The sequence below is a fragment of the Nocardioides sediminis genome (assembly GCF_003047295.1).
GTDB classification, from domain to species: Bacteria; Actinomycetota; Actinomycetes; order Propionibacteriales; family Nocardioidaceae; genus Nocardioides; species Nocardioides sediminis.
Map to the genome: position 1 here is coordinate 1 of NZ_PZYZ01000004.1, position 57671 is coordinate 57671.

General features: G+C 72.3%; 54 protein-coding genes and 2 tRNA genes (1 of these 56 running past the window's edge). 35 read left to right on the forward strand and 21 right to left on the reverse strand.

Features of this window, described 5'->3' with window-relative positions; all coding sequences use genetic code 11:
• Positions 1 to 242: 242 nt before the first annotated feature.
• From rplI to rpsF, 4 genes are all read right to left on the reverse strand, one after another.
• Positions 243 to 689 (reverse strand): 50S ribosomal protein L9, encoded by a 447-nt coding sequence (rplI, locus tag DAI17_RS10705; RefSeq protein ID WP_107772933.1) that lies wholly within the window; start codon positions 687 to 689, stop codon positions 243 to 245.
• 17 nt (positions 690 to 706) lie between these two features.
• A complete protein-coding gene (gene rpsR / locus DAI17_RS10710) occupies positions 707 to 943 on the reverse strand; it encodes a 30S ribosomal protein S18 (RefSeq protein ID WP_017933521.1) in 237 nt (78 codons plus the stop codon).
• An 83-nt stretch (positions 944 to 1026) separates the two neighbouring features.
• Positions 1027 to 1647 carry a single-stranded DNA-binding protein gene (locus DAI17_RS10715; protein WP_107772934.1) on the reverse strand — a complete coding sequence of 207 codons (621 nt, stop codon included), beginning with the start codon at positions 1645 to 1647 and terminating at the stop codon, positions 1027 to 1029.
• A 90-nt stretch (positions 1648 to 1737) separates the two neighbouring features.
• A complete protein-coding gene (gene rpsF, locus DAI17_RS10720) occupies positions 1738 to 2028 on the reverse strand; it encodes a 30S ribosomal protein S6 (protein ID WP_107772935.1) in 291 nt (96 codons plus the stop codon).
• 180 nt (positions 2029 to 2208) lie between these two features.
• Here rpsF and DAI17_RS10725 point away from each other — a divergent pair, with 180 nt between their 5' ends.
• The 5 genes from DAI17_RS10725 to DAI17_RS10745 all read left to right on the forward strand — a co-directional run bounded on the left by DAI17_RS10725 (position 2209) and on the right by DAI17_RS10745 (position 7499).
• Positions 2209 to 3180: a serine/threonine-protein kinase gene (locus tag DAI17_RS10725; RefSeq protein ID WP_234412441.1), complete on the forward strand. Its 972-nt coding sequence runs from the start codon at positions 2209 to 2211 to the stop codon at positions 3178 to 3180.
• A gap of 47 nt (positions 3181 to 3227) precedes the next feature.
• Positions 3228 to 4022 carry a deoxyribonuclease IV gene (locus DAI17_RS10730; RefSeq protein WP_107772936.1) on the forward strand — a complete coding sequence of 265 codons (795 nt, stop codon included), beginning with the start codon at positions 3228 to 3230 and terminating at the stop codon, positions 4020 to 4022.
• Positions 4023 to 5126 carry a galactokinase gene (gene galK / locus DAI17_RS10735; RefSeq protein WP_107772937.1) on the forward strand — a complete coding sequence of 368 codons (1104 nt, stop codon included), beginning with the start codon at positions 4023 to 4025 and terminating at the stop codon, positions 5124 to 5126.
• Positions 5127 to 5277: 151 nt separating this feature from the next.
• Positions 5278 to 6420: a lipid II:glycine glycyltransferase FemX gene (locus DAI17_RS10740; RefSeq protein ID WP_107772938.1), complete on the forward strand. Its 1143-nt coding sequence runs from the start codon at positions 5278 to 5280 to the stop codon at positions 6418 to 6420.
• A complete protein-coding gene (locus DAI17_RS10745) occupies positions 6417 to 7499 on the forward strand; it encodes an alanine racemase (RefSeq protein WP_107772939.1) in 1083 nt (360 codons plus the stop codon). Before DAI17_RS10740 ends, DAI17_RS10745 begins: the two co-directional genes overlap by 4 nt.
• Here the strand turns inward: DAI17_RS10745 and DAI17_RS10750 are convergent.
• The gene (locus tag DAI17_RS10750) at positions 7410 to 8855 is read right to left on the reverse strand and encodes a hypothetical protein (RefSeq protein WP_107772940.1); all 1446 of its coding nucleotides are present in this window, start codon (positions 8853 to 8855) and stop codon (positions 7410 to 7412) included. The two genes, DAI17_RS10745 and DAI17_RS10750, sit on opposite strands and share 90 nt — an antisense overlap.
• A gap of 25 nt (positions 8856 to 8880) precedes the next feature.
• Entirely contained in the window at positions 8881 to 11211 is a 2331-nt protein-coding gene (locus DAI17_RS10755) for a transglycosylase domain-containing protein (RefSeq protein WP_107772941.1), read from the reverse strand.
• 73 nt (positions 11212 to 11284) lie between these two features.
• Between DAI17_RS10755 and DAI17_RS10760 the strand changes: the two genes are divergently transcribed.
• Together DAI17_RS10760 and DAI17_RS10765 are read left to right on the forward strand one after the other, a co-directional pair.
• Positions 11285 to 11890: a PadR family transcriptional regulator gene (locus DAI17_RS10760; protein ID WP_107772942.1), complete on the forward strand. Its 606-nt coding sequence runs from the start codon at positions 11285 to 11287 to the stop codon at positions 11888 to 11890.
• Positions 11891 to 11917: 27 nt separating this feature from the next.
• Positions 11918 to 13000 carry an inositol-3-phosphate synthase gene (locus DAI17_RS10765; protein ID WP_107772943.1) on the forward strand — a complete coding sequence of 361 codons (1083 nt, stop codon included), beginning with the start codon at positions 11918 to 11920 and terminating at the stop codon, positions 12998 to 13000.
• Positions 13001 to 13295: 295 nt separating this feature from the next.
• Here DAI17_RS10765 and DAI17_RS10770 read toward each other — a convergent pair whose 3' ends face one another.
• Positions 13296 to 13784, reverse strand: a complete 489-nt coding sequence (locus tag DAI17_RS10770) for an SRPBCC family protein (RefSeq protein ID WP_107772944.1) — start codon at positions 13782 to 13784, stop codon at positions 13296 to 13298.
• 11 nt (positions 13785 to 13795) lie between these two features.
• A complete protein-coding gene (locus DAI17_RS10775) occupies positions 13796 to 15241 on the reverse strand; it encodes a CCA tRNA nucleotidyltransferase (RefSeq protein ID WP_107772945.1) in 1446 nt (481 codons plus the stop codon).
• Positions 15242 to 15412: 171 nt separating this feature from the next.
• On the opposite strand from DAI17_RS10775, the gene DAI17_RS10780 reads away from it, so the two are divergent.
• From DAI17_RS10780 to trxA, 7 genes are all read left to right on the forward strand, one after another.
• A complete protein-coding gene (locus tag DAI17_RS10780; RefSeq protein ID WP_159081477.1) occupies positions 15413 to 17632 on the forward strand; it encodes a DUF6049 family protein in 2220 nt (739 codons plus the stop codon).
• Entirely contained in the window at positions 17629 to 19257 is a 1629-nt protein-coding gene (gene murJ, locus DAI17_RS10785; RefSeq protein ID WP_234412442.1) for a murein biosynthesis integral membrane protein MurJ, read from the forward strand. The genes DAI17_RS10780 and murJ overlap by 4 nt, the downstream gene beginning before the upstream one ends.
• Positions 19258 to 19312: 55 nt before the next feature.
• The gene (locus DAI17_RS10790) at positions 19313 to 21181 is read left to right on the forward strand and encodes a protein kinase family protein (protein ID WP_159081478.1); all 1869 of its coding nucleotides are present in this window, start codon (positions 19313 to 19315) and stop codon (positions 21179 to 21181) included.
• Entirely contained in the window at positions 21178 to 21870 is a 693-nt protein-coding gene (sigM, locus tag DAI17_RS10795) for an RNA polymerase sigma factor SigM (RefSeq protein WP_199905071.1), read from the forward strand. Before DAI17_RS10790 ends, sigM begins: the two co-directional genes overlap by 4 nt.
• A gap of 57 nt (positions 21871 to 21927) precedes the next feature.
• Complete coding sequence (locus DAI17_RS10800) at positions 21928 to 22659, forward strand: hypothetical protein (protein WP_107772949.1); 732 nt, start codon at positions 21928 to 21930, stop codon at positions 22657 to 22659.
• A 118-nt stretch (positions 22660 to 22777) separates the two neighbouring features.
• Positions 22778 to 23791 (forward strand): thioredoxin-disulfide reductase, encoded by a 1014-nt coding sequence (gene trxB, locus DAI17_RS10805; protein ID WP_107772950.1) that lies wholly within the window; start codon positions 22778 to 22780, stop codon positions 23789 to 23791.
• A gap of 85 nt (positions 23792 to 23876) precedes the next feature.
• Positions 23877 to 24200 (forward strand): thioredoxin, encoded by a 324-nt coding sequence (gene trxA / locus DAI17_RS10810; RefSeq protein ID WP_107772951.1) that lies wholly within the window; start codon positions 23877 to 23879, stop codon positions 24198 to 24200.
• Positions 24201 to 24303: 103 nt separating this feature from the next.
• On the opposite strand, the gene DAI17_RS10815 is transcribed toward trxA, so the two are convergent.
• A complete protein-coding gene (locus DAI17_RS10815) occupies positions 24304 to 24954 on the reverse strand; it encodes a GNAT family N-acetyltransferase (protein WP_107772952.1) in 651 nt (216 codons plus the stop codon).
• A gap of 79 nt (positions 24955 to 25033) precedes the next feature.
• On the opposite strand from DAI17_RS10815, the gene DAI17_RS10820 reads away from it, so the two are divergent.
• Both DAI17_RS10820 and DAI17_RS10825 read left to right on the forward strand, forming a co-directional pair.
• Positions 25034 to 26248 carry a pyridoxal phosphate-dependent aminotransferase gene (locus DAI17_RS10820; RefSeq protein WP_107772953.1) on the forward strand — a complete coding sequence of 405 codons (1215 nt, stop codon included), beginning with the start codon at positions 25034 to 25036 and terminating at the stop codon, positions 26246 to 26248.
• 53 nt (positions 26249 to 26301) lie between these two features.
• A complete protein-coding gene (locus DAI17_RS10825) occupies positions 26302 to 27078 on the forward strand; it encodes a lysophospholipid acyltransferase family protein (RefSeq protein WP_107772954.1) in 777 nt (258 codons plus the stop codon).
• 270 nt (positions 27079 to 27348) lie between these two features.
• Here DAI17_RS10825 and DAI17_RS10830 read toward each other — a convergent pair whose 3' ends face one another.
• From DAI17_RS10830 to rpmH, 8 genes are all read right to left on the reverse strand, one after another.
• Positions 27349 to 28386 (reverse strand): ParB/RepB/Spo0J family partition protein, encoded by a 1038-nt coding sequence (locus DAI17_RS10830; protein WP_107772955.1) that lies wholly within the window; start codon positions 28384 to 28386, stop codon positions 27349 to 27351.
• Positions 28383 to 29324, reverse strand: coding sequence for a ParA family protein (locus DAI17_RS10835; protein WP_325049868.1), 942 nt, complete (start codon positions 29322 to 29324; stop codon positions 28383 to 28385). The genes DAI17_RS10830 and DAI17_RS10835 overlap by 4 nt, the downstream gene beginning before the upstream one ends.
• Positions 29325 to 29608: 284 nt before the next feature.
• Positions 29609 to 30319, reverse strand: a complete 711-nt coding sequence (gene rsmG / locus DAI17_RS10840) for a 16S rRNA (guanine(527)-N(7))-methyltransferase RsmG (protein WP_234412443.1) — start codon at positions 30317 to 30319, stop codon at positions 29609 to 29611.
• A 42-nt stretch (positions 30320 to 30361) separates the two neighbouring features.
• Complete coding sequence (locus tag DAI17_RS10845; protein ID WP_199905072.1) at positions 30362 to 30949, reverse strand: Jag family protein; 588 nt, start codon at positions 30947 to 30949, stop codon at positions 30362 to 30364.
• A gap of 61 nt (positions 30950 to 31010) precedes the next feature.
• Positions 31011 to 31952: a membrane protein insertase YidC gene (yidC, locus tag DAI17_RS10850; RefSeq protein WP_407669732.1), complete on the reverse strand. Its 942-nt coding sequence runs from the start codon at positions 31950 to 31952 to the stop codon at positions 31011 to 31013.
• A 36-nt stretch (positions 31953 to 31988) separates the two neighbouring features.
• Complete coding sequence (yidD, locus tag DAI17_RS10855) at positions 31989 to 32246, reverse strand: membrane protein insertion efficiency factor YidD (RefSeq protein ID WP_107773298.1); 258 nt, start codon at positions 32244 to 32246, stop codon at positions 31989 to 31991.
• Positions 32247 to 32259: 13 nt separating this feature from the next.
• A complete protein-coding gene (rnpA, locus tag DAI17_RS10860) occupies positions 32260 to 32604 on the reverse strand; it encodes a ribonuclease P protein component (RefSeq protein ID WP_107772958.1) in 345 nt (114 codons plus the stop codon).
• 35 nt (positions 32605 to 32639) lie between these two features.
• Complete coding sequence (gene rpmH, locus DAI17_RS10865) at positions 32640 to 32777, reverse strand: 50S ribosomal protein L34 (protein ID WP_011758123.1); 138 nt, start codon at positions 32775 to 32777, stop codon at positions 32640 to 32642.
• A gap of 507 nt (positions 32778 to 33284) precedes the next feature.
• On the opposite strand from rpmH, the gene dnaA reads away from it, so the two are divergent.
• The 13 genes from dnaA to DAI17_RS10925 all read left to right on the forward strand — a co-directional run bounded on the left by dnaA (position 33285) and on the right by DAI17_RS10925 (position 47518).
• A complete protein-coding gene (dnaA, locus tag DAI17_RS10870; RefSeq protein WP_407669718.1) occupies positions 33285 to 34733 on the forward strand; it encodes a chromosomal replication initiator protein DnaA in 1449 nt (482 codons plus the stop codon).
• A gap of 512 nt (positions 34734 to 35245) precedes the next feature.
• The gene (gene dnaN, locus DAI17_RS10875; protein WP_107772960.1) at positions 35246 to 36379 is read left to right on the forward strand and encodes a DNA polymerase III subunit beta; all 1134 of its coding nucleotides are present in this window, start codon (positions 35246 to 35248) and stop codon (positions 36377 to 36379) included.
• A gap of 58 nt (positions 36380 to 36437) precedes the next feature.
• The gene (gnd, locus tag DAI17_RS10880; protein WP_107772961.1) at positions 36438 to 37469 is read left to right on the forward strand and encodes a phosphogluconate dehydrogenase (NAD(+)-dependent, decarboxylating); all 1032 of its coding nucleotides are present in this window, start codon (positions 36438 to 36440) and stop codon (positions 37467 to 37469) included.
• 6 nt (positions 37470 to 37475) lie between these two features.
• A complete protein-coding gene (gene recF / locus DAI17_RS10885) occupies positions 37476 to 38618 on the forward strand; it encodes a DNA replication/repair protein RecF (RefSeq protein WP_107772962.1) in 1143 nt (380 codons plus the stop codon).
• Complete coding sequence (locus tag DAI17_RS10890; protein WP_107772963.1) at positions 38608 to 39195, forward strand: DUF721 domain-containing protein; 588 nt, start codon at positions 38608 to 38610, stop codon at positions 39193 to 39195. The genes recF and DAI17_RS10890 overlap by 11 nt, the downstream gene beginning before the upstream one ends.
• Before the next feature lie 215 nt (positions 39196 to 39410).
• Positions 39411 to 41522: a DNA topoisomerase (ATP-hydrolyzing) subunit B gene (gene gyrB, locus DAI17_RS10895; RefSeq protein ID WP_107772964.1), complete on the forward strand. Its 2112-nt coding sequence runs from the start codon at positions 39411 to 39413 to the stop codon at positions 41520 to 41522.
• Positions 41523 to 41576: 54 nt separating this feature from the next.
• Positions 41577 to 44378 (forward strand): DNA gyrase subunit A, encoded by a 2802-nt coding sequence (gyrA, locus tag DAI17_RS10900; protein ID WP_107772965.1) that lies wholly within the window; start codon positions 41577 to 41579, stop codon positions 44376 to 44378.
• Positions 44379 to 44381: 3 nt separating this feature from the next.
• Positions 44382 to 44951 carry a DUF3566 domain-containing protein gene (locus tag DAI17_RS10905; protein ID WP_107772966.1) on the forward strand — a complete coding sequence of 190 codons (570 nt, stop codon included), beginning with the start codon at positions 44382 to 44384 and terminating at the stop codon, positions 44949 to 44951.
• Between the two features lie 114 nt (positions 44952 to 45065).
• A tRNA-Ile gene (locus DAI17_RS10910) sits at positions 45066 to 45139 on the forward strand.
• Positions 45140 to 45187: 48 nt separating this feature from the next.
• Positions 45188 to 45313: a DLW-39 family protein gene (locus tag DAI17_RS21530; protein ID WP_234412445.1), complete on the forward strand. Its 126-nt coding sequence runs from the start codon at positions 45188 to 45190 to the stop codon at positions 45311 to 45313.
• 24 nt (positions 45314 to 45337) lie between these two features.
• Positions 45338 to 45413: transfer RNA gene (locus DAI17_RS10915), tRNA-Ala, on the forward strand.
• A gap of 28 nt (positions 45414 to 45441) precedes the next feature.
• On the forward strand, positions 45442 to 46809 hold the full coding sequence (locus DAI17_RS10920; protein WP_234412446.1) for a TrkH family potassium uptake protein: 1368 nt from the start codon (positions 45442 to 45444) through the stop codon (positions 46807 to 46809).
• The gene (locus tag DAI17_RS10925; protein ID WP_107772967.1) at positions 46802 to 47518 is read left to right on the forward strand and encodes a potassium channel family protein; all 717 of its coding nucleotides are present in this window, start codon (positions 46802 to 46804) and stop codon (positions 47516 to 47518) included. Before DAI17_RS10920 ends, DAI17_RS10925 begins: the two co-directional genes overlap by 8 nt.
• Before the next feature lie 30 nt (positions 47519 to 47548).
• On the opposite strand, the gene DAI17_RS10930 is transcribed toward DAI17_RS10925, so the two are convergent.
• Positions 47549 to 48415, reverse strand: a complete 867-nt coding sequence (locus DAI17_RS10930) for a class II glutamine amidotransferase (RefSeq protein WP_107773301.1) — start codon at positions 48413 to 48415, stop codon at positions 47549 to 47551.
• Between the two features lie 178 nt (positions 48416 to 48593).
• Here DAI17_RS10930 and DAI17_RS10935 point away from each other — a divergent pair, with 178 nt between their 5' ends.
• Positions 48594 to 49682, forward strand: a complete 1089-nt coding sequence (locus DAI17_RS10935; protein WP_159081480.1) for a carboxylate-amine ligase — start codon at positions 48594 to 48596, stop codon at positions 49680 to 49682.
• Positions 49683 to 49777: 95 nt separating this feature from the next.
• Entirely contained in the window at positions 49778 to 50467 is a 690-nt protein-coding gene (locus DAI17_RS10940; protein WP_107772969.1) for a DUF305 domain-containing protein, read from the forward strand.
• Positions 50468 to 50580: 113 nt separating this feature from the next.
• On the opposite strand, the gene DAI17_RS10945 is transcribed toward DAI17_RS10940, so the two are convergent.
• Genes DAI17_RS10945 through DAI17_RS10955 form a run of 3 tightly spaced genes read right to left on the reverse strand, consistent with a single transcriptional unit; the run spans position 50581 to position 54996 of the window.
• The gene (locus DAI17_RS10945; protein WP_107772970.1) at positions 50581 to 52782 is read right to left on the reverse strand and encodes a transglutaminase-like domain-containing protein; all 2202 of its coding nucleotides are present in this window, start codon (positions 52780 to 52782) and stop codon (positions 50581 to 50583) included.
• A complete protein-coding gene (locus DAI17_RS10950) occupies positions 52779 to 53912 on the reverse strand; it encodes a DUF58 domain-containing protein (RefSeq protein ID WP_159081481.1) in 1134 nt (377 codons plus the stop codon). Before DAI17_RS10950 ends, DAI17_RS10945 begins: the two co-directional genes overlap by 4 nt.
• Before the next feature lie 58 nt (positions 53913 to 53970).
• The gene (locus DAI17_RS10955) at positions 53971 to 54996 is read right to left on the reverse strand and encodes an AAA family ATPase (protein ID WP_107772972.1); all 1026 of its coding nucleotides are present in this window, start codon (positions 54994 to 54996) and stop codon (positions 53971 to 53973) included.
• A 70-nt stretch (positions 54997 to 55066) separates the two neighbouring features.
• Here DAI17_RS10955 and DAI17_RS20965 point away from each other — a divergent pair, with 70 nt between their 5' ends.
• The 4 genes in view from DAI17_RS20965 to DAI17_RS10970 are tightly spaced (at most 21 nt apart) and all read left to right on the forward strand, a layout consistent with a single transcriptional unit that may run on beyond the window.
• Entirely contained in the window at positions 55067 to 56125 is a 1059-nt protein-coding gene (locus tag DAI17_RS20965) for a hypothetical protein (RefSeq protein ID WP_159081482.1), read from the forward strand.
• On the forward strand, positions 56122 to 56847 hold the full coding sequence (locus DAI17_RS20970; protein WP_159081483.1) for an SURF1 family protein: 726 nt from the start codon (positions 56122 to 56124) through the stop codon (positions 56845 to 56847). Before DAI17_RS20965 ends, DAI17_RS20970 begins: the two co-directional genes overlap by 4 nt.
• Positions 56844 to 57224 (forward strand): DUF3817 domain-containing protein, encoded by a 381-nt coding sequence (locus DAI17_RS10965; RefSeq protein ID WP_199905073.1) that lies wholly within the window; start codon positions 56844 to 56846, stop codon positions 57222 to 57224. Before DAI17_RS20970 ends, DAI17_RS10965 begins: the two co-directional genes overlap by 4 nt.
• Positions 57225 to 57245: 21 nt before the next feature.
• A protein-coding gene (locus DAI17_RS10970; RefSeq protein ID WP_107772974.1) for a patatin-like phospholipase family protein crosses the window boundary here: on the forward strand, positions 57246 to 57671 show its 5' portion. Its footprint extends 423 nt past the window's final position; only the first 426 of its 849 coding nucleotides appear in the window; it begins with the start codon at positions 57246 to 57248; its stop codon lies beyond the right edge, outside the window.

Sequence of the window (57671 nt, forward strand, 5' to 3'; positions counted from 1 at the left end):
GCGTGTGCGATCGGCGCACCACTACACACCAGGTTGAAGAACTCCTCCTCGGTCTCAAACGAGATCCACTTCGGCATCCGCAACGCTCCTCAAAAATCAGCGTTGCTTCGACCGATCGACTACGCCCGGCCAGCAACCGGGGGAATCACCGCTGAAGCGGTGACTCCGACAGCACCGGACCCCCGGAAATGCAGACGCGGCCCGCTCCCCGGAGGGAACGGGCCGCGCAGGCAGTGAGTCCGTCAGGCGGGGATCACGTTGAGGGCGACCGTGGCCGACACCTCGGCGTGCAGCTTGACCGACACCTCGTGGGCACCGAGCGACTTGATCGGGTTGGCGACCACGATGGTGCGGCGGTCGACGTTCTCGCCCGAGACCTCGCTGATCGCGTCGGCGATCTCCGCGGTGGTGACGGCGCCGAACAGGCGGCCGCCCTCACCGGCGCGGACCTTGACCGCGACCGAGGAGCCCTCGATCTTGGTCTTGATCTCCTTGGCGTGGTCGGCGTCGCGCGCGGCACGGGCCGAGCGGGCGGTCTTGATCGACTCGACGGTCTTCTCGCCGCCACGGGTCCAGCGGATGCCGAGGCCACGGGGCACGAGGTAGTTGCGGCCGTAGCCGTCCTTGACCTCGACCACGTCGCCGGGGGCACCGAGGCCGTCGACCTCCTGGGTCAGGATGAGCTTCATGTCGTCTCTTCCCTCTCTCAGCGACCGGTGGACGTGTAGGGCAGCAGGGCGACCTCGCGGGCGTTCTTGACCGCGATGGCCACGTCGCGCTGGTGCTGGACGCAGTTGCCGGTCACGCGACGCGCGCGGATCTTGCCGCGGTCGGAGATGAACTTGCGGAGCAGGGTGGTGTCCTTGTAGTCGACACCGGTCGCCTTCTCCTTGCAGAACTGGCAAACCTTCTTCTTGGGCTTGCGGATCACTGCCTTGGCCATTGTGGTGCTTCCTTCCTAGAAGCCCGGCCCAGAGTGGTTACTGGCCCGGAATGGTTGAGGTGATTTCGGATGGGTTCTTCGGATCAGAAGGGAGGCTCGTCCGAGCCGCCGACGCCGGGGGCACCCCAGGGGTCGTTGGGCTGCTGCCCGCCGCCCTGCTGGCCGCCGTAACCGCCGCCGCCCTGCTGGCCGCCGTAGCCGCCACCGGACTGCGCGGGCTGGCCGCCGCCGTAGCCGCCGCCCTGCCCGCCGCCCTGGGGGGCGGGCGTGGCCCACGGGTCGTCGCCGCCGGACGAGCCGCTGCCGCCGCCGAAACCGCCGCCCCCGCCGGAGCCGGAGCGGGAGGTCTTGGAGATCTTGGCCGTCGCGTACTTGAGCGACGGGCCGACCTCCTCGACCTCGATCTCGAAGACGGTGCGCTTCTCACCCTCGCGGGTCTCGTACTGGCGCGACTTGAGACGGCCCTGCACCACGACACGCATGCCGCGCTGGAGGGACTCGGCGACGTTCTCCGCGGCCTGCCGCCAGACCGAGCAGGAGAGGAACAGCGCGTCGCCGTCCTTCCACTCGTTGGTCTGCCGGTCGAAGGTGCGCGGCGTCGACGCGATCCGGAAGTTGGCCACCGCAGCCCCCGAGGGGGTGAAGCGCAGCTCCGGATCGTCGACGAGGTTGCCGACGACGGTGATGACGGTCTCGCCTGCCATGTCAGGACTCCCTAAAGATCACGATGTGAGGTCGGGGGCCATCGTTGCCTAAGCCACCGACATCGGGACGGGTCTTTCCACAAGCCACGCTCAGAGCGTGGGGCGGAGGACCTTGGTGCGCAGGATCGACTCGTTCAGCCCGAGCTGGCGGTCGAACTCCTTGACGGTCGCAGGCTCGGCCTGCAGCGAGATCACGGCGTAGATGCCCTCGGCGTTCTTCTTGATCTCGTAGGCCAGGCGGCGCCGGCCCCACACGTCGACCTTGTCGACGGACCCGCCGTCCTTGCGGATGACGTTGAGGTACTTGTCGAGCGACGGCTCGATGGTGCGCTCCTCGAGGCTGGGGTCGAGGATCACCATCACTTCGTAGGCACGCGTCATGCGTGGCTACCTCCTTCGGACTCATGCGGCCACGGACGATCCGTGGCAGGAGGATGCCCCCATCGGACGGGGGCGACAGGCAAGGCTAGCAGCGGCCCGCCGCCCCCCGGCAATCCGCGGCGGAGCGTGCCTGTGGACGACGTACGACGCGGATCGGCGTACGTCGCTAACGTCGTGGCGGTGCCCGTTCCCGCCCCCTCGACCCGCTCGTCCCGGCCGCCCGGCCCAGGCCGCGCCGGGCTCGCCACGGCGGGTCCCTACGAGCTGCTCGACCAGGTCGGCGCGGGCGGCATGGGCTCGGTGTGGCGGGCCCGCGACACCCGCACCGGCGACCTCGTCGCGGTCAAGGTGCTCGGGCAGCACTCCGCGAGCCTGCTCGCCCGCTTCGTGCGCGAGCAGGCCATCCGGGTCCGGCACCCTCACGTGGTCGCGCCGACCGGCTGGGCCGCGGAGGACGATCTCGTCGTGCTCGCCATGGACCTGGTCCCCGGCGGCTCGGTCCAGCAGCTCCTCGACGAGCACGGCCCCCTGCCCGTGGGGTACGCCGCGCGGCTGGTCGAGCAGCTCCTCATGGCGCTCGCGGCGGTCCATGCCGCCGGGCTCGTGCACCGCGACGTCAAGCCTGCCAACCTCCTCCTGGACGCGACGGGCGCCGGCGACCCGCACCTGCGCCTCGGCGACTTCGGCGTGGCCGCGCCCGTCGCGGACCGGCGCTACACCACCGTGCCCGGCGCGATCGGCACCGACGGCTACATGGCGCCCGAGCAGGCGCGGGGCGCCCTTCCCGACCCCTGCCAGGACCTCTACGCAGTCGGCCGGGTCGGCCTCCAGCTGGTCACCGGCCTGCCCCCGTGGCAGCAGTCCGGGATCGGGTCGAGCCGGCTCCGCCCGCTGCTCGAGCGGCTGCTGGTGATCGACCCCGAGCAGCGGCTCGCCTCCGCCGATGCCGCCCTGCGGCTGCTGCGTCGCCTCGACATCGCGCCCGAGCCGGGGCCCGGCGTCCCCGACCGGCTCCCCGCCCTGCCGGGCACGGGCTCCGCCTGGCACGGCGGCGCGCGGACCGGCCGGGCGCCGGTCGACTGGTGGGGGTGGGCCGGGGTGGCCGCCTGCCTCGGGGTGCTCGCGGCCTGCGCCGCCGTCGTACTGCTCTGAAGCGGCGCGGACCCCCCTGTCCCCGGCCGCGACTAGCCTCTGGTGCCATGAGCATCCGCATCGGCGCGCACGTCGACCAGACCGACCCGATCGCCGAGGCGCAGGCCCGGCAGGCGCCGCTGGTGCAGTTCTTCCTCGGCGACCCGCAGGGCTACAAGGGACCCGAGGTGCGGTACGCCGGGGGCGCGGCGGCCCTGCGCGCGGCCGCCGAGGAGGCGGGCATCGACCTCTACGTCCACGCGCCCTACATCGTCAACGTCGCCACCACCAACAACCGGATCCGCATCCCGAGCCGCAAGCTCCTCCAGCAGCACGTCGACGCGGCCGCCGAGATCGGCGCCAAGGGGCTGATCGTGCACGGCGGGCACGTCAACAAGTCCGACGACCCCGCGGTGGGCTTCGACAACTGGCGCAAGGCGGTCGAGGCCACCGACCTCAAGCTCCCGCTGCTCATCGAGAACACCGCGGGCGGCGACAACGCCATGACCCGCTACCTCGACCGCATCGCCGGCGTGTGGGACGCGATCGGCGGCACCGAGCAGGCCGACATGGTGGGCTTCTGCCTCGACACCTGCCACGCCCACGCCGGCGGCAACCCGCTGGAGACCGTCGTCGAGGACGTCCGCGCCATCACCGGGCGCATCGACCTCGTGCACTGCAACGACAGCCGCGACGCCTTCGACTCCGGCGCCGACCGGCACGCCAGCCTCGGCGCGGGCCACATCGACCCCGACCTCCTCGCCGCCGTCGTCCGCGACGCCGGGGCCCCCGTCTGCCTCGAGACCCCGGGCGGTCCCGACGAGCACGCCGACGACATCGCCTGGCTGCGCGAGCGCGTCTGAATGGCCACCAGCCAGGACCGCGCCCAGACCTGGTCCGCACCGGGGCGGGTCAACCTGGTCGGTGACCACACCGACTACAACGCCGGCTTCGCGCTGCCCTTCGCGCTGCCCCAGCGCACCACCGTCGTCGCCCGGCCGCGCACCGACGGCCGCATCACGGCCCGGTCGGGCGACCTGCCCGAGGTCGGGTTCGCGACCTCCACGACGCCGGGCGAGGTGACCGGCTGGGGCGCCTACGTCGCCGGCGTCGCGTGGGTGCTCGGGGAGCACCTCGGCCATCCGCTGGACGGGGCCGACCTCGAGATCTCCAGCACCGTCCCGCGCGGGGGCGGGCTCTCGTCGTCGCACTCCCTGGAGTGCGCCGTGGCTCTCGCCCTGCTGGGGCTCGCGGGCGAGGAGGTGCCCGTCGAGGAGCTGGCGCTGCTGGTGCAGCGGGCGGAGAACACCTACGTCGGCGCCCCCACCGGTCTGCTCGACCAGACGGCGATCCTGCGGTCGCGGGCCGGCCACCTCTCCTTCTTCGACGCCCGGGACCTCACCGTCGAGCCGGTCCCCTGCGACCTCGAGGCGGTGGGCCTGACGCTGCTCGTCATCGATCCGCACGCCCCGCACACGCTCGTCGACGGCGCCTACGCCTCCCGTCGTGAGGCCTGCGAGCGGGCCGCGCGCGAGCTCGGCGTCGACTCCCTGCGGGAGGTGGACGACGTCGGGGCCGCGCTGGCCGCGCTGGCCGACGACGAGACCCGGCGCCGGGCCCGGCACGTCCTCACCGAGAACCAGCGCGTCCTCGACTGCGTCGACCTCGCCCGGCGCGGCGACCTCGCGGCCATGGGACCGCTGATGACCGCCTCGCACGCCTCGATGCGCGACGACTTCGAGAACTCGGTGCCCGACGTGGACCGGGTGGTCGAGGCGGCGACGCGGGCCGGCGCCCTCGGCGCCCGGATGACGGGCGGCGGCTTCGGGGGCGCGGTCGTCGCACTGGTGCCCCGGGCCGCGGTCGAGCCGGTGCGCGAGGCCGTCGCGGCGGCGGCCACGGCGGCCGGGTCGCCGGCGCCCGACGTCCTCGAGGTGACCCCCTCCCGGGGTGCCGGCCGCGACTGAGACCGGCCCGGGAGCCGGTCCGGAGGATTTTGCCTTGTTCAGCGCAACCAACCATGCCGCCGTTGCGTCTGGAGCAGTGAGCAGGGACCGGACAGGTACGGGGGTCTTGTCTGGTCCCTGCCACGCATCCGGGCCCCTGTAGCCTCAGCGGGTGACGACTCCGACTCCCCTGACCGTCCGGGCCATCACGACCGACGAGCACGCCGCGTACGTCGCCGCCCAGCCGAGCGCGAGCTTCCTGCAGACCCCGGGCTGGGCGCAGGTCAAGCCGGAGTGGCGTGCCGAGTCGCTCGGGTGGTTCCGGGACGCCGAGATGGTCGGCGCCGCCCTGGTGCTCTACCGCCAGCTCCCCAAGGTCCGGCGCTACCTCGCCTACCTCCCCGAGGGCCCGGTCATCGACTGGGCGACCGACGACCTCGACGCGTGGCTCGCGCCCCTGACCCGGCACCTGTCCCGGCAGGGCGCCTTCGGCGTCCGGATGGGCCCGCCCGTGGTCACGCGTCGCTGGAGCGCCGCCCAGGTCAAGGAGGGCATCGCCGACGAGGGCGTGCGCCGGCTCAGCGACGTGCCCCCGCTCGAGCGCTCCCGCACCGGAGCCTCCGTGGTCGCCCAGCTCCACGAGCTCGGGTGGCGTCCCCAGGCGGTCGAGGGCGGCTTCGCGGCCGGCCAGCCGCAGTACAACTTCGTCATCCCGCTCACCCACGACGACGGCACCGCCCGCACCGAGGACGAGGTCCTCGCCGGGATGAACCAGCTGTGGCGCCGCAACATCAAGAAGGCCGCCAAGCAGGGCGTCGTGGTCGAGCGGGGCAACCGCGAGGACCTCAAGGCCTTCCACGACCTCTACGTCCACACGGCCGAGCGCGACCACTTCACCCCGCGCGGGCTGCGCTACTTCGAGACCATGTACGACGCCCTCTCGGCCGAGGCGGACGGGCGCATCTCGCTCTGGACCGCCCGCCACGAGGGAGACCTCGTCGCCAGCACCATCGCCATCCGCGTCGGCACCCACGCCTGGTACTCCTACGGCGCCAGCTCCACCGAGAAGCGCGAGGTCCGCGGCTCCAACGCCGTCCAGTGGGCGATGGTCCAGGACGCGCTGGCGGCCGGCGCCGAGGTCTACGACCTGCGCGGCATCACCGACACCCTCGACGCCGACGACCCGCACGTCGGGCTGATCCAGTTCAAGGTCGGCACCGGCGGCGAGGCCGTGGAGTACGTCGGCGAGTGGGACCTCCCCCTCAACAAGCCGCTCTACAAGGCCTTCGACCTCTACATGAGGCGACGCGGATGACGTTGCGACTCACCGTCGACGGCGAGCGCTGGCGGCGCCACCTGCTCGCCACCGCCACCGACCACCCCGGCATCGTCCCGGTCGCCAAGGGCAACGGCTACGGCTTCACCATCGGCCGGCTCGCCCGGCGCGCCCAGTGGCTGCACGAGCACGCCGACCAGACCGGCACGCAGGTCGACCTCGTGGCGGTCGGCACCTACCGCGAGCTGGCGCAGGCCCTGACCCGCTACGCCGGCGACCTGCTCGTGCTCACCCCGTGGCGGCCGGTGGGCGGCGCGGTCGAGGTCCCCGAGGCCCGCGACCACCGCGTGGTGCACACCATCAGCCGCGTGGAGGACCTGCGCGACCTCACCGACCGCGACCCGCACGCGCGGTTCGTGCTCGAGCAGCTCACCTCGATGCGTCGGCACGGCATGACCCGGCGCGAGCTCGACGAGGCTGGCCGGCTCGTCGCCGAGCGCCGGCTCGGCGGGCTGCGCGGCGTCGCCCTGCACCTGCCGCTCAACACGGCCTCCCACCTGGGCGAGGTCACCCGCCTGGTCAACGACGCGGTCGCCGCCGGGCTCACCACGCGTACGGTCTTCGTCAGCCACCTCACCCGCGACGAGCTCACCCGCCTGCGGGCGGCGTACCCCGACTTCACCTTCCGGCCACGCATCGGCACCGACCTGTGGCTCGGGGACCGCGGCGCGCTGCGGGTCACCTCCACGGTGCTGGACGTGCACCCGATCGAGCGCGGCGAGGCCTTCGGCTACCGCGGTCGCTCGATGCCCAAGGGCGGGCACCTCCTGGTGGTCAGCGGGGGCACGGCGCACGGCATCGGCCTCGAGGCCCCCACCGGCGACCAGTCCTTGCGGGCCCGGGCGGCGACCCTGGCCCGCGGCGGCATGGACGCGGTCGGTCTCGTCCGCTCGCCGTTCTCCATCGACGGCAAGCAGCGGCTCTTCGCCGAGCCGCCGCACATGCAGGCCTCGATGCTCTTCGTGCCCTCAGGCGCGCGGGTGCCCGCCATCGGCGAGGACATCGACGTGCGGGTGCGCTTCACCGCGACCGACTTCGACGCCGTCGTCGTCGACTGAGCCCTCACCGACCGGCCCTCCGGGCCGCCCGGCCCGCAGGAGCACCGCGGCCACCAGCCAGGCCAGGCCGAGCAGCCGCGCGACCATCCCCCACCAGTAGGCGCGCGCGTCCCCACCGCCGGAGGGGGCGAGCAGCCCACCGAGGTACCAGCCGAGCAGCGCGAAGTGCAGCACCTCGCCCGACTGCCAGACCAGCAGGTCGCGCCAGCGCTCCACCGCGACCGCGGCCAGCGGCAGCAGCACCAGCGCGTACGACGGCGCGGACGCCGGGCCGACCAGCAGCGCGCCCGCCACGGCCAGCGTGCCCAGCGCGGCGAGCGACAGCCGGCTGCGCAGCCCCACGAGCGCGACGACGGCCAGCCACGCGACGAGCAGCACGCCGGTGACCGTGAGCACCGTCCCGCGCGTGGTCTCGGTGTTGCCGGCCTGCTGGACCAGCAGCCACACCGAGCCGACGTCCACGCCGTGCAGGTAGCCCTGCCAGGACGCGCGCCAGGAGCTGGGCGAGGAGAGGTACGCAGGCAGGTTGGCCAGCAGCCAGGTCGCCGCGGCCACGGCCAGTGCCCGCCACGCCTCCGCCCAGCGCCGGTCACGCGACCCGACCACCAGGATCGGCACCACGAGGAGGGCGACCAGGGGTGAGGTGGCGGCCCCCAGGCCCAGCGCCACGCCCGTGACCGCGGGCCGTCCGCGGGCCCAGCCCCAGAGCACCGCGGCCACCGCGGCGGCGGCGAGCAGGTCCCAGGTGATCGGCCAGAACAGCACGAGCACGGGCGCGGCGGCGAAGGCCGCGGCGTCCCAGGGGCGGCGGCGCCGCACGCCGACGAGCAGCCCCGCCGCGAGCAGCCCGGCCGCGGCCAGCCAGACGGCGGTCACGGCGGTGAAGAGCCGCGCCTCGCGGTGCACCTCGGGCTCGACCGAGACGTCCGCCACCCCCTGGGACCGACGCCCGTCGAGGTCGGGCGAGCCGGCGAGCACGTGGGTCACCCGGGCGGCAGCCGCGGCGACGTACGCCGGCACCGGCGGGTGCCAGCCGGCCGCGTAGCGCTCCCGGACCCCCGCGTCGTCGGTGAACGGCCAGGCGAGCTCGGCGTGCCCGCGGTCGACGTAGGCCTGCGCGACGTCGGACCAGCACAGCGCGGCGTACCTCCCCGTCCCGCCCTCCCCGGCGACGTCGAGGCACGGCGCCTTGGCCACCATCCCCAGCGACAGCGCGAGCGTGGCCAGCAGCAGCACGACCCGCAGCGGGCTCCACCACGGGTGGCTCCCGGCGTGGTCGCCTGCCGGCCCACCGACCACCTCGCTGACCGACCGGACCAGCGGGTCTTCGCGGGTCGGGTGGACCCGGGACGTCACCGCGCGCCCCGGTGCGGGAGTCGCATCACGGACGTGAGGTGGCCAGGCGGCGGTTCGTCGGCGAGGCGTACGTCGTCCGCGACGGCGCCGCGGTCGGGCTCGTCGGGGCGCTCGGCGGCGGCGCCGTCTCGGTGGGCGGCGGGGCCGGCACCGTCGGGGTCGGCGTGGGTGTCGGGGTGGGGGTCGGCGTGGGCGTGACCGTCTCGGTCGGCGTCTCCGTCGGGGTCTCCGTCGGCGACGGCTCCTCGGTCTGGATCGTCGGCGTCCGGCTCGGCTTCTTCGTCGGCTTGGGCGACGGAGCGGGCGGTGCGGTGGTCGGCGGCGGCGGCGGGACGTAGGGCTCGTGCCCGTCGTCGGGTGCCTCGCCGTCGACGAACACCGGCTCGGGGAACTCCTCGACGTCCATGCCCTCCATCACCGACTGCATGATCGAGGTCCAGGTCTTGGCGGGGTAGTTGCCGCCGAAGTAGCCGAGCTTGCCGTCCGAGCTGGTGGGCAGCCACCCGTCGAGCGCCTCGCGGCCGCGGCCACGGACGTACATGACGGCCGTGGACATCTGCGGGGTGTAGCCGACGAACCAGGAGGAGGACACCTCGTTGTCGTCGTTGGTGGCGGTGCCCGTCTTGCCGGCCGCCGGCCGGGCGAGCGCGAGCGCCTCGGTGCCCGACCCGCTCTGCACGACCTGCTGGAGGGCGTAGCTGACGTCGGCGGCGATGTCCTCGTCGACGGTCTGCTCGTTGTCGGGGGAGAAGTCGTAGACGGTCTCGCCGTCGCGGTCGACGACCTTCTCCACGACGTGCACCTTGCTGCGGGTGCCGCCGCCGGCGAGGGTCGCGTAGGCGTTGGCCATGTTGATCGGGCTGACCTGGGCGGTGCCGAGGGTGACGCCGATGTTCTCCTGGAAGTCCACGGACTTGTTGGGGATGCCCCAGCGGCCGGGGCGGTTGCCCGGGATGCCCATGTCCTCGGCGGCCTGGATGACCTTCGCGGGCCCGTCGGGCATGGAGTCGACCATGTCGACGAAGGCGGTGTTGACCGAGTTCTCGGTCGCCTCGATCATCGAGACCGCCGAGCCGTAGTCGGTGTCCCCCTGGTTCTCGAACTCGGTGCCGGCGATGTCGATCGGGCTGTTGCCCTCGAAGGTGTCCTCGAGCGAGAAACCCTCGCGGATCGCGGCCACGTCGGTGGCGGCCTTCATCGTCGAGCCGGCCATGCCGCCCGCGACCGCCCAGTTGATCTGGGAGTCGAGGTAGTCCTGGCCGCCGTAGAACCCACGCAGGGCACCGGTGCCGACCTCCACGGTCGCCGCGCCCACGTGCAGCTGCTTGTCGAAGCCCGCCGGCCGCTGCTCCTCGACCCCGCGCTCGACCGCCTCCATGGCCTGGGGCGTGAAGGTGGTGGTGATCCGCAGGCCGCCGCCGTCGATCTGCTCCTCGGTGAACTCGCCGGTGGCGAGCAGCTCCTTCTTGACCAGGGCGAGCATGTGGCCGCGCTGGCCGCCGTACTGGCTCTGGGCCGCGATCTCGGGGAACTTCGGCAGCCGCTTGACCGCCTTCTCCGACTTCTCGGCGCTGATGGCGCCGGTGTCCACCATCGCCTCGAGGACGTAGGCGTAGCGCTCCTTGAGCGCCTGGCGTGCCTCCCGGCCCCCGTCGGGGTCGTAGCGGGAGGGGTTGTTGAGGACGGTGGCCAGCACGGCGCTCTCGCGGAGGTTGAGGTCCGCGGCGTCCTTGTCGAAGAAGGCCTGGGCCGCGGCCTGGATGCCGTAGGCGCCCCGGCCGAAGTAGATGGTGTTGAGGTAGCCCTCGAGGATCTCGGCCTTGCTCAGCTCGTTCTGGATCTTGAGCGAGACGATCGCTTCCTTGATCTTGCGCTGGTAGCTCTGCTCGCTGGTCAGGTAGAGGATCTTCACGTACTGCTGGGTGATCGTCGACGCACCCTGGCGGTCGTTGCCGGCGGCGTTGGAGAACGCCGCGCGCAGGATGCCCTTGGGGTCGATGCCCTGGTCGGTCCAGAAGCTCTGGTTCTCGGCCGCGACCACGGCGTCCTGCATGGTCTGCGGCATCTCCGAGAGCGGGATGGACACTCTGTTCTGGTCGTCGTAGAAGGTGCCGAGCTCCTGCTTGCCGCCGGCGTAGTAGACGAACGTCGTCTGGGCCTTGAACGCCTCGTTGGGCTCGGGGATCGCGATCGCCCGGTAGAGCACGAAGAACGCGAGCGCACCGAGGGCCGCCACCACGACGCCGACCACGAGCAGCTTCTTGGCCAGGCTGCCGATCCGCTGTCCGGTGGTCCGGCGGGGCTTGGTGGGTCGGCGCTTGACCGCCGGTCCGTCTGCTCTGCGCTTGGCACTCACGGCGGCAAGGGTACGACCACGCTTGCGCAGGTGCCGCTTCGCGAACGCCGGATATATCGCTACGATAGGTCACGTGGCACGTCGCGGAGAGACCATCGAGCTCGCAGTCCTCGGACTGCTGCACGAGGCACCCATGCACGGCTACGAGCTCCGCAAGCGCCTCAACCTGATGCTCGGCTGGGGGCGGGTGCTGTCCTACGGCTCCCTCTACCCGGCCCTGAAGAAGATGCTGCGCACCGGTCTCATCGAGGAGCTCACGAGCACCACCGCGGTGACCAGGCGACCGCGCATCGTCTACCAGGTCACCGAGGCCGGCACCGAGGAGTTCTCGCGGCTGATGTCCGAGGTCGGTCCCACCGCGTGGGAGGACGACAACTTCGACATCCGCTTCGCCTTCTTCTCCTCCACCGACATGGAGATCCGGCTGCGCGTCCTCGAGGGACGGCGTACCCGGCTCCAGGAGCGGCTCGCCCGGGTCCAGCAGGACCTCGAGCGCACCCAGGCCGAGGTCGACCGCTACGCCGCCGAGCTCCAGCGGCACGGCGTGGAGTCGGTCGAGCGCGAGGTGCGCTGGCTCTCCGACCTCATCCGGGCCGAGCGTGGGGAGTCGTCCGACCAGGTCAGCAGCACCACCCCGAGCACAACCCCCAGCACCGCCAGCACCAGTACAGACAACTAGCCAGACCAGCCAGACAAGGAGAGCCCCATGGGTTCGGTACGAGTAGCAATCGCGGGAGTCGGCAACTGCGCCACCTCGCTCATCCAGGGCGTCGAGTACTACCGCGACGCCGACCCGGCGACCACCGTGCCCGGACTCATGCACGTCAAGCTGGGCGACTACCACGTGGGTGACGTCGAGTTCGTCGCCGCCTTCGACGTCGACGACAAGAAGGTCGGCAAGGACCTGTCCGAGGCGATCAACGCGTCGGAGAACAACACCATCAAGATCGCCGACGTGCCGACCAAGGGTGTCGAGGTCCTGCGTGGCCCCACCCTCGACGGCCTCGGCAAGTACTACCGCGCCACCATCGACGAGTCGCCGGCCGAGCCGGTCGACGTGGTCCAGGTGCTCAAGGACGCGAAGGTCGACGTCCTCGTCTCCTACCTCCCGGTGGGCTCGGAGGAGGCCGACAAGTTCTACGCCCAGTGCGCCATCGACGCCGGCGTCGGCTTCGTCAACGCGCTGCCCGTCTTCATCGCCTCCGACCCCGAGTGGGCCAAGAAGTTCGAGGACGCGGGCGTCCCGATCGTCGGCGACGACATCAAGTCGCAGGTCGGCGCGACCATCACCCACCGCGTGATGGCCAAGCTGTTCGAGGACCGCGGCGTCACGCTGGACCGCACCTACCAGCTCAACGTCGGCGGCAACATGGACTTCAAGAACATGCTCGAGCGCGAGCGCCTGGAGTCCAAGAAGGTCTCCAAGACCCAGGCCGTCACCTCCAACCTCAAGGGCGAGCTGGCCGACAAGATCAGCGACCGCAACGTCCACATCGGTCCCTCGGACTACGTGGCGTGGCTCGACGACCGCAAGTGGGCATACGTCCGCCTCGAGGGCCGGGCGTTCGGCGACGTGCCGCTCAACCTCGAGTACAAGCTCGAGGTCTGGGACTCCCCCAACTCCGCGGGCATCATCATCGACGCCGTGCGCGCCGCCAAGATCGCCATGGACCGCGGCGTCGGCGGCCCGATCATCCCGGCCTCGACCTACCTGATGAAGTCCCCGCCGGTGCAGATGCCCGACGACCTCGGCCGCGCCGAGCTCGAGAAGTTCATCAAGGGCGACTGATCCTCGCCCAGCACCTGAGCACGACCCCGACAGCCCCGGCCCCGCGCCGGGGCTGTCGGCATTTCGGTGCTTCGGCGAGAAGCGCCGACAGTACTGGTCCAGACCGGTCGGCGCGGGGCGTATCAGGGGCGCGAGACGGCGCTCTGTACGGGTGGCTCACGCAGAACCGGGGGGTACGGCGATGGCCTACGGGGGACGAGGAGCTGTCGTCCACGGGGGGCGACAGCCCCAGACCGGCGGTCCGCACCAGGGGGGGTGGACCGCCGGTCCTCGTCGTACGACGACGCGCGAGGCGTCAGGACTCGGCGGCGGCCTTGATGCCGGCCAGCGTCTCCCGCATCCCCTCACGGAGCTCGGCCTGGAAGGCCGGCACCCCGCCGAGGAAGCGCTTGGTGAGCCGGTCGGAGACCGACGAGATCCCGTCGGGCGCCTCGCGCCGGTGCACCACGCGCGTGCCCGTCTCGGTCGGCTCCAGGGTGAACGACCAGACGGTGAAGTTGTCCTTCACCCGGAAGGCGACCTCCCGGTGCGGCTCGAAGCGCACGACCCTGGAATGGGTCGGCCACACCAGGAGCCCGCGACGGTTGACGTTGAGCAGCCGCGTGCCGAGCTGGATCGGGCGTCCGGTGCGCACGAACGAGCGCACGACCTGCGGGCTCCACTCGGCCAGCCGCGGCAGGTCCGAGACCAGGGACCAGACCCGGACCGGGTCGGCGGCCACCTCGAGGCTCTCCTCGATCAGCGGCTCGACGTCCTGGGTGACTGCACTCGCGAGACTGCTCATGGACGGTGAGGCTAGCGCTGCTCCCACCACTGGAGCAGGCGGGTCCGTGCCTCTTCGGGGGTGAGCGTGCCCTCGTCCATCCGCAGCTCCAGCAGGAACCGGTAGGCCTCGCCCACCTCGCGGCCGGGGCCGATGCCCAGGACCTGCATGATCTCGTTCCCGTCGAGGTCGGGCCGGATCGAGGCGAGCTCCTCCTCCTCCGAGAGCCGCGCGATGCGCTCCTCGAGGGAGTCGTAGGTGCGCCGGAGCCGGTCGGCCTTGCGCTTGTTGCGGGTCGTGCAGTCGGCCCGGGTCAGCACGTGCAGCCTCTCGAGCTGGTCGCCCGCGTCGCGCACGTAGCGGCGCACGGCCGAGTCGGTCCACTCCCCCGAGCCGTAGCCGTGGAAGCGCAGGTGCAGCTCGACCAGCCTGCTGACGGCGTCGATGTCGGAGTTGGAGAAGCGCAGCGCCCGCATCCGCTTGCGGGTCATCTTGGCGCCCACCACGTCGTGGTGGTGGAAGGTCACGACGCCGCCGCCCTCGAAGCGCCGGGTCCGCGGCTTGCCGATGTCGTGCATCAGCGCCGCGAAGCGGGAGACGAAGTCGGGCCCCTCCCCGAGCCGGTGCTCGAGGTCGATGGACTGCTCGAGCACCGTCAGCGTGTGCTGGTAGACGTCCTTGTGCCGGTGGTGCTCGTCGCGCTCGAGCGCGAGCGCCGGCAGCTCGGGCAGCACGTGCTCGGCGAGCCCGGTCTCCACGAGCAGGGTCAGGCCGAGACGGGGGTACGGCGCACAGACCAGCTTGACGAGCTCGTCGCGGACCCGCTCGGCGGAGATGATCTCGATCCGTCCGGCCATCGCGGTCATCGCCGCGACCACCTCGGGAGCGACGGTGAAGCCGAGCTGGGCGGCGAACCGCGCGGCCCGCATCATCCGCAGCGGGTCGTCGGAGAACGAGTCCTCGGGGCGGCCGGGCGTCCGCAGCACCCGGTGGGCCAGGTCGAGGATGCCGCCGTGCAGGTCCTCGAGCTCGCGGCCGGGCACCCGCACCGCCATCGCGTTGACCGTGAAGTCCCGGCGCCCGAGGTCGCCGGCCAGCGTGTCGCCGTACTCGACGTCGGGCTTGCGGGAGGCGGGGTCGTAGGTCTCGGCCCGGTACGTCGTGACCTCGACCTGCCAGGGCCCCTTGCGGCAGCCGATCGTGCCGAACGCCCGGCCCATGTCCCAGATGGCGTCCGCCCAGCCCTTGAGGAGCCGCTCGGTGACGTCGGGGTGCGCGGACGTGGCGAAGTCCAGGTCGTTCTGGAGGCGGCCGAGCATCGCGTCGCGGACCGGGCCGCCCACCAGGGCCAGCTCCTCGCCGGCGGCGCTGAAGCGTGCGCCCAGCTCGTCGATCACCGGGCCGATGCGGTCCAGCTCGGCCCCCACCCGACGCTGCACGTCGGCGATCTGGAAGGGGGGCAGCGGGGCGTCGGACACGGGGGCCAAGCGTAGCCGGGACGCGCAGCGGACCGGCTGTCGGTGGTCGAGCGAGCCGTGCGACCGAGGAACGAGGTCGTAACCGGCGTGTCGAGGCCAGGGATCCCGGCCGTCCGCCGGGCACCGCCGAGTCCTCTCCGACGTCGACCGCGCCGACGTTAGAGTCGGGGCGTGCCGCGCCCGTCCTCACCCCCGCCTGCCCAGGAGGCCCGGCGGCGGAGGTCGGGAGGCCGGTCGCGGTGGGGCGCGGCCATGGTCGCGACGCTGCTCGCCTCGCTGCTCGGCACCCCCCTCGACGCCGCGGCCGGCGCTCCCGCCAGGGCCGACTCCGAGCCGCTGATCGTGCACATCGACTCCCTCTCGCCGGCCGCCCTGACCGACAACGACCGGCCCGTGCGCATCACCGGCACGGTGACCAACCAGAGCGCCGAGCCGTGGACAGGGGTCAACCTCTACGCCTTCCGCTCCACCACCCCGATCATCGACTCCACGTCGCTGGCGGCGTCCGCGGCCATCGACCCCGAGCAGTACGTCGGCGACCGCGTCGTCGAGCCCGGGTCGTTCGACACCGTCGACCTGCTGCAGCCGGGCCAGACGGCCGGGTTCTCCATCCGGGTGCCGCGCGAGCAGCTCGGCATCGTCGAGCCGGGCGCCTACTGGATCGGCGTCCACGCCATCGGCGACTCCTCGGTCCCCCGTGACGAGTTCGCCGACGGCCGCGCGCGCACCTTCATCCCCTTCGTGGAGGACACCCGGGAGACCGCCGAGGCCGCGGTCGTCCTGCCCGTCCGCGACCAGGTCCGGCACACCGCCGCGGGTCGGGTGTCCGGCGTACGACGCTGGAGCGCCTCCCTCGGCGACGGCGGGCGCCTGGAGTCCGTGCTCGACGCCGGGGAGTCCGCGGCGGGGGCGCCCTTCACGTGGCTGGTCGACCCGGCCGTGCTCGCGACCGTCGCCCGGCTCGCCGCGGGCAACCCGCGTCGCAGCCTGGCCCCGGACCCGGCAGCCGTCCCGGAGGACGACGAGGGTGCGGAGGACTCCAGCGACCCCCCCGAGGCCGTCGTGCTGGGGCCCGGCGCCCCCCTCGGTCCGCCCGCGCCCCCCGAGCAGCAGCTCACCGCCGACAAGGAGGCCGTCGCCGCAGTGGCCCAGGCGTGGCTCGACCGGTTCCTCGCCCTCACCGCGGGCCGCACCGTGCTCTCGCTGCCCTACGGCGACCTCGACGTCTCCGCCGCGGCCACGCACGGGCCGGACGTCCACACCGACGCCGTCGCCCGCGGCAGCGAGGTCATGGACGCCCTCGGCGTCGCGCACACCCCCGCCCTGGCACCGCCGGACGGCATCATCAGCCCCGACGCACTCCGGGCCGCCGCCCCGGAGGGCACCGTCCTGCTCGGCGGCACCTCGTTCGCCGTACCCCCGGACGCGCCGGACTCCATGGTGCGGGTCCTGGACCACGACGTCGTGGTGAGCTCCTCCGGCGCCGCCGACGGTGGCCCCGCCCCGACCAGCGCCGACGACCCGCTCGCGCTGCGGCAGCGGCTGCTCAGCGAGGCGGCCCTGGGCCTGAACGCCGGCTCCACGGCGCCCGTGGTGCTCGTGCTGCCCGACGACTGGTACCCCCAGGACCCGGCCGACCTCTTCAGCGCCTTCGACGTCCCGTGGCTCGAGGGCGTGACCGTCCCGGAGATCACGAGCCGCGACGCCGTCCCCGTGGACGCCGCCGACCTCAGCTACACCGAGGAGGACGCCGAGGAGGAGCTGGGCGTCGCGAGCTTCAGCTCCGCCCGGGCGCTGCGCGAGCAGGCCGCGGTGATGTCCGGGGTGCTGACCAGTCCCAACCTCGTGCGGCAGCAGGCGACCGACGAGGCCCTGGCCACCCTGTCGGTGCAGCAGCGCCCCCGGGCCGCCGCCGCGGCCACCTCGGCCCGCCGCGCGGCCAACCACCTCGAGGACCAGCTCGCCGGCATCGACGTCGTCGCCCCGTCGTCGGTGACCCTCTCCAGCGCGGACGGCACGCTGGGGGCCACCGTGGTCAACGGCCTGGACCAGCCGGTGACGGTCATGGTGCGCGCCCAGAGCGACGGGTCGCTGGAGGTCGCCGACTCCGACGTGCTGCGCCTGGCCCCCGGCGCCCGCTCGCGCCTCCTGCTCGACGTCGCCGCCTCGCGCCTGGGCATCCACCGCGTACGCCTCGTGGTCACCGACCAGGACGGCACACCGCTGGGCGGCTCCGCCTCGCTGCCCGTCCGCGCGGCCCAGGTCAGCGCCATCATCTGGTACATCCTGGTGTTCGGGGCCGCCCTGCTGTTCGGCACCATCGTGGTGCGCGTCGTGCGCCAGGTGCGCCGGCGCCGGGCCGAGGGCGACGCTGCCGGGGCCACCCCGTGACCGACGCCCGGATCCTCTCCGCCACCGCCCTGATGGCGAGCGGCACGATCCTGTCGCGCTTCAGCGGCTACTTCCGCACGCTGCTCATCATCGCGGCGCTGGGCCAGGCCCTGCACGCCGACATCTTCACCATCGCCAACACGATCCCCAACGCCGTCTACATCCTGGTCGCCGGCGGCGTCTTCAACGCGGTGCTCGTGCCGCAGCTCGTCCGGGCGATGAAGAACGACGAGGACGGCGGGGACGCCTACGCCTCCCGCATCATCACCCTCTCGGCGATCTTCCTGGCCGTGGTGACGGTCCTGCTGATCCTCCTGGCGCCGCTGCTGGTCCGGGTCTACCTCGACCAGCGCTACTTCGACCCCGACCGGGCCGCGCACCTGGACTCGGCGATCGCGTTCACCCGCTACTGCCTGCCCCAGGTCTTCTTCTACGGCATGTTCGTGCTGGTCGGGCAGGTGCTCAACGCCCGGCAGAAGTTCGGGCCGATGATGTGGGCGCCGATCGCCAACAACCTGATCGCGATCGCGGTGCTGAGCCTCTACCTGGTGGTGTTCGGCTCGCCCAGTGCCGAGGAGCAGGTGGGTCCCTACACCGGCGCCCAGGAGATGCTGCTCGGCCTCGGCTCCACGCTGGGCATCGTCGTCCAGTTCCTCATCCTGCTGCCCTACCTGCGCCGCGCCGGCTTCCGCTACCACCCGCGCTTCGACTTCCGCGGCACGGGCCTGGGCCACACGCTGCGGCTCGGCGTCTGGACCGTGCTGTTCGTGGTGGTCAACCAGGTCGCCTACATCGTCGTCACCCGGCTCGCCTCCGGCGGCACCGTCAACGGCGGCGGGACCGGCAACACGGTCTACTCCAGCAGCTTCCTCATCATGATGGTCCCGCACGCGATCGTGACCGTCTCGCTGACGACGGCGATCCTGCCGATGCTCTCCGGCTACGCCTCCGACGCCCGGCTGGCCGACATGGGCCGCACCCTCGGCTCCACCCTGCGCACCGCGCTGGTGGTCGTGCTGCCGTTCGCCACGCTCGTGCCGATCGTCTCGGAGGACATCGCCGGGGTGCTCTTCGAGGCCGGCGCCGGCGACCCCGGGGCGTTCGCCCCCACCCTCGCCGCCTTCGGACCGGCGCTGGTCTTCTTCACCGTCCACTACATGATGCTGCGCGGCTTCTACGCCCTCGAGCAGACCCGGCTGGTCTTCTTCATCCAGTGCGCCATCTCCGCCACCAACATCGTGGCCGCCGTGTGGTTGGTGAGCCGGGCCACGCCCGACCAGACGTCACCGGCGCTGGTGCTGGCCTGGCTGGCGTCGTACGTCGTGGGGTCGGCGATCAGCTACGCCGTCCTGCGGCGCACGCTGGGCGGCCTCCAGACCCCCGCGCTGGTGCGCTTCCTGGTCCGGATGGCGGTGGCGTGCCTCCTCGCCGGGGTCACCGCCTGGTCGGTCGAGCAGGCGCTGGCCGGCCTGGGCGAGGAGCCCGGCATCCTGCTGTCCCTGGTGCGCGGCGGCTCGGCGGCGCTGGCCGGCGGGCTCGTCCTGCTGCTCGCGGCGTACCTCATGCGGATCCGCGAGGTGACCTCCCTCGTGGACAGCGTGGCCACCCGGGTGGGGCGCCGGTGAGACCTACCATGAGGTCGTCCAGCGCCCAGTCCGGAGCCCGGGGAGCGAGGTGAGCATGCCCGACTCGATCCACGCCGGCGAGGTCCTCGCCTCCCGGTACCGACTCGACGACCTCCTCGCGGAGAGTGAGGGTGGCCGCTTCTGGCGCGCCCACGACTCGGTGCTGCACCGGCACGTGGCCGTGCACCTCATCGACCGCGACGACCCCCGCGCCTCCAGCATGCTGGAGGCCGCCCGCGAGGTCGCCCCGCACGCCGACCCCCGGCTGCTGCGCGTGCTGGACGCCGAGCAGGTCGACGGGCTCTGCTTCGTGGTCAACGAGTGGGGCCAGGGCACGTCGCTGGACGCCCTGCTGGCCAACGACGGTCCCCTCCAGCCGCGCCGCGCCGCCTGGATCGTCTCCGAGGTCGCCGACAGCATCGCCCTGGCCCACGACGCCGGCCTCACCCACGGCCGCATCGTCCCGGAGAACGTGCTGATCGACCACCACGGCCAGGTCCGGATCATCGGCTTCGGCGTCGACGCCGCGCTCCACGGCCTGCCCCCCGGACGGCGTACCGACGACCTCGTCGACGTCGCCGCCCTGCTGTACGCCGCCCTGACCGGCAAGTGGGCGGGCGTCTCGCCCTCCCAGCTCCCCGACGCCCCCACCGACCACGGCGCCGTGCTGCGGCCGCGGCGGGTCCGGGCCGGGATCCCGCGCGCCCTGGACGCGCTGTGCGACCAGGTCATCAACGAGGGCCGGGAGGGCCGCGTCGGCATCTCGGCGGACGTCATCGCGGAGATGCTGCGCGACTACGTGGGCGACGCGTCGGGGATGCGTGAGACGCAGGACCACCCGATCCTGCCGCCGTGGGCGCCGCCGTTCGCTCCGGAGCAGGTCCGCGAGGCCCCCGAGGAGCCCGCCGCCGAGCCGACCGGCGAGGCGACCGCCGTCGTGCCGACCGGCGAGCCGACCGCCGTCGTCCCGGCCGCCGACGAGCCGGGTCGCGGGCCGGTCGGGCGCACGCCGGGCCCCCGCGCCGACCAGCCGACCCAGGCGGGCATGCCGGTCTTCGACGACGAGCGCGACGACGTCGGGTGGGTGTCGGCACGGTCGGAGGCCCCGCCCCCGCCGCCGCCCTTCGAGGAGCGTCCCGCCAAGCCGCTGTTCGCCCCCGACCCGCCGGAGGGACAGCCGGCGCGACGTCCGCGCGAGGGGGCCACCCCGGGTGGGTCCTCGAGCGGCTACTGGCCCTGGGAGGGCACCTCCGGCGGCACCGGCTCGCATGCGGGCCAGCAGACCGGCTCCGGGTCGTGGCCGGCCTACGACACCGGCGACGTCTCCGTCCCGGGTCGGAGCTGGATCCGGCTCGCCCTGCTCATCGGGCTGTGCCTGCTCGTCGCGCTCGCCGCGCTGGCGGCCTACCAGCTCGGACGCGGGGACGGCGACGAGCAGACGACCGAGACCCCGAGCTCCCCGGTGACCACCGCGGCCCCCACCCCCTTCCCGGACGTGACGGGCAAGGACTTCGACCCGCAGGGCACCGACGGACAGGTGGAGAACTCCGAGCTGGTGCCGCTGGCCCTCGACGGCAACGCCGCCACGTCGTGGTACACCTCGAGCTACGACCAGCAGCTCGGTCCCGCGGGCTTGAAGACCGGCGTCGGGCTGGTCCTCGACCTCGGCCGCACCCGAGGGGTGCGGAAGGTCGAGGTGGCCACGCTGGGCGGACCGACCTCGCTGTCGATCTTCGTCACCGGCCAGGCCCCCGCCGGGGTGGCCGAGCTGACGCCCGTCGGCACGGCGACCGGCAACGGGACCCTCACGGTCGACCTCGACGAGGCCGTGTCCGGGCGCTTCGTGACCGTGTGGCTCACCGCGCTCCCCCAGCTCGACGGCACCTACCGCGGCACGATCGCCGACGTGGTCGTCTCCGGGTGAGGGACGTGCCCACCCCGTCGTACGGCGAGCGGTCCGACGCCGAGCTCCTGGCCGCCCACGTGGACGGGGACGCCGACGCGTTCGGCGAGCTCTTCACCCGGCACCGCGACCGGCTCTGGGCCGTCGCGCTGCGCACCATGGGGAACCCGACCGACGCCGCCGACGGCCTGCAGGACGGGATGGTGGCGGCGTTCCGCCGCGCTGGGTCCTTCCGGGGCGAGGCCGCGGTCACCACCTGGCTGCACCGGGTGGTCGTCAACGCGTGCCTCGACCGCATCCGGGCCGCGAAGGTGCGGGCCGCCGACGCCCTGCCCGACGACCTGGAGGAGCGGGCGGCACGCGGTGCGCTGGTCGCCTCGACCGACGACGACCACGACCCCGAGGCCGGCGCGCTCGCGGCCGAGCGCCGGCAGGTCGTCCTCGACGCGCTCGCGACCCTGGCCCCGGACCAACGGGCCGCGCTGGTGCTCGTCGACATGGAGGGCTACTCGGTGGCCGAGGCCGCGGAGATCCTCGACTGCGCCGAGGGCACCGTGAAGTCGCGCTGCTCGCGCGGCCGCGCGCGGCTCGCCCCGCTGCTGGCTCCGCTCGGACCGGCCGCGCCCGCCTCCGCGCCGGGGAACCCGCCCGCCGCAGCCGACGTCCCATCCACCAGCGCAGCCCGCGCCCCGCCCCGTCGCGGCCGCTGATCCCTGCCCGGACCCCGCCCGAGCGTCCCGACCCCAGCCACCCGAGGAGGTGAGCCGATGCCCGCCCACGACGACCGTGCCGACCCAGCCGACCAGGCCCCCGACCGCCCGGTCCTGCCCCCCGCCGAGGAGGCGGCCGTCCGCGCCCGCCTCGCCGAGGCCCGGCACACCGACCCCGTCCCCGCCGACGTGGTCGCACGCCTGGACGCCGTCCTGGCCGACCTCGCCGCCGAGCGGCGCCAGACGTCCACGGAGCCCGTCGCGCCCGTCGTGCCCCTCCCCTCGCGCCGCCGCCGGGCCCTGGCCTCGGGCCTCGTGGCCGCCGCCGCCGTCGTGGTCCTCGGCGTCGCCCTGCCCCAGGTCCTGGACTCCGGCGGGTCCGACGAGTCGACCTCCGCCGGGGACGCCGCCGTCCAGACCCGTCCGGACGCGGGGTCCGACGCCGGCGGGGGCTCGGCCGACGAGTCCGCGCCCAGCGAGCTGGCCCAGGAGCCGGGTGCCAGCAGCGAGCGGTCCGGGTCCGCCTTCGCGGCACCGCTGGAGCTCAGCAGCGACGAGCCGCTGCGCCCGGCCGTCCGGGCGCTGGTCGACCGCGGTGGCGCCGCGGCGTACGACGCGGAGTCCGGCTGCGCGCCCGGCACCGGCGAGGGCGAGCGCGTGGCTGCCACCTGGGACGGCCGTCCCGCGGTGGTCGTGCTCCGACCGCCGGCCGCCGACCGCCAGGTGGTCGACGTCTACGTCTGCGGCTCCGGCGAGGTCGTGGCCACGACCGCGCTGCCCGCGCCCTGAGCCGCGAGCACACGCCGTACGCCGCGGAGTGGTGCGCGCCACGCCCGGGAACAACCCTCGCCTACGATCGGTTGAGATCGACGTACCACACCCCCCATCCCAGGAGCCCTGAGACCGCATGACTGAGCCCACCGCCACCCGCAACGTGATCATCATCGGATCGGGCCCGGCGGGCTACACGGCTGCGGTGTACGCCGCGCGTGCCGCCCTCCAGCCGCTCGTCCTCGAGGGGTCCGTCACCGCCGGCGGTGCCCTGATGAACACCACCGAGGTGGAGAACTTCCCCGGCTTCCGCGACGGCATCATGGGCCCCGCGCTGATGGACGAGATGCGCGCCCAGGCCGAGCGCTTCGGCGCCGAGCTCGTCGCCGACGACGTGGTCGAGGTCGACCTCACCGGCGACGTCAAGGTCGTGAAGACCGCCACCGACACCTACACCGCGCGATCGGTGGTCCTCGCGACCGGCTCCGGCTACCGCAAGCTCGGCCTCCCCCGCGAGGAGGAGCTCTCCGGCCGCGGCGTCTCCTGGTGCGCCACGTGCGACGGCTTCTTCTTCCGCGAGCAGGCCATCGCCGTCGTGGGCGGCGGCGACTCCGCGGTCGAGGAGGCCACCTTCCTGACCCGCTTCGCCTCGAAGGTCTACATGATCCACCGCCGCGACGAGCTGCGCGCCTCCAAGATCATGCAGGAGCGGGCGTTCGCCGACCCCAAGCTGGAGATGGTGTGGAACTCCGAGGTCGCCTCGATCAACGGCGACGACAAGCTCGAGTCGGTCGTGCTGCGCGACACCGTCACCGGTGAGGAGCGCCAGCTCGACGTCACCGGCCTGTTCATCGCCATCGGCCACGACCCGCGCTCGGAGCTGCTGGCCGGCCAGGTGGACCTCGACGACGAGGGCTACGTACTCGTCGACCACCCCTCGACGGCCACCAACGTGCAGGGCGTCTTCGCCGCCGGCGACCTCGTCGACCACCAGTACCGGCAGGCCGTCACCGCCGCCGGCACCGGCTGCGCCGCGGCCCTGGACGCCGAGCGGTACGTCGCCGCCCTCGACCACGCCGCGCTCGTCGACGCCTCGCCCGAGGAGACCGACGAGATCGTCACCGAGGTCGTCCAGACCGCCGGTCTCTGACGCCGGTCGCCGGGGAACAGATGTCCCCGGCACCGTGTTCACTCACCAGTACGCAGAACCCCAGACCCCTGAGAGAGGTAGATCAGTGGCCAACATCGCCGCCGTGACCGACGCCGACTTCGAGACCCAGGTCCTCAAGTCCGACAAGCCCGTCCTCGTGGACTTCTGGGCCGAGTGGTGCGGACCCTGCCGCCAGGTCGCCCCGATCCTCGACGAGATCAACGCCCAGCACGGCGACAAGGTCACCTTCCTCAAGATGAACGTCGACGAGAACCCCGTGACCCCCTCGTCCTACCGCGTCACCGGCATCCCGACCATCAACGTCTACAAGGACGGCGAGGTCGTGAAGTCCATCGTGGGCGCCAAGCCCAAGGCCGCGCTCCTCAAGGAGCTCGCCGACTTCATCTGAGTCGGTCTCGTCGCGCACGCCCCGGTCCGCCCCTGTGACGTCAATAGGGAGCAGGCCGGGGCGTCGTACGTCCCGGGGCCTCCCCGTGCCGCTAGGTGCCCCGTCAGTGCCCCGTACGCCGGGTGGGCAGGGTCCGCGGCTGCTGGGGAGCCCGCACGGGGGCCGGGCGCACCACCCCCCACAGCTTCTCCAGCGCGGCCTCGACCTCGTCCTTCCAGCTGATCGCCGAGCGGAGCTCCATGCGCATCCGCGGGGTCGTGACGTGCGCCCGCTGGGTCCAGAACCCGACCCGGCCCAGGAACTCGGCCGGCATCACGCACCCGTTCGCCCGGCCGCGGGTGTCGCCGAAGGCCTCCACGGCGACGATCCCGCGGGTCACCAGGTCCCGAGCCATCCCCTGGACCAGCAGCCGACCGAGCCCGCCGCCGCGCGCCCACGACTCGACGTGGACCGTGGTCAGCACCACCGCGTCCGGGGACACCGGCGCCGTCGGCAGCGCGGCCTGCCCGGGCACGAAGGCTGCCGGCACGTAGATCGCGTGACCCGCCACCCGGCCGTCCACGAGCACCACCCGGCCGCAGGACCCCCACTCGCGCAGCACCGTCGAGAGCCACTGCTGCTTCTCCGCGACCCGTTCATCGTGGTCGAGGCGGGCCCGGCTCACGGCGTCGAGCTCCCAGAACAGGCACGAGCGGCAGGGCTCGGCGACCTGCTCGAGGTGGTCGACGGTGATCGGGGCGGTACGACGCGACATCGGGCCTCCTGGCTGCCGGGAGCTGTCCACGCACGCAATCCCCATGCTAGGCCGCGGGCGGGCCTGAGAGGATGGGTTCGTGCGCCCGATCGTCCAGAGCAAGAAGCTGCGTGGAGTCCGCTACGACGTCCGGGGCCCGATCCTGCTCGAGGCCCACCGCCTCGAGGCGGAGGGCCACCGGATCCTCAAGCTCAACATCGGCAACACCGCCCCGTTCGGCTTCGAGGCGCCGGAGGCGATCCTCGCCGACGTGATCCACCACCTGCCGATGTCCACGGGCTACAGCGACTCCCAGGGCATCTACTCCGCGCGCACGGCGGTGACGAACTACTACCAGTCCCGCGGGCTCCGCGACGTCAGCGTCGAGGACGTCTTCATCGGCAACGGCGTCTCCGAGCTCATCTCGATGGTGCTGCAGGCCTTCCTCGACGACGGCAACGAGGTCCTGGTGCCGGCCCCCGACTACCCGCTGTGGACCGGCGCGGTGACGCTGTCGGGCGGCAAGGCGGTGCACTACCGCTGCGACGAGGAGGACGGGTGGAACCCCGACCTCGCCGACATCGAGTCCAAGATCACCGAGAACACCCACGCACTGGTCATCATCAACCCCAACAACCCCACGGGTGCGGTCTACAGCGAGGAGACGGTCAAGGGGCTGGTCGACATCGCGCGCCGCCACGAGCTGGTCGTCCTCTCCGACGAGATCTACGAGAAGATCCTGTTCGAGGACGCGCAGCACCACCACGCCGCGACGTACGCCGGCAACGACGTCCTCTGCCTCACCTTCAGCGGCCTGTCCAAGGCCTACCGCGTCTGCGGCTACCGCGCCGGCTGGGTGATGATCTCGGGCCCCAAGGAGATCGCCACCGACTTCCTCGAGGGCCTCACCCTGATCGCCAACATGCGGATGTGCGCCAACGTGCCCGCCCAGCACGCGATCCAGACCGCCCTGGGCGGTTACCAGTCCGTGGAGGAGCTCATCGGGCCCGGCGGCCGCTACTACGAGCAGTCGATGCTCGCCGACCGGCTGCTCAACGAGATCCCGGGCGTCTCCAACGTGACCCCCAGGGGCGCGCTCTACTGCTTCCCGCGCCTCGACCCCGAGGTCTACGCCATCGAGGACGACCAGGAGCTCGTGCTGGACCTGCTGCGGGCCAAGAAGATCCTGGTCACCCACGGCACCGGCTTCAACTGGTTCGAGCCCGACCACTTCCGCCTGGTGACGCTCCCCGAGGCCAGCGTGCTGGAGGAGGCGATCGGCCGGATCGCCGACTTCCTCGCCACCCGGCGCTGAGGGGCGCGTCTCACCTGCTCGCCGCCGCGGCGTCCGGCCCCTAGGCTCACCGCATGCGCGACGTGACCTACCCCCCGATCGTCTGGACCGCGCTCGCGGGCTTCAAGGCGCTCGGTCAGCGGTTCCAGATGACCGGCACCGAGAACGTGCCCCGCACCGGCGGCGTGCTGCTCGCCTACAACCACATCGGGTACGTCGACTTCATCTACGGCGGCTTCGCGGCCCGGCCCTCCCGCCGGCTGGTGCGCTTCATGGCCAAGCGCGAGCTCTTCGACCACCCGGCCGTGGGCCCGCTGATGCGCTCCCTGCACCACATCGAAGTGGACCGGGCGTCCGGGGAGAAGTCGCTGGACGTCGCCCTGGAGTACCTCGAGGCCGGCGAGGCGGTCGGGATCTTCCCCGAGGCCACGATCTCGCGCTCGATGGAGATCAAGGAGATCAAGACCGGCGCGGTGCGCATCGCCGCCGCGGCGGGGGTGCCGCTCGTGCCCGTCATCCTGTGGGGCACCCAGCGGATGATGACCAAGGACCACCCGCGGGACTTCAGCCGTGGCAAGACCATCGCGCTGACCGTCGGGGAGCCGATGTACCCCACCGGGGAGAACCCGGCCGCGGAGACCGCCGAGCTCAAGGCGCGGATGAGCGCCCTGCTCGACCAGACGATCGCCGCCTATCCCGCCGAGGAGCAGCCTCCCGGCTCCTGGTGGCTGCCGAAGCGCCTCGGTGGCTCGGCACCCACGCTCGAGGAGGCCGCAGTGCTCGACGCCGAGGAGAAGCGGGAGCGCGCCCGCAAGCGGGCGGCCAAGCGCGCCGCCGCCAAGGGCCGCTGAGCGCCGTCCGGCCGGGTCGTCAGGCGGGCACCGGCACGGCAGCACGACTTATGGTCTTGTCGATCAGTCGTCTTGTCGCTTTGTCGACATAGCGCGTTTCCGCAGGTCAGCGTCCGGTCCAGCCGGGTAGTTTGGGACGATCTCGGTTGATCTCCGCGGTTTCTCCACCGATTTCGTCCCAAACTAGCGTCGCCTGGGCGGGATCCGGTACGACGAACGCTGGGGCAGCGGGCACGTGCGCTGCCGCCGGGGCCGGGCAAGAGCGCCGCGTCAGATGGGGCGGTCGGTCCGGTTGCGGGGGTCCATGACCTCGACGATGCGCCGCAGGTCGTCCAGGGAGGCGAACTCGACGGTGATCTTGCCCTTCGACTTGCCCAGGTCGACCTTGACCCGGGTCTCTAAGCGGTCGGAGAGGCGGTCGGCCAGGTCGGAGAGCCCCGGGGCGGTCGGACGCGTGCGCGGGGTCCGCGCCGAGCCACGCTGGCCGGGCCCGACGGACACGATCTCCTCCAGCCCGCGGACGCTGATGCCCTCGGCGGTGACCCGGGCGGCCAGGCGGTCCTGCAGGTCGGCGTCCTCGACGGTGAGCAGCGCACGGGCGTGACCGGCGGACAGAACGCCCGCGGCGACCCGGCGCTGGACGGCGGGGGAGAGCTTGAGGAGCCGCAGGGTGTTGCTGATCTGGGGCCGCGAGCGACCGATGCGCTGGGCGAGCTCGTCGTGGGTGCAGCCGAAGTCCTCGAGCAGCTGCCCGTAGGCGGCCGCCTCCTCCAGCGGGTTGAGCTGGGAACGGTGCAGGTTCTCCAGCAGCGCGTCACGCAGCATGTCGTTGTCGTCGGTGTCGCGGACGATCGCGGGGATGGCCGTCAGGCCGGCCTCCTGGGCGGCGCGCCACCGGCGCTCACCCATGATCAGCTCGTAGGAGTCCTCCTCGGTGCGGCGCACGACGACGGGCTGGAGGAGACCCACCTCGGTGATGGAGTGCACCAGCTCGGCCAGCGCCTCCTCCTCGAACACCTGCCGCGGCTGCCGCGCGTTGGGACGCACCTGGTCGATGGGGAGCTCGGCGAACCACGAGCCGGATACCTCACCCGCGGGCCGTCGGTCCGTCGTCGCGTGGTCGACCGCCGCCGACGCGTCGTGGTTCGACGTGGCACCGTCAGTCCCGGGACCGCCGACCGGCTCGGAGGGACCGGACCCGTTGGTCCCGGTCACCGCACCCGGAGCCGCCTCCGGCGGGGCGGTGGGGATGAGCGAGCCGAGGCCGCGGCCGAGGCCCCGGCGGACGGGCTTGGGGGTGGACGTCATCTGGGTGCTCCCTTGGTGGCGATCTCGCGGGCCGCCTCCAGATAGCTCAGGGCACCCGCCGACGCCGGATCGTAGGTCATCACGGTCTGTCCGTACGACGGCGCCTCCGACACGCGCACCGAGCGGGGGACCGCGGTCTTGAGGACCTCGTCGCCGAAGTGGTCACGCACCTCGGTCGCCACGCCGGCAGCGAGCCGGGTGCGGGCGTCGTACATCGTCAGCAGGATCGTGGAGACGACCAGCGCGGGGTTGAGGTGCTTGCGGACCATGTCGACCGTCTCGAGGAGCTGCCCGAGGCCCTCGAGGGCGTAGTACTCGGCCTGGATGGGGATGAACATCTCCCGACCGGCCACCAGCGCGTTGAGCGTCAGCAGGCCCAGGGACGGGGGACAGTCGACGAAGACGTAGTCGAAGCGGTCCTCGCCCGCCTCGTCCGCGGTGCCGATCAGGTGGTGGGCGGCCAGGGCCTTCTGCAGCCGGCTCTCCCGGGCCACCACGCTGACCAGCTCGATCTCGGCACCGGCCAGGTCGATGGTGGCGGGCACGACCCACAGTCCGGGGAGGTCCTGGCTCTGCGTCATCACCTCCCCGAGGGGCTGGCCGTCCACGAGCATGTCGTACGTCGAGGGCACGCCGCGGTGGTGCTCCACGCTCAACGCCGTCGAGGCGTTGCCCTGAGGGTCGAGGTCGATCACCAGCACCCGCTGCCCGAGCTGGGCCATCGCCGCGGCGACGTTGACGGTGGACGTCGTCTTGCCGACGCCGCCCTTCTGGTTCGCCACGACGAACACCCGCGTCTCCCGGGGACGGGGGACCTCACGCCCGCGGTGCAGACCGCCCGTCCGGGCGAGCACCGAGTGCTCCGCGGCGCGGGCCAGGGGAGTCGTCTCGTCGTGCAGCGCCTCGGGACCCTCCGCAAGCTCCGCGGCGGTGCGCACGCGGTAGGGCCGAGGCGGTGTTTCACGTGAAACCGAATCGCCCTCCGGCGTTTCACGTGAAACGTCGTCGTCCACCTTCTGTGGATGAACTCCCACATTCTGTGGATATTCACGCTCAGGGGCGGTCCCGGGACCGGTGGAAAACTGCGTCGAGCTCTCGGACGGGTCTCGATCGGTCCCCTCGGCGGAGGAGTCGTGCACCGGGTGGTCCTCAGACACGGGCCAGGCCTTTCACTACACACAGGACGAACGAGGGAACCCACGCGTGCGTGCGTCCCGGACGATCAGCGGGCACGCCGGCGGCGCGAGCTGCGCTTCGCCGGAGCAAGCGGCCAACCTACCCGCGCGGGGTCCGCCCAAGCCACTCTCAGGGCGTGCGTGCTGTGGAGAAGGATTCCGTCGCCGAGGGTCAGGACCTCCGGCTGCCCGCACCGCCAGCGCTCGAGCACGGGGCGAGCCGCGTCGATCTCCTCGCTCACGTTCGAACCCTTCATGGCGACGAGGGCACCGGTGGGGGCGACGAGCGGCATCGACCACTCGAGCAGACGGTCCAGGGGAGCGACCGCGCGCGAGGTCACCACGTCGAAGGTCCGGGATCCGTGGAGGGCGTCTGCCCGCCCACGCACGACCTCGACATTGACCAGTGACAGCGTCTCCACCGCCTCGTCGAGGAAGGTGGTCCGTCGCAGCAGCGGCTCCACCAGGGTGATGCTCAGGTCGGGCCGGGCGATGGCGAGCACAAGACCGGGGAGCCCGGCACCCGAGCCGATGTCGCACACCGTGCTGCCCTGGGGGATGACCTCCCCGAGCACCGCGGAGTTGAGCAGGTGCCGGTCCCAGAGCCGGGGCGCCTCTCGCGGACCGATGAGCCCGCGCACCACGCCATCGGTGGCGAGCAGGTCGGCGTACGCCACCGCGATGGGCAGCCGGTCGGACGCGAACACCCTCCCGGCCTCGTCGGGCGGGGAGGGTGTGCGGTCGTGCTCGTGGGTCACGGGGCTCGTTTCACGTGAAACAGGCCTGTCCGGCGGAGCCGGTCAGGCGGGGAGAATGACGACGTGACGCTTGGGCTCCGCGCCCTCGGACTCCGAGGTCAGCCCGGCGGCCGAGACGGCATCGTGGATGACCTTGCGCTCGAAGGAAGTCATCGGGGACAGCGACACCTGCTCGCCCGTCTCCTTGACCAGCGCGATCTTCTCGGTGGCGAGCTCTACCAGCCGGCGGCGCTGCTCGGCGCGGTGGCCGGAGATGTCCAGCATCAGGCGCGACCGCTCGCCGGTCTCGCGGTAGACGGCCAGGCGGGTCAGCTCCTGCAGCGCGTCGAGCACCTCGCCGTTGCGCCCCACCAGCTGCGAGAGGTCGGCCCCGACGATGGAGACCGCGGCCCGGTCACCCTCCACGTCCATGTCGAGGTCGCCGTCGAGGTCTGCGATGTCGAGCAGCTCCTCGAGGTAGTCGGCGGCGATGTCACCCTCCTGCTCCAAGCGCTCGACCTTCGAGGGGCGCGACTCGGCACGCGCGTCGACGCGGTCCGTGTCCCCGCGGTCGGTCGCCGTCTCGGGCGAGGTCTCGGCGTCCGTGGCCTCGGCGGCGGCGGTCTCCTGCAGGTCTGTCGGGTCACTCACGTGGATTCGCTCCTGGGATCAGTGTGGGCTGCGGGTCGCCCCGCGGACGGCTGGGGAAGGGTCAGTGACCCTTGGGCTTCTTCTTGGCCTGGCGCTGGGCCTTGGTCTGGCGCTTGGGCTGGACGCGGGGGGCGGGACGCTCCTCGACCTCCGTCGAGGTCGACAGCGTGTCCTGGGACGCCTGGGCGTCGGTGACGAGGCCCTTGCGCTGGGCCTTGGCCTTGTCGCGCTCCTCCTTGGCCGCGAAGGCCGGCGTGCCGGGCGCGGGGTTGTTGCGGATCACGTAGAACTGCTGGCCCATCGTCCACAGGTTGGAGGTGGTCCAGTAGAAGAGCACGCCGATCGGGAACGCGATGCCACCGACCGCGAAGACGACGGGGAGGACGTAGAGCAGCAGCTTCTGCTGCTGGGCGTACGGCCCGGTGAGCGCGTCGGCCGGCATGTTCTTGCTCATCAGCTGGCGCTGGGTGAGGAAGGTCGTGGCCGTCATCGCGATCACCAGCACGGCGGCGAGGAGGCGGACGTTCCAGTCGTCGGTGCTGAGGAACGTGTCGGAGATCTTCGCCCCGAGGAAGACCGCGTCGCCGAGCTGTTCGTTGAGCGTCGGCGTCATCAGGCCGCGCTGCTCGTCAGGGTTGCGCGCCGCCTGGTCGAGGAGCCGGAACAGCGCCAGGAAGATCGGCATCTGGAGCAGGATCGGCAGGCAGGACGCGAACGGGTTGGTGCCCGAGTCCTTGTAGAGCTTCATCGTCTCCTGCGCGAGACGCTCCCGGTCGTGCCCGTACTTCTTCTGCAGCTCCTTCACCTTGGGCTGGATGAGCTGCATGTTGCGGCTGGACTTGATCTGCTTGACGAACAGCGGGATCAGCGCCGCCCGCACCACCAGGGTCAGGCCGATGATCGACAGCACCCACGCCACACCCGACGCCGGCCCGAAGATGTCGCCGAAGACGTTGTGCCAGCCCACCAGGACCGCGGAGATGACGTAGTACAGCGGCGTCATGATGAAGCCGCCGATGGTAGTGAAGAAGTCGATCACTCATGCTCCTCGAGTGGAGGTGGGATCCGGGCCGGCTGCTGCGGCGCGGGGTGGAACGGGGTCGTAACCGCCGGCGGCCCACGGGTGGCACCGGGCGAGGCGTCGTACGGCGAGCCAGCTGCCTCGCAGCGAACCGTGCTGCGTGACCGCCTCGAGCGCGTAGGCCGAGCAGGACGGGTGGTAGCGGCAGACCTGGCCGTAGAGCGGACTGATGACCGCGCGGTAGGCGCGGAGCAGCCCGATCAGCAGCAGTCTCACGCCCACACCTCGATCACGACATCACCCTCGACAGGCAACGGTCCAGGTCGGCGCCGAGTTCCGCGTACGACGCCGTGGCGCTCGCCGGGAGGGCACGGACCACGAGGACGGCAGAACCCGGGAGCTCCTGCAGCGACGGCAGGTGCTCCCGGGTCAGGTGTCGGAGTCGGCGCTTCACGCGGTTGCGGACCACGGCGTTGCCCACGGCCTTGCTCACCACGAAACCGGCACGGGCCGGGGCGTCGACCTCGGAGGTACCGAGGTGCACGACCAGCGTCCGGGAGCCGGAGCGTCGGCCGGTCCGGACGGTGACGCGGAAGGCGTCGCCATCGACCAGCCGGTGGTGCGCCGGCAGCACGGTCGCGGTGGGGTGAGCGGTCGCCGGGGCGTGGCTCAGACGGCCAGGCTCTTGCGGCCCTTGCGACGGCGCGAGGACAGGATGGCGCGGCCGGCGCGGGTGCGCATGCGCAGGCGGAAACCGTGCACCTTGTGACGGCGGCGGTTGTTCGGCTGGTACGTACGCTTGCTCACGAGTTGTCTCCGATGCGTTTTCTGACGGTGTCCACTCCACAGCCGGTGGATCGGTGGCCCGCACGGGCGACAGGGCACCGGTGCGGTACGGCGCTTCGGCCGGCACCGCCCACCCACGCGCACGCCCCGGTGGGCATGAAGTCGTGGACATGCGGCACCCGTCGACGCGAAGTGGTGACAGGGAAGGTGGTGACAGGGAAGGTCATCGCCCGGAGGCGACCGGCCAACGGTACGCGGGGCGGAAACACCGGGTCAAACCAGCGATGATGACACGATCGGCGGGCCTGTGGATGACGCCTTGCCGCGAGTGTCGGCGCCTTGTTAGGTTCCGGGTCACCCGGTGCGACGAGATGACCCGCACCACCCCTCTTCCCCCCGCGGTACGGCGCTGCGCTGCCACGTCGGCGTTCGACGGTCGGTGGTTCACAGACTGTGGAAAACTCTGTGGAGCACCTGGCGCCCGCACCCGGCGGCCGGGGTCGAGACCAGTGAGGCGTGGAGGCACTCGTGGAACACCCGGAGACCGACCTGGGGACGGTCTGGCGCGCCATCGTCCGTGACCTGCAGCCCAACCAGCGTGCCTGGCTGCGCGCGAGCGAGCCGGTGACGCTGCACGAGAGCACGGCCATCATCGCCGTGCCCAACGACTTCACCCGCAACCAGCTCGAGGGCCGGCTGCGTGGCCAGCTCGAGGACGCCTTGAGCGACGCCCTCGGCCGGGAGATCCGCCTGGCCGTCACGGTCAACCCCGCACTGGAGGCGGAGGGGCCCGCCGATGTCGTCGCCCACGACGTCGAGCAGCGAGACATCGACATGTCGACAAAGTCACATGACGACATGTCGACCCCGGTGGGGATCGCACCGCTCCCCAGCGTCGCGGACGAGCCGGCCCCCGAGCGCCGGGCGGGCTCCGCCCTCGAGACCCGCCTCAACCCCAAGTACACGTTCGAGACGTTCGTCATCGGGTCCTCCAACCGCTTCCCGCACGCGGCCGCGGTCGCGGTGGCCGAGGCGCCGGGCAAGGCCTACAACCCGCTCCTGGTCTACGGGGAGTCCGGGCTGGGCAAGACGCACCTGCTGCACGCGATCGGGCACTACGTCCGCAGCCTCTACACCGGGGCCAAGGTGCGCTACGTCTCCAGCGAGGAGTTCACCAACGAGTTCATCAACGCGATCCGCGACGACCGGCAGGACCGCTTCAAGCGGCGCTACCGCGACGTCGACGTCCTGCTGATCGACGACATCCAGTTCCTCGAGGGCAAGACGCAGACCCAGGAGGAGTTCTTCCACACGTTCAACACCCTCCACAACGCCAACAAGCAGATCGTGCTGACCTCCGACCGCGCCCCCAAGCGTCTCGAGGCCCTGGAGGACCGGCTGCGCAACCGGTTCGAGTGGGGCTTGATCACCGACGTGCAGCCGCCCGACCTCGAGACCCGCATCGCGATCCTGCGCAAGAAGGCCGCCATGGACCGCCTCACCGCGCCCCCGGACGTCCTCGAGTTCATCGCCAGCAAGATCCAGACCAACATCCGCGAGCTCGAGGGTGCGCTGATCCGGGTGACCGCGTTCGCCAACCTCAACCGCCAGGACGTCGACATGACCCTGGCCGAGATCGTCCTCAAGGACCTGATCCCCGAGGGCGGCGAGCCGGAGATCACCCCCGGCCTGATCATCGCCCAGACCGCCGCCTACTTCGGCGTCTCCATCGAGGACCTCACCGGGCCGAGCCGCGGGCGCCACCTGGTGATGGCCCGCCAGATCGGCATGTACCTGTGCCGCGAGCTCACCGACCTCTCGCTGCCCAAGATCGGCGCCGAGTTCGGCAACCGCGACCACACGACGGTCATGTACGCCGACCGCAAGATCCGCCAGCTGCTCGCCGAGCGGCGGGCCGTCTTCAACCAGGTCAGCGAGCTCACCAACCGCGTCAAGATGCAGGCCCGCCAGCCCTGACCGGCCCGCACAGCGGCCCACCCCAGCACGCTCGAGCGCACGGGGCGCGCCCGTGAATCACACGGCTGTGCGATGTGGAGGACGTGTGGTTCGACGCGGCCTGTCGTGCACACCCCCTGTGGGGATCCTGCGCGACGACCGGCGACGACGCGGCGGCGTGCACACCCAGGCGCAGGCGTCGACAGGCTCCTCAACAGCCCCTGTGCACGACGATCGAGCGCCGCGACCTGCGACGACGCGAGTTGTCCACAGTTTCCACGGACCCTATGACTCCCACGAACCTCTACACGGATCGATCGCTCGTCGAACACCACACCGCCCTCTGCCTGGGGACAACCCGACCGACGGCCGGAGCGACAACCTGACCGGCACCACCCCACGATGAGGAGCGGCATGGCAGGATTCACCTCCCACGCGCCGAGGCGTGTGGTTCGTCCCTGCCCGATCGTGCGTCCCAGCCCCCTGCTGCGAGCCACCGATCACCTGCCGTCCACCGCACCGAGGAGCCCGCAGTGAAGTTCCGCGTCGAACGCGACGTCTTCGCCGACGCCGTCGCCTGGGCGGCCCGTAGCCTCCCGGTCCGTCCCAGCGCCCCGGTGCTCGCGGGCCTGCTGATCGAGGCGAGCAACGAGGGCCTGGTCCTCTCGACCTTCGACTACGAGACCTCCGCGCGGGCCGACCTCACCGCGCAGGTCAGCGACGACGGCAGCGCCCTGGTCAGCGGTCGGCTCCTCGCCGACATCTGCCGCAGCCTGCCCAACAAGCCGGTCGACGTCGTCCTCGAGGGCCCCAAGGTCCAGCTCACGTGCGGCTCGGCGCGCTTCAGCCTCCAGACCATGCCGGTCGAGGACTACCCCAAGCTCCCGGAGATGCCGGCCGCCACCGGCACCGTCTCCAGCAACGACTTCGCGCACGCGGTCGCCCAGGCGGTCACCGCGGCCGGCCGCGACGACATGCTGCCCGTCCTCACCGGCGTACGGATCGAGATCGACGGCCCGACCATGTCGCTGCTGGCCACCGACCGCTTCCGGCTCTCGCACCGCGAGCTGACGTGGAACCCGCAGACCCCCGACGCGTCGGTGGCCGCCCTGGTCCCGGCCAAGGTGCTCGGCGACACCGCCAAGTCGATGACCTCGGGCGCCGAGGTGACCATCGCGCTGAGCACCGGCGGCACCGGTGAGGGCCTGATCGGCTTCGAGGGCACCGGCCTGGGCGGCGTACGACGCACCACCACCCGACTCCTGGACGGCGAGTTCCCCAAGGTGCGCTCGCTGTTCCCCAACGAGCACCTGACCGTGGCCAAGGTCAACAAGCAGGAGCTCATCGACACGGTCCGCCGTGTCGCCCTGGTGGCCGAGCGCAACACCGCGGTCCAGCTCAAGTTCGGCGACGACCAGCTGGTCCTCGACGCCGGCAGCGGCGACGAGGCGATGGCCACCGAGGCGATCGACGCCGAGATCACGGGTGACGACCTGACCACGGGCTTCAACCCGCAGTTCCTGCTCGACGGCCTGACCGCGCTCGACGGCGAGTTCGTCGACCTGTCGTTCACCCAGGCGACCAAGCCGGTGGTCATCTCGAGCACCGACGCGGGCGAGGACAACGGCTTCCGCTACCTGTTGATGCCGCGCCGGCTGCTCAGCTAGCGCGACCCGTCCCGGTTAGGTCTCCCCCTGCCCGTCGCGACGGCGGTCGGGGTGGTGGTTGAGTGGGGCCAGCAGCACGGACGAAGCCACACGATCCTCGGAGGGCACACGCATGGACATCGGACTCGTCGGCCTCGGCAAGATGGGCGGCAACATGCGCGAGCGGCTGCGCCGTGCGGGGCACACCGTGGTCGGCTACGACCGCAACCCCGACGTCAGCGACGTCGACTCGCTCGCCGCGCTCGTCGAGGCGCTGCCGAGCCCCAAGGTCGTGTGGGTCATGGTCCCCGCCGGCGACCCCACCCGGGCGACGGTGAAGGAGCTCGGAGACCTGCTCGGCGAGGGCGACGTGGTGGTCGACGGCGGCAACTCCCGCTGGACCGACGACCTCGCCAACGCCGAGCTGCTGCGCGAGAAGGGCGTCGGCTACGTCGACTGCGGCGTCTCCGGCGGCGTCTGGGGGCTGGAGAACGGCTACGCCCTGATGTACGGCGGCGACGCGGCCGACATCGAGAAGGTCCAGCCCGCCTTCGACGCGCTGAAGCCCGAGGGCGACTTCGGGGCCGTGCACGCCGGCAAGGTCGGCGCCGGGCACTTCTCCAAGATGGTCCACAACGGCATCGAGTACGCCGTGATGCAGGCCTACGCCGAGGGCTGGGAGCTGCTCGAGGCGGCCGACCTGACCGACAACGTCACCGAGGTCTTCCGCTCGTGGCGCGAGGGCACCGTCATCAGGTCCTGGCTGCTGGACCTCATGGTCGCCGCGCTCGACGACGACCCGGGCCTGTCCCGGATCGCCGGCTACGCCGAGGACTCCGGGGAGGGCCGCTGGACCGTCGAGGCCGGCATCGAGCACGCCGTCGCCACCCCGGCGATCACCGCCGCGCTCTACGCGCGCTTCGTCTCCCGCCAGGAGGACTCGCCGACCATGAAGGCGGTCGCGGCGATGCGCAACCAGTTCGGCGGCCACGCCGTGCGGACCGCGGCCCCCGAGGGCGGCGACGCCGCCGGGACCAACGGCTCCCCCGACCAGTCGGGGGCGGCCCAGCAGGCCGGTGCCGGCGAGGGTCGCCAGACGGGTGAGAGCTAGGCCGTCGTGCACGTCGCGCACCTGACCCTGCACGACTTCCGGTCCTACGCCGACCTCGACGTCGAGCTGGGCCCGGGCGCGACGGCGTTCATCGGCCGCAACGGCCAGGGCAAGACCAACCTCGTCGAGGCGATCGACTACCTCTCGCGGCTCTCCTCGCACCGGGTCGCCTCCGACGCCCCGCTGGTCCGGGCCGGCGCGGACCAGGCCGTCGTGCGCGCCGCGGTCGTGCGCGACGGGCGTACGGCGGTGCTCGAGGTCGAGCTCAACCCCGGCCGGGCCAACCGGGCGCGGATCAACCGCTCCCCCCTCCCCCGACCACGCGAGATCATCGGCCTGGTGCGCACCGTGGTCTTCGCGCCTGACGACCTGACCCTGGTCAAGGGGGACCCCGGCGACCGGCGCAAGTTCCTCGACGACCTGCTCCTACTGCGCGCGCCGCGGCTCGGCGGGGTCCGCGCCGACTACGACCGGATCCTCAAGCAGCGCAACACCCTGCTCAAGACCGCCGGCGTGGCGCGCGGCGAGGCCCGCGACACGGCGCTGTCCACCCTGGGCGTGTGGGACGCCCACCTCGCACGCGTGGGCGCCGAGGTGCTCGCCGCCCGGCTCCGGCTGGTCGACGACCTGCGCCCCTACGTCGGCAAGGCCTACGAGGCCGTGGCCCGCGGGGCGAGCCGCGACGACGCCGAGATCGCCTACAAGCCGTCCTTCGAGCTCGACGGCGCGACGGACGCCGGCGACCTGACTGAGGCGCTGCTCGCCGAGCTGGAGCGGCGCCGCAAGGACGAGCTGGACCGCGGGATCTCGCTGGTCGGGCCGCACCGCGACGAGCTGCTGCTCACCCTCGGCAACGACGAGCTGCGGCTGCCGGTCAAGGGCTACGCCTCCCACGGCGAGTCCTGGTCGTTCGCGCTCGCGCTGCGCCTGGCGTCGTACGACCTGCTGCGCGCCGACGGGGACGACCCCATCCTGGTGCTCGACGACGTCTTCGCCGAGCTGGACGCGGAGCGGCGACGCCAGCTGGCCGAGCTGGTCGCGGGCGCCGAGCAGGTGCTGGTGACCGCGGCGGTGGCCGCGGACGTGCCGGCGGCGCTGCAGGGCGTGCGGTTCCTCGTCGCCGACGGGGAGGTGCGTCGTGACGACTGAGCCGCCCGAGGGGACCGGGGAGGACGTCGTGCATCCGGACCCGCCGGCCGAGGACCCGGACCGTCGGGACGACGGGCTCGACCTCGCCCGGGCGGCTCGCCGCGCCGCGGGCGCCGTACCCGGTCCGCAGCAGGCCAGGCGGCGCCGACCGCGTACGACGCCCGTCGACGCCCCGCGGCGGCGCGGCGGACCGCGGACGTCGGGGGCCTTCCCCTCCGACCGCGACCCGCAGCTGGTCGAGACGGCGCTGGAGCGGCTCGTCGCCAACCACGGGTGGGAGCTCGACCTGCGGGTGCAGTCGGTGTTCGGGCGCTGGGCCGAGCTGGTCGGCGACGAGGTGGCCTCCCACTGCACGCCCGAGTCGTTCGCCGACACCCGCCTGGTCGTGCGCACCGACTCCACGGCCTGGGCCACCCAGCTCAAGCTGCTGGCGCCGACCGTGGTGAGGCGTCTCAACGAGGAGCTCGGGCACGGGACGGTCACCGTGATCGACATCCAGGGACCCCACCTCCCGAGCTGGAAGAAGGGGCGGTTCTCCAGCCGCGACGGCCGGGGACCGCGGGACACCTACGGGTGAGGAGGGGGGTCGCGAAATGACGATCTCCCGGCCCGTTGGCCGTACAGGGGCCTGTCCGACCCCCTGAACGGCGCTCCGCGAGGCCCTCACGGGGCCCTCAGGGGCCCTTTTCATCCACAGATGGGTGTTTCCCCGGGGCAGGTACGTGGATTGTGGGCCCGTGACGGGTAGACTGAGGACTCGGGTCGCCGGCTCACCAGTCGCGGCCCTCTCCTATGTCACCGGCCCGACGCGGCCGACCAGTAGATGAGGTACGCGTGAGCGAAGGATCCGTCCCCGAGCTGCCCAACGGCGTCGAGTACGACGCCTCCGCGATCCAGGTGCTGGAGGGCCTCGAAGCGGTCCGCAAGAGGCCCGGCATGTACATCGGCTCCACCGGCGAGCGCGGCCTCCACCACCTCATCTGGGAGATCGTGGACAACGCGGTCGACGAGTCGATGGCCGGCTACTGCGACCGGATCGTCATCACCCTCCAGGCCGACGGCAGCGTCCGCGTCGAGGACAACGGCCGCGGCATCCCCACCGACACCGCGCCCGGGCAGGAGATGCCGGCGCTCACGATGGCGCTCACGATGCTGCACGCGGGCGGCAAGTTCGGCGGCGGCGGCTACAAGGTCTCCGGCGGCCTGCACGGCGTCGGCGTCTCGGTCGTCAACGCCCTCTCGACCCACCTCCACGCCGAGGTCCGCAACCGCGGCCACGTGTGGCGCCAGACCTTCACGCTCGGCGTCCCCGACGGCGACCTCGAGCAGGTCCGCCCGATGGAGGACGGCGAGCAGACCGGCACCACCATCACCTGGTGGGCCTCGGAGGACATCTTCGAGACCACGACCTACAACCTCGAGACGATCACCAACCGCATCCGCGAGATGGCGTTCCTCAACAAGGGACTCGAGATCGTGGTGCGCGACGAGCGCGAGCACGCCGACGAGGTGGCCGAAGCCGCGGCCGACAGCACCGTCGACCCCAGCGTCGACCAGTCGGGCTCCGACGCCATCAAGAAGACGGAGGCCGGCCTCGAGCGGGTCTTCAAGTACGACCGCGGCCTCGTCGACTACGTCGAGCACCTCAACCGTCGCAAGGACAAGGCCAACCCCACGATCATCTCATTCGAGGCCGAGTCGCCGGAGTCCTCCGGCGCCCACATGAGCCTCGAGGTGGCGATGCAGTGGAACACCTCGTTCACCGAGTCGGTGCACACCTTCGCCAACGCGATCAACACCCACGAGGGCGGCACCCACGAGGAGGGCTTCCGCTCGGCGCTCACCAGCCTGGTCAACCACTGGGGCGAGGAGTGGGGCCAGATCAAGAAGAAGGAGGACCGGGTCTCGGGTGACGACATCCGCGAGGGCCTGACCGCCATCATCTCGATCAAGCTCGAGGAGCCCCAGTTCGAGGGGCAGACCAAGACCAAGCTGGGCAACACCGAGGCCAAGGGCTTCACCCAGCGCATCGTCAACGACCAGCTCGGCGCCTGGTTCGAGCAGAACCCGGCCGAGGGCAGGGACATCGTCCGCAAGTCCCAGGCCGCGGCGTCGGCGCGGATCGCGGCCCGCAAGGCGCGCGACCTGGCCCGCAACCGCAAGGGCCTGCTCGGCGGCGGCGGCCTGCCCGGCAAGCTCAGCGACTGCCAGTCGACCAACCCCGCCGAGTGCGAGGTCTTCATCGTCGAGGGCGACTCGGCCGGCGGCTCGGCCCGCCAGGGCCGCGACCCGCGGGTCCAGGCGATCCTGCCGATCCGCGGCAAGATCCTCAACGTCGAGAAGGCCCGCATCGACAAGGTGCTGGCCAACACCGAGGTCCAGGCGATCATCTCCGCACTCGGCACCGGCATCCACGAGGAGTTCAGCCTCGAGAAGCTGCGCTACCACAAGGTCGTGCTGATGGCGGACGCCGACGTCGACGGCCACCACATCAACACCCTGCTCCTGACGCTCCTCTTCCGGTTCATGAAGCCGCTGATCGAGCACGGCTACGTCTACATGGCCCAGCCGCCGCTCTACCGGATCCGCTGGAACAAGCCGGCCGAGCACGAGTTCGTCTACTCCGACGCCGAGCGCGACGCCCTGATGCGCGACGGCCTCGAGAACGGCAAGAAGCTCCCCAAGGAGAACCCGGTCCAGCGCTACAAGGGCCTCGGCGAGATGAACGCCGAGGAGCTGTGGGAGACCACGATGAACCCCGAGCAGCGGCTCATGCTCCAGGTCACCCTCGACGACGCCGCCCAGGCCGACGAGGTCTTCTCCACGCTGATGGGCGAGGACGTCGAGCAGCGACGGTCCTTCATCCAGCGCAACGCCAAGGACGTCCGATTCCTCGATATCTGAGTGTCTAAGACCAGACCTAGATTCGAGTAGATCTCCCGAGAAGGACACTGATCCATGACTGAGACCACCGACAACCTCGCCGGACCCGGTGGCGGCGGCCGCATCGAGCCCATCGAGCTCCAGACCTCGATGCAGCGCGCCTACATCGACTACGCGATGGCGGTCATCGTGGGCCGGGCACTGCCCGACGTGCGCGACGGCCTCAAGCCGGTCCACCGCCGGGTGCTCTACGCGATGTACGACGGGGGCTACCGCCCCGACCGCGGCTTCTCCAAGTGCTCGCGCGTCGTCGGCGACGTCATGGGTCAGTACCACCCGCACGGCGACACCGCGATCTACGACACCCTGGTCCGCCTCGCGCAGCCGTGGGTGATGCGGGCCCCGCTCGTCAACGGGCAGGGCAACTTCGGCTCGGCGGGCAACGACGCGGCCGCCGCCATGCGGTACACCGAGTGCCGGATGGCGCCGCTCGCGCTGGAGATGGTCCGCGACATCGAGCAGGACACCGTCGACTTCCAGCCCAACTACGACGGTCGCTCCCAGGAGCCGGTCGTCCTGCCCTCGCGCTACCCCAACCTGCTGGTCAACGGCTCGGCGGGCATCGCGGTCGGCATGGCGACCAACATCCCGCCGCACAACCTCCGCGAGGTCGCCGACGGTGCCCGCTGGGCGCTCCAGCACCCGGACGCGTCCCGCGAGGAGCTGCAGGACGCGCTGATCGAGCGGATCAAGGGCCCCGACTTCCCCAACGGCGCGCTGATCGTCGGCCGCGAGGGCATCGAGCAGGCCTACCGCACCGGTCGCGGCTCGGTCACCCAGCGAGCCGTCATCGAGGTCGACGAGGACGCCAAGGGTCGCACCTGCCTGTCGATCACCGAGCTGCCCTACATGGTCAACCCGGACAACCTGGCGCTCAAGATCGCCGAGCTCGCCGACTCCGGCAAGGTCCAGGGCATCTCCGACGTGCGCGACGACTCCTCGGGTCGCACCGGCCAGCGCCTCGTCGTGGTGCTCAAGCGCGACGCGGTGGCCCGCGTGGTGCTCAACAACCTGCTCAAGCACACCGAGCTGCAGACCAACTTCAGCGCCAACATGCTGGCCCTGGTCGACGGCGTGCCCCGCACCCTGACGATCGACCAGTTCGTCAGCAACTGGGTGGGCCACCAGATCGAGGTCATCCAGCGGCGTACCCGCTTCCGCCTCGCCGAGGCCGAGAAGCAGGCCCACGTCTACCGCGGCCTGGTCAAGGCGCTCGACGCCCTCGACGAGGTCATCGCGCTCATCCGTCGCTCCCCCGACGTCGCCGAGGCCCGCGAGGGCCTGATCGCCCTGCTCGACATCGACGACGTGCAGGCCGACGCGATCCTGGGCATGCAGCTGCGCCAGCTGGCGGCCCTGCAGCGCCAGAAGATCATCGACCGCCTCGCCGAGCTCGAGCTGATCATCGCCGACCTCGAGGACATCCTGGCCAACGAGTCGCGGCAGCGGCAGATCGTGGTCGACGAGCTCGACGAGATCGTGGAGAAGTTCGGCGACGACCGTCGTACGCAGATCATCGCCGCCGACGGGGACCTCTCGATGGAGGACCTCATCCCGGACGAGGAGCTGGTCGTCTCCATCACGCGCGGCGGCTACGCCAAGCGGACCCTGCGCCAGCAGTACCGGCTCCAGAAGCGCGGGGGCAAGGGCGTGCGCGGCGCGACCCTGCGCGGCGACGACGTGGTCGAGCACTTCATCTCCACGACCAACCACCACTGGCTGCTGTTCTTCACCACGGCGGGCCGGGTCTACCGCACCAAGGCCTACAACCTCCCCGAGGCCGCCCGTGACGCCAAGGGCGGTCACGTGGCCGGCCTGCTGTCCTTCCAGCCCGACGAGGACATCGCCCAGGTGCTGGCGATCCGCGACTACGAGCAGGCTCCCTACCTCGTGCTCGCCACCCGCAACGGACTGGTCAAGAAGACCCGGCTGGGCGACTACAACTCCCCGCGCCAGGCCGGCGTCATCGCGATCAACTTCCGCGAGGACGACGACGAGCTGATCGGCGCCGAGCTGGTCAACGCCGAGGACGACATCCTGCTCGTCTCCCGCAAGGGCCAGGCGATCCGCTTCAAGGCCGACGACTCCCAGCTGCGCCCGATGGGCCGCGCGACGAGCGGCGTCTCGGGCATGAAGTTCCGCGACGGCGACTCGCTGCTGTCGATGTCGGTGATCCGTGCCGCCCAGGTGGCCGCTGAGGTCGCCGCCGGGCTCGACGACGAGACCCCCGGCGACGAGGTCGCCGCGCCGACCGAGGGCGCGGTCGAGGAGGCCCCGGGCAACGAGGAGGTCGCCACCGAGGCCGGGACCGGCGTGGTGAAGCCGCAGTACGTCTTCACCATCACCGACGGCGGCTTCGCCAAGCGCACCCGGATCAACGACTACCGCACGCAGTCCCGCGGCGGCCTGGGCATCAAGGCGATGTCGCTGGCCAACGAGGACCGTGGCGGGCTGGTCGGCGCCTTCATCGTCGAGGACGGTGACGAGGTGCTCTCGATCACCACCGGCGGCCAGGTGGTGCGCAGCCCCATCAACGAGGAGTTCCGCCCCACGGGCCGCTCGACGATGGGCGTGAAGTTCGTGACGCCCAAGAAGGACGACAGCGTCGCGGTCGTCGCCCGGTCGGTCGAGGCCCGCGAGGAGGAGGCCGACGAGGTGGAGAACGGACCGGTCGACGAGACCGCCGCCGAGGCTGCCGACACCGGCTCCGACACGTCCGTCGACACCGCCGGGGCGACCACCGGGGGTGTCGACGAATCGCTCGAGGTTGCCGACGGTGCAACAATCGAGAGTCCGTCCGAGCCCGCTGAGGAGTGATCCATGTCCGAGCGCACCGCTTCCCGACCGCAGGGCAGCCCGCGCGGTGACGACCCCGCCGCGTCTCGGCCCTCCCTGGGCGCGAGGGTCCAGGCCAAGCTGTCCAACGCCGCGACCGAGCACCGCGCCAACGCCGACGCCGAGGCCAAGGACCCGCGCCTCGGTCGCCGCGCCACCGACCGGCCGAGGAGCAAGTCCCCCCGCCGCGCACGGCTGCGGCTGACCCGGGTCGACCCCTGGTCGGTGATGAAGACCTCCTTCCTGCTGTCGGTGGCCTTCGGTGTGGTGACCTTCGTGGCGGTCTTCATGGTCTGGTCGGTGCTCGGCGCCGCCGGCGTGTGGGACTCCATCAACGCGACCGTGGCCAGCGTCGTCGAGGGGGACACCAACACCAGCGACTTCGACGTCACCGACTACGTCGGGATGGGCCGCGTGCTCGGCTTCACGCTGTTGGTCAGCATCATCGACGTGATCCTGCTGACCGCCATCGCGACCCTGACGGCGTTCCTCTACAACATGTCCGCGGCCCTGCTCGGGGGCATCGAGGTCACCCTCGCGGAGGACGAGCGCTGAGCCCTGCTGCGGTCGTCGTACGCCGGGTACCGGCGTTTTGTGACGGTCCTCCGGCGTGGGGTAGTGTTCCCCCTCGGCCGCCCGTGGCGGCCGTGTCGTCGTCCGCGGCGACTCGGGCCTATAGCTCAGACGGTTAGAGCGCTTCCCTGATAAGGAAGAGGTCACAGGTTCAAGTCCTGTTAGGCCCACCGACGTCCCACCCGTGGCTCGTGCCCCGCCCCCTTGGAGGAGCGCCCGTGAAGAAGATCATCCTGGTCCTGCTCGCCGTGGGCGGTGCCGCACTCGCCAAGAAGAAGATGGACGAGGGCAAGTCCGAGCAGGCCCTGTGGGCCGAGGCGACCGACACCGTCCACAAGTCCTGATCCGTCGGCCCGCGGGCCGACCCAGGGGCCTTGGCGCAATTGGTAGCGCACCTGCTTTGCAAGCAGGGGGTTAGGGGTTCGAGTCCCCTAGGCTCCACCACGACGACGTCGGGCCCTAGCCTCATCGGGTGACGTCCTCTCTCGCGCGGGCCCTGCGCCGCAACGACGGCCCGTGGCTGCGGCACCCGGCGCAGGTCGTGGTGGTCGCGTTCGCGCTCGCAGTGATCGTCGGGACGTTGCTGCTGATGCTCCCGCCGGCCCGGACCGGAGGGGACGGGGCCCCGCTGATGGTGGCCCTGTTCACCTCCACCAGCGCGGTGTGCGTGACGGGTCTGGTCGTCGTGGACACGCCGTCGTACTGGTCGACCTTCGGTGAGGTCGTGATCCTCGCGCTGATCCAGGTCGGGGGCTTCGGGATCATGACCCTCGCGTCGCTGCTCGGCCTCCTGGTGTTCCGCCGGCTGGGCCTGCGGTCGCGACTGACGGCCGCCGCCGAGACCAAGGCCACCGGGCTCGGCGACGTCCGCACGGTGGTCAAGGGCGTCGTGGCCATCAGCCTGCTCTTCGAGCTCGCCACGGCGGTGCTGCTCACCTTGCGGTTCGCGTGGGGGTACGACGAGGCGTGGGGACGTGCGGCGTACCTCGGGGTGTTCCACGCGGTCTCGGCCTTCAACAACGCCGGGTTCGCGCTCTACAGCGACAGCCTGATGGGGTTCGTGTCGGACCCGTGGATCTGCCTGCCCATCGCGTTCGCGGTGATCGCCGGAGGACTCGGGTTCCCGGTGTGGCTCGAGCTGTACCGCCGGTTCCACCCCACGTGGGCGTGGAGCATGCACACCAGGATGACGCTGAGCGTCACGGCGGCGCTCCTGGTCCTCGGCACCGTCTTCGTGACGGCCAGCGAGTGGAGCAACCCCGCCACCCTCGGGACCCTCAGCGCGCCGGACCGCCTCCTGGCCGGCTTCTTCCAGGCCGTCATGCCGCGCACGGCGGGCTTCAACAGCCTCGACTACGGCCAGATGCGCGACGGCACCCTGCTGGGGACCGAGATGTTGATGTTCATCGGTGGCGGGTCGGCCGGCACGGCGGGCGGCATCAAGGTGACCACGTTCATCCTGCTGTTCTTCGTGATCTTCGCCGAGGTGCGCGGCGAGTCCGACGTGGTGGCCTTCGGCCGCCGGATCGACCCGCGCGCCATCCGCCAGGCGCTGACCGTGGCGCTGCTGTCCCTGGGCGCCGTGGTGGCGTCGACGCTCGTCATCCTGCAGGTGAGCGACGTGCCCACCGAGGACGCCCTGTTCGAGGTGGTGTCGGCCTTCGCCACCGTCGGGCTCTCGACCGGCATCACCGCCGACCTGCCCACGGCCGGGCACCTGGTCCTCACGCTGCTGATGTTCACCGGGCGCCTGGGTCCCATCACACTGGTCTCGGCGCTCGCGATGCGCGAGCACGCCGCCCTGCACCGTCTGCCGGAAGGAAGGCCACTCATTGGCTAGGAAGAACATCGACGGCGTCGTGGTGGTCGGGCTGGGCCGCTTCGGCCGCTCGCTGGCGCTGGAGCTCACCAAGGAGGGTGTCGAGGTCCTCGGCGTCGACTCCGACCCACGGGTGGTGCGTTCCCTCGCCGGCCGGCTGACCCACGTCGTGGAGGCCGACTCCACCGACCTGGAGGCCATGCGGGAGCTCGGGGTCGCCGAGTTCGACCGCGCCGTCGTCGGCGTCGGCACCAACCTCGAGGCCAGCATCCTGTCGGCGTCGGTGGTGCTCGAGCTCGGGGTCCGACATGTGTGGTCCAAGGCCATCAGCCAGTCGCACGCCCGCATCCTGGACCAGATCGGCGTCCACCACGTCGTACGCCCCGAGCACGACATGGGCAAGCGGGTGGCGCACCTGGTCACCGGCCGGATGATCGAGTACATCGAGTTCGACGACGGCTACGCCTTCGCCAAGACCAGGCCTCCGCGCGCCCTCATCGGTCGAAGCCTCGCCGGCTTCGGGGTGCGGCAGGAGTACGGCGTCACGATCGTCGGTGTCAAGGCGGCGGGCGAGGACTTCACCTACGCCACACCCAGCACCGTGCTGCGGGACGGCGCCGAGATCATCGTCTCCGGGCCCAAGGACAAGGTGGAGCGGTTCAGCGCGCTGGGCGACGAGGGGGGCGCCGGACCCCGGACCGAGCGCCGTACCCCTCGCCCCACCTGGTGACGCGGCGGCGTACGACGCTGCGTCAGGGCGTCAGGGCTCGCGGGGGGTGAAGCGGCCCAGGGTGTCGTCGCCCTCCTCCACGATGCCGTAGCTCGACTCGGGAATGGGGTTCCACGCGCCCACGAGGTCGCCGAGCGGCTCGGACACGACGACCCTGGTCTCGTCGGAGAGCCGGTGGAACACCGGGTTGTCGGGGTACATCTGGCGCAGGGCCGTGATCGCCGTGCTGACGTACAACGTGCGGCTGCGGCCCTCGCTGGAGTAGCGGAACCCCCACAGGCGCTCGCCGTCGGTGGTCGCGACGGTCATCTGCATCGGCGCCTCGACGCCGTGGCGCCGCGCGGTGGCCTCGACGAAGCCGACCATGCGCTCGACCGCCGGCACGGCCTCCTCCCGCAGCCCGAAGGTGAGCGCGAGGTAGAACATCACCTCGGAGTCAGTCGACCCCCCGATGGAGGGATAGAGCTCCGGGTCGATCGCGAGGACCAGGTCCCGCTTGAGCACCTCGAAGTGCTTGATCGCCCCGTTGTGGACCCACAGCCACCGGTCGTGGCGGAACGGGTGGCAGTTGGTCTGCTGGACCGGGGTGCCCGTGCTGGCCCGGATGTGGGCCAGGAAGAGCCCCGACGAGGTGGACCTGGCGATCTCCCGGAGGTTCTGGTCACCCCACGCCGGGCCGACGCCGCGGAACAGGACCGGGACCTGGCTGCCGCGGCTGTCGGGCAGCCACGTGCTCGCGCCGTCCACGCCGTACCAACCGATCCCGAAGCCGTCACCGTTCGTGGTCTCGACGCCCATCCGTGCGTGCATGCTCTGGTCGATCAGGGAGTGCTCGGGCTTGTAGAGGAGCTCCTCCAGCAGGATGGGGGTCCCGGAGTACGCCAGCCACCGACACATGGTCGGCCTCCCTCCACGTCGACGCGAGCCCCGACCGGCCCGTCCGGGGCAGGGTCTCGCGCGGGTCGCCGGCGCACCTCACCCCCCTCGGGTGAGGTGCGGGCCGAGAGCCGTTCCCCATCCTGTGCGTGGGTCCGCCCTGCAGCGTGGATCCACCGTGACCGGGTGGAGGAGAGCCGTGCTGACCGAGGGCCTGACCGTGGGCGTGGAGGAGGAGTTCCTGCTGGTCGACCCCACGGGAGCCCTGGCGCCCGTCGCACCCGACGTGCTGCGCCGGGTGGCCGACGACCGGGTGAAGCCCGAGCTCATGCGCTACCAGGTCGAGACGACGTCCGGCGTGTGCACCGACCTGGGTGACCTCGAACGCCAGCTGGCCGACCTGCGGCACGCCGTGGCCGAGGCGGCGGTCGGCGTGGGGGCCCACCTGGTGGCGGCCGGGGCGCCGTTGCGGGACGGGTCCGGCGTCGAGCTGCTGACCCAGACCGACCGCTACCGCGCGCTCGCGACCCACTTCCCGGACGCGGCGGCGACGAGCGGCACGTGCGCCTGCCAGGTCCACGTCGGCATCGGTGACCGCGAGCTGGCCGTCCAGGTCCTGGGGCGGCTGCGGCCCTGGCTGCCGACGCTGTTCGCCCTCAGCACCAACTCGCCGGTGAGCGGGGGGCGCGACAGCGGCTGGAGCAGCACCCGTTACGGCCGGCAGCTGCGCTGGCCCACGTTCACGGCGCCCGCGCCGTGGCGCACGGCGGCGGCGTACGACCGTGCCGTGCGGTCCCTGGTGGGCAGCGGGGCGGCCCTCGACCCGCGCAACGTCTACTTCCTGGCACGGCTCTCGCCGCGCTACCCCACCATCGAGATCCGGGTGGCGGACACCGCGCTCGAGGTGGCGGACGCCGTCCTGCTGGCGGGGGTGTGCCGGGCCCTGGTGTCGTCCCTGGTCGAGGACGTACGCCGCGGGCGGCCGTCGGCGGTCGTGTCCGACCCGGACCTGCGCGCCGACCTGCTCGACGTGGCGGCCCACGGTGCGCCGACCTCCGAGCGCGCCCACGGTGCGACCTGGGCGGACCTGCTGCGCACGATCCTCCCCGGGCTCAGGCTCACCGGCGACGCGGAGCTTGTCATGGCGGGGCTCGACCGCGTGGCGAGGATCGGCACCGGGGCCGTGCGGCAGCGCCGACTGCTGGCGGGCAGCCGCGACCTGGAGCACTTCGTCCCCCGGCTGGCGGCCACGGCCGTGTCCGACGCACCCGTCCAGGGGTCCGCCTAGGACCTACGGCACCCCGGGTCGGTGCGCTCGTCCCTGCTGCGGACGACCGACGAGGAGCAGGCTGGACAGCAGGAGATCCCTGCGAGGAGGCCGGCATGAGACGCCCGACGGTCGTCGCGCTGAGCGCGCTGGTGGTGGCGGTGCTCGCCCTGGCCGGCGTGGCCGTGGTCCAGGGGAATGACGACGGCCACGGTCCAGGGATGATGACCACCGCCGTGGACCGGGACCCCGGGCCCCGGGGCCGCGACGGCTTCCCGCGCGGGACGCCTGGCTGGATGGCCGGCGGGATGATGAACGGCGGCATGCACGGCCTGATGGGTGGCCCGATGAACGGCATGGCCGGCATGCACGTCGTACGCAGCGAGCAGGAGTTCCTCGTCGAGATGGTCGCCCACCACGAGGAGGCCATCGAGGCGGCCGGCGAGCTGGCCCGGTCCGAGCGCGCGGAGATGCGCGAGCTGGGCCGCTCGATCGTGGAGGGCCAGACCGCGGAGGTCGAGCAGATGCGGGAGTGGCTGGCGCGGTGGTACCCGGACGCGCCGACGGACGCCGACTACGAGCCGATGATGCGCGACCTCAGCGGGCTGTCCGGCGACCGGCTCGACCAGGTCTTCCTCGAGGACATGGTGTGGCACCACATGGCCGCGGTGATGATGTCGCGGCAGCTGGTGGCCCGTGACCTGGCCGAGCACGACGAGGTCGAGGAGCTCGCCGGGACGATCGCCGCCGCCCAGCACGCCGAGATCCTCATGATGCGCCGGTGGCTGTGGGAGTGGTTCGGCTGAGTCCGCCGGATGCGGAATCACCGGCTGCCCGGTGAACCCGTGGGTTCGGCCACGCTGCAGCGCGCGCCATCCCACTGAATCACCGGGTGCCCGGTGATTCCGCGAGAGCGCCCTCAGCGGCGCCGGAGCAGCGAGCGCGGGTCGAGCGGCGCGAGCAGGCGGCGTACGGGACGGGCGGCGGACCGCAGCCCGGAGCGCTCCTCCTCGACGAGGCGCCAGAACGCGTCGGCGTCGTCGGGCTCGTCGGGCGAGAAGGTCGCGACGTCGGCCTCGCGCGCGAGCGAGGTGGGTACGCCGATCGCGACGGCCTGGGCGGGCCGCGGACTGCGGGGGACGGTCACCCCGAGGTCGTGGGCGGTGTCCACCAGCTCGTCCCAGCCGCCGAGGTAGGCCAGCGAGGCCGGGGTGGCGCCGCGGCGGCGACGCCGGCGCAGACCCTTGAGCAGCGGCACGACCCCGGCCGCGAGCGGGACCAGGAGGAGCAGCGGCCAGCGCGGCAGCGGCCGGTCGGTCGCCTCCTCCCGGGCGGACTCGTCCTCCAGCGCCTCCTCGGGCTCGGGCTGCTGCGTTGGCGGGCGGTCCTGCGGGCGCGGGGCGGGAGGCAGGGCCACCTCGGGCAGCGGCGCGGAGTCGCGTCGCGGCGGACGGCGGCCCATGAAGGCGCGGGTGGGCAGCACCCGCCAGGTGCCGTTGCCCACGCGCACCTCCACCCACGCGTCGAGGTGCTTGCCCTTGATCACCCCGTTGCGGCCGAGCACGGCGCCGACGGCGACCCGGGCCGGCACCCCGATCCGGTTGGCCAGCAGCGCCATCGTGGCGGCGTACTGCTCGTCGTTGCCGACCATCATCGGCGCGTTGACGAAGCCCTCGTCGAGCCGTTGCGCGTCGTGGCCCTCCTCGAAGCGCGCCTCCCAGCCGAACGCGCCGTCGGAGTAGCGCCCGCGCGCCCGGAGCCGGTCGGCGATCCGGAAGACGCCGGCCATCGGCGTCCGGGCGCCGAGCGACCACGCCCGGGCCGGCACGTCGAGGAAGGCGGCCGCCTCCTGGAGGGTGGCGTCCGGCCGGCGCCACGGCTTCATCCGCACGGTGAGCCGGTCGGGGGTCGGGACGGCGGTGAGGACGTAGTCCTCGTTGACGTGCAGCCCACCGGGCAGCAGCGCGGTGTCGGTGGCGCGGTTGTAGCGCAGGTCGGGCAGCCGGTCGCTCGCGTAGTCGTCGTAGAAGTCGAAGGCCTGCAGGGCGCCGATGGTCGGCACCCACGGCAGGTCCCACGTGTTGCGCACGAAGACCGTGTAGAGCCGCTCCTCGCCGCGCGCCGGGTTGTCCACCCGCGAGGACACCCGCAGGAAGCGGTCGGTGAAGTCGTCGGGGCTGGCGTCGTCGGCGGCGTACCAGCGGGTCCCGTCGTAGCGGTCCAGGACGGCCACCCGCACGCGCGTCCCCGGCTCGGCGCCGCGGACCCGGAAGAGCTTGCGGTCGGCCAGGTTGGTGTAGACGCCCGACCCCTGGTCGCGGAAGCGCCGGAACGCCGAGAGCGGCGTGGTGAGGTAGGACGAGTCGTAGGGCTGCACCACCTCGCGCAGGACGTCGCGCCGGTTGTCCGCCGGCACCTCGACCACCGAGTACGACGCCGCGGCGACGAGGCCGACGACCCCCAGGCCGACCAGCAGCCGGGGCCCGGAGACGGCGGCGGTCGGCGCGTCACCGGCGCGGCCGGCCTCGACCCGCAGCCCGCGGTGGGCCACCCAGGCGAGCGCGACCACGCCGAACCCGACGCCCTGCAGCGGCGTCGAGAACGGGTCGGTCACGCCCAGCAGGAGGGCGAGGACCAGCGCCACCAGCAGGGGCAGCAGCGGCAGCACCGGCCGGCGGCTGCGCAGCGCCAGGACGGAGGCGATGGCGGCGGGCAGCATCCCCAGCGCGTAGGGGATCAGCAACACCGTCCCGCGGCTGTCGACCGGCGGCGCGGTCTCCACCAGGAGCCGCCAGGAGCCGACCGTGCCGACCGCGACGTCGGTGATCGTCTCGATGCCCGGCACGCCGAGGAACAGCCCGGAGGAGCCGAGGGCCAGCGCGCCGGCGGTGAGCAGGTAGGGCACCGGCAGCAGCGGGACGACCACGCCGATCCCGAGCCGCAGGGTGGTGAGCACCAGCGTCCAGACCAGGCCGATGGCCACGCCGGCCGCGGCGACGACGATCCACCTGACGCCGGCGAAGGTGTCCCAGAAGCCCGCCAGGGTGATCGCCGCCAGCACCACCACGGCGAGCAGGTCGACGGCGGCGTACGGCGGCAGCGGCCGGGTCCGGACGCTCACGAGGCCGCCGCCATCAGCCCGGGCAGCTCGCCGAGCCGGCCCACGGTCACCGTGTCGTGGCCGTGCAGCCGCACGAGGCCGGCCGCCTCCCCGGGAGCCGCTCGCAGCACCACGACGCGGACGTCGGCGGGCAGGGTCGCGGTGGTGCGGGCCAGTGCCTCCGGATCGGTGGCGCCGCCGGTCACCAGCAGGAGCACGCTGGTCTCGGGAGCCAGCCGGAGGGCCGAGAGCACCTGCTCGGCCCACGGCCCGGCGTCCGGCTCGGGCGCGATCCGGCAGGTCGCGTCGAGGACGGTCGGGGCGGGCAGCGCGGTGGACTGCACGGACCCGCACGCCAGGCTGACGTCGTACTCCTCCCGGGCGGCGCACACGAGCAGCGACGCCGCGACCGAGGCGGCGAGCTCGAACCCCTCGGGGGTGGGGTACGACGCGGGGTCGGCGTCCACGACGACGGTGGCGTGGTTGCGTCGGGTGTCGTGGTACTGCCGGACGAGCAGCTCGCCGGCCCGGGCGGAGGAGCGCCAGTGGACGTGGCGCAGGTCGTCGCCCGGGACGTACTCCCGCAGCGCGTGGAAGGCCAGGTCGCTCATGGAGACCCGGTCGCTGGGCGTGCCCTCGAGGTCGCGTGCCTGGCCGGACCCCAGGCTCGGCACCAGGACCATCACCGGCCGCACGAACAGCTCGCGGGCGTCGCCCCAGCGCACCGGTCGGTGCAGGAGGCCGAGGGGGTCGGCGCGCACCGCCGTGGCCGGCCCCACGGGCAGCACGCCGCGGACCAGGCCGTCGACGGTGACCGTGGCCCGCTCCCGGGCCCCCCTCCCCAGGGAGGGCATCCGCACCCAGGTGGTCCGGTCGCCGACCGGCACCCGGACCAGGGGCTGCCACAGCGGCAGCGACCCCCGGTTGGTCGCGGTGAGCGCCACCTCCACGGCCTCGCCGGCCGTGGTCCGGGGCGGCCGCAGGCGCAGGTCGGCGTCCACGTGCATCGGCAGCAGCAGCCACGGGAGCGCGGCGAGCAGGATCCCCACGCAGGTCACCCCGACCAGTCGCAGCTCGACGAGGCCCCACAGGGTCGAGGCGGCGTACGCGAGGATCCCGAGCAGCAGCACGGCGCGACCGGTCGGCGTCACGGTCCGGACTCCCGCCCACAGCCTCGCGAGCGCCCGCGACAGCACGGCCGCCACCGGCTCAGCCGCGGTAGGTCGGCGGCTCGACGGAGTCGAGCAGCCGCTCGATCACGTCGTCCACCGAGACGCCGTTGAACTGGGCCTGCGGGTCGAGCAGCAGGCGGTGGCACAGCACGGGCGTCGCCAGCGTGGTGATGTCGCTCGGCACCACGGTCGTGCGACCGTCGGCGGCCGCCCACGTCTTGGCCACCCGGATGAAGGCCAGGCAGCCGCGGGCCGAGAGCCCCATCCGCACGTGCTGCTGCTCGCGGCTCGCCTCGGCGAGCTCGCGGACGTAGCGCACGATCGCCCGGTCGACGTGCACGGCCCCGGCCACGCGGGACAGCTCGGCCACGGCGCGACGGGTGGCGACCGGGGTCACCAGCGACGCCCGGTCGCGGACCGCCGAGCCGAGGAGCAGCTCCTCGGTCGCCTCGGCGTCCGGGTAGCCCACGGAGGTCTTCATCAGGAACCGGTCGAGCTGGGCCTCGGGCAGCCGGTAGGTGCCGGCCTGCTCGATGGGGTTCTGGGTGGCGATCACCATGAACGGGCTCGGCACGTCGTGGGTGATGCCGTCGACGGTGACGTGGCCCTCCTCCATCACCTCGAGCAGCGCCGCCTGGGTCTTGGGCGAGGCGCGGTTGATCTCGTCGGCCAGCACGATGTCGTGGAAGATCGGCCCGCGGTGGAACTCGAAGGTGCCCTTGTGCTGGTCGTAGACCGTGACGCCGGTGACGTCGGTCGGCAGCAGGTCGGGCGTGAACTGGATGCGGGCGTGGCTGCCCTCGATGCTGTTGGACAGGGCCCGGGCCAGCATCGTCTTGCCGGTGCCCGGGAGGTCCTCGAGCAGCAGGTGCCCCTCGGAGACCAGGCAGGTCAGCGCCAGCCGGACGACGTGGTCCTTGCCGAGGACGGCCCGGCCCATGGTGTCCGCCAGCTGGGTGAAGGTGCGGCTGAACCACTCCGCCTCGCGCGCGGTGGTCGAACCGCTGCCGCCGGAGCCCCCGGTCACGGGGCCCTCGACGGTGGTCGGGTGGGTGTCAGTCATGTCCGCCTCTCGTCTCGGCGAAGGGTACGCGGGCGCGGGGCTGCTGGGGGCCCAGTGGCAGACTCTGGCCGTGTCATCCAGCCCCCGGTCGCGTGCCCGCAGGCGCGCGCACCGTCGTACGACGACGTGGCTGGGCGGGGTGGCCGTGCTCGCGCCGCTGGTCCTCGCGGGCTGCGCGGAGGACCGGCCGACTCCGCAGGTGCTGGCCGAGCGTCCCGAGCGGACGATCCCGGCGTACGACGCCGAGGACCCCGGTCCCGCCGGCCGGGCAGCCCTCGCCCTGGTGCCGGCGGACGCGACGGTCGTGACCGTGACCGACTTCGACGCCTCCCGGCAGGCCCTCGGCGTGCCGGAGCTGACCAGCGAGTCGCTGGTGTCCGAGCGCACCGACTACTGGGAGCGGGTACGTCGCGAGTCGGTGCTGCTCGCCGAGGGCCGGCTCCACGAGCACGACTCCCTGCTCCTGCTCGACCACGGATTCACCTCCGACGACGTCGACTGGGAGGCGCGCTTCCTCACGCCCGACGGCCCGGGCTGGGTGCTCGCGCTGCGGCCCGACCTGGACATGGCACGGGTCGAGGACGCCGTCGACGCGGGGGTCGCCGGGCTGGCCGGGGCCGACGTCGACGAGGAGCTCCACCTGGTGTCCGTCGGCGCCGCGACGGACGGCGAGGACACGTGGGCGGCCCGCGACGGGGCCGCCGACCTGACCGCGGAGGAACCCGCCGAGTCGACGTACTACCGCGCCGGCTGCGTGCCGCTGGCCGAGGCGCTGGGCCCCGACGCCGGCGTCGAGGAGCAGGACGCGGTGCTGTCACGGCACGACCCGCGCGACCTCGAGCCGCTGGACGCCTTCGCCGTGAGCTTCGACGACGGCGTCGCGACGGCGCGCCTCGGCCTGGACCGGCCCGACCTCTTCGACCGTTCCGCGCTGGCCGAGGACTTCCCGGCCACCGGACCGATGGGCTTCGGCGAGGTCTTCACCACCCCCGTCGTCGACCCCTCGACGGGCCGGATCGGCTGGACCGTGGCCGCGCCCGCGGCCGCGGCCGGCCTGGTGCTCACCGACGTGCTGCCCTTCGCGGTGTGCCCCGAGGTCACGCCGATGGAGGAGCCGACCGGCCTGTGAGACCCCCACACGTCCGCATCGTCGGCGCCACGGTCCTGGCCGCGGTGCTCGTCGGCGTCGCCGGCTGGCTCGGCTGGTGGCAGCTCGAGGCCTGGCAGGCCCGGCGGGACGCCGAGGCCCGCGACCTCACCGCGCTCACCCCGGTCGGGATCGAGGAGGTCATGGGGCCCGACGACCCGTTCCCCGGCGACCAGGTGGGCCGGCCCGTCGAGGTGAGCGGCGAGTGGCTCCCCGAGGGCACGTTCTTCGTCTCCGACCGGGTCGTGGGCGACGAGCAGGGCTACTGGGCCGTCGTCCCGCTCGCCGTGGGAGGCGCCGGCGAGCCCGCGATCCCGGTGGTGGTCGGCTGGTCGACCGAGCCCGTGCTGCCGGAGCCCCTGGCCGGCGAGGCCGAGCTCACCGGCTGGCTGCAGCCCCCCGAGGGCACCGGCGCGGTCGACGACGACCCGGACGACGACGTCGTACCGCAGCTGCGCATCGCCGACGCGGTCCAGCGCGTCGACGTCGACCTCTACGGCGCCTACCTGGTCGCTCGGGACCCGGCGCAGGACCTCACCGCGGCCGGCCTCGACCAGCTGCCCGAGGTGGGCACCTTCACAGCGCTCAAGAACCTGCTCTACGCCGCCGAGTGGTGGATCTTCGGCGCGTTCGCGGCCTTCATCTGGTGGCGCTGGATCCGCGACCAGCGGGCTGTGGACCGCGTGGGAGACTCGCCGTCGTGAAGGCCGCCCTGCTCCGCTACCGCGTCATGGCCACCATCGTCGGTGTGCTCCTCGTCGTCCTGATCCTGATCGGGGTCCCGCTGGCCAACTTCGACGGGAGCAGCATGTGGGGCTTCATCCCCAGCACCCCGGAGCTGGTGACGCCCGGCTCGAGCGCGCAGCACGTCGGCGAGGCGATCACCGAGTACCTCGGTGTCGCCCACGGCTGGCTCTACATGGTCTTCCTCGTCACCGCCTTCATGCTCGGGCGCCGTGCGGACTGGGAGATGCCGTTCCTCGTCGTCACCCTCGTCTGCGGCACCGTCCCGATCCTGTCGTTCTGGGCCGAGCACCGGGCCACGCAGCGGACCCTGGCCGAGCACGCCGAGCTGAGATGAGCGCGTGAGAGGCGGCGCGGCGTGACCACCGCGTTCGTGCTGGGCGGCGGCGGCATTCTCGGTGCCGTCGAGGTCGGCATGCTGCGCGCCCTCCTCGAGCGCGGGATCACCCCGGACCTCGTGCTCGGCACCAGCGTCGGCGCCCTCAACGGCGCCCTGGTGGCCCGCGAGCCACGCCTGCCGGTCATCGAGCGGCTCACCGAGCTGTGGTCCGAGACCGCCCGGTCCCGGGACGTGTACGGCGACCGGCCGCTGCGCACGGTCCGCCGTGCGGTCGCGACGGGCACCCACATCTACTCGCCCAAGCCGCTGACCCAGCGGCTGGAGGACGAGCTGGGCGACACCACCTTCGCCGACCTCGAGGTGCGGCTCCAGGTGTGCGCGGCCAGCATCGAGCGGTCGGCCGAGCACTGGTTCACCTCCGGGCCGCTGGTGCCGGCCATCGTC

Excerpts from the sequence above, each read along its gene's own strand:
- rplI (WP_107772933.1), bottom strand. The coding sequence starts at position 689 with ATGAAGCTCATCCTGACCCAGGAGGTCGACGGCCTCGGTGCCCCCGGC.
- rpsR (WP_017933521.1), bottom strand. The coding sequence starts at position 943 with ATGGCCAAGGCAGTGATCCGCAAGCCCAAGAAGAAGGTTTGCCAGTTC.
- DAI17_RS10715 (WP_107772934.1), bottom strand. The coding sequence starts at position 1,647 with ATGGCAGGCGAGACCGTCATCACCGTCGTCGGCAACCTCGTCGACGAT.
- rpsF (WP_107772935.1), bottom strand. The coding sequence starts at position 2,028 with ATGACGCGTGCCTACGAAGTGATGGTGATCCTCGACCCCAGCCTCGAG.
- DAI17_RS10730 (WP_107772936.1), top strand. The coding sequence starts at position 3,228 with ATGAGCATCCGCATCGGCGCGCACGTCGACCAGACCGACCCGATCGCC.
- galK (WP_107772937.1), top strand. The coding sequence starts at position 4,023 with ATGGCCACCAGCCAGGACCGCGCCCAGACCTGGTCCGCACCGGGGCGG.
- DAI17_RS10745 (WP_107772939.1), top strand. The coding sequence starts at position 6,417 with ATGACGTTGCGACTCACCGTCGACGGCGAGCGCTGGCGGCGCCACCTG.
- DAI17_RS10765 (WP_107772943.1), top strand. The coding sequence starts at position 11,918 with ATGGGTTCGGTACGAGTAGCAATCGCGGGAGTCGGCAACTGCGCCACC.
- DAI17_RS10770 (WP_107772944.1), bottom strand. The coding sequence starts at position 13,784 with ATGAGCAGTCTCGCGAGTGCAGTCACCCAGGACGTCGAGCCGCTGATC.
- DAI17_RS10790 (WP_159081478.1), top strand. The coding sequence starts at position 19,313 with ATGCCCGACTCGATCCACGCCGGCGAGGTCCTCGCCTCCCGGTACCGA.
- DAI17_RS10800 (WP_107772949.1), top strand. The coding sequence starts at position 21,928 with ATGCCCGCCCACGACGACCGTGCCGACCCAGCCGACCAGGCCCCCGAC.
- trxB (WP_107772950.1), top strand. The coding sequence starts at position 22,778 with ATGACTGAGCCCACCGCCACCCGCAACGTGATCATCATCGGATCGGGC.
- DAI17_RS10815 (WP_107772952.1), bottom strand. The coding sequence starts at position 24,954 with ATGTCGCGTCGTACCGCCCCGATCACCGTCGACCACCTCGAGCAGGTC.
- DAI17_RS10825 (WP_107772954.1), top strand. The coding sequence starts at position 26,302 with ATGCGCGACGTGACCTACCCCCCGATCGTCTGGACCGCGCTCGCGGGC.
- DAI17_RS10830 (WP_107772955.1), bottom strand. The coding sequence starts at position 28,386 with ATGACGTCCACCCCCAAGCCCGTCCGCCGGGGCCTCGGCCGCGGCCTC.
- yidC (WP_407669732.1), bottom strand. The coding sequence starts at position 31,952 with ATGACGCCGCTGTACTACGTCATCTCCGCGGTCCTGGTGGGCTGGCAC.
- gyrB (WP_107772964.1), top strand. The coding sequence starts at position 39,411 with ATGTCACCGGCCCGACGCGGCCGACCAGTAGATGAGGTACGCGTGAGC.
- gyrA (WP_107772965.1), top strand. The coding sequence starts at position 41,577 with ATGACTGAGACCACCGACAACCTCGCCGGACCCGGTGGCGGCGGCCGC.
- DAI17_RS10905 (WP_107772966.1), top strand. The coding sequence starts at position 44,382 with ATGTCCGAGCGCACCGCTTCCCGACCGCAGGGCAGCCCGCGCGGTGAC.
- DAI17_RS10930 (WP_107773301.1), bottom strand. The coding sequence starts at position 48,415 with ATGTGTCGGTGGCTGGCGTACTCCGGGACCCCCATCCTGCTGGAGGAG.
- DAI17_RS10940 (WP_107772969.1), top strand. The coding sequence starts at position 49,778 with ATGAGACGCCCGACGGTCGTCGCGCTGAGCGCGCTGGTGGTGGCGGTG.
- DAI17_RS10955 (WP_107772972.1), bottom strand. The coding sequence starts at position 54,996 with ATGACTGACACCCACCCGACCACCGTCGAGGGCCCCGTGACCGGGGGC.